General features: G+C 65.7%; 53 protein-coding genes (1 of these 53 cut by a window edge). 25 read left to right on the plus strand and 28 right to left on the minus strand.

Annotation, left to right across the window (positions count from 1 at the left end):
- Positions 1-1,505, plus strand: a 1,505-nt coding sequence (locus tag PA6_RS16060; protein ID WP_021701994.1) for an ATP-dependent nuclease, incomplete at its 5' end; no start/stop codon positions are given.
- The gene (locus PA6_RS16065; RefSeq protein WP_021701995.1) at positions 1,502-3,169 is read left to right on the plus strand and encodes a UvrD-helicase domain-containing protein; all 1,668 of its coding nucleotides are present in this window, start codon (positions 1,502-1,504) and stop codon (positions 3,167-3,169) included. The genes PA6_RS16060 and PA6_RS16065, both read left to right, overlap by 4 nt.
- Positions 3,170-3,402: 233 nt before the next feature.
- Here the strand turns inward: PA6_RS16065 and PA6_RS22845 are convergent, their stop codons facing one another.
- Positions 3,403-4,122 carry a response regulator transcription factor gene (locus tag PA6_RS22845; protein WP_081672164.1) on the minus strand — a complete coding sequence of 240 codons (720 nt, stop codon included), beginning with the start codon at positions 4,120-4,122 and terminating at the stop codon, positions 3,403-3,405.
- A gap of 357 nt (positions 4,123-4,479) precedes the next feature.
- Here PA6_RS22845 and PA6_RS16070 point away from each other — a divergent pair, with 357 nt between their 5' ends.
- Both PA6_RS16070 and PA6_RS16075 read left to right on the plus strand, forming a co-directional pair.
- Positions 4,480-4,878 (plus strand): hypothetical protein, encoded by a 399-nt coding sequence (locus PA6_RS16070; protein ID WP_021701996.1) that lies wholly within the window; start codon positions 4,480-4,482, stop codon positions 4,876-4,878.
- A gap of 69 nt (positions 4,879-4,947) precedes the next feature.
- Positions 4,948-5,676 (plus strand): hypothetical protein, encoded by a 729-nt coding sequence (locus tag PA6_RS16075; RefSeq protein ID WP_021701997.1) that lies wholly within the window; start codon positions 4,948-4,950, stop codon positions 5,674-5,676.
- A 46-nt stretch (positions 5,677-5,722) separates the two neighbouring features.
- On the opposite strand, the gene PA6_RS16080 is transcribed toward PA6_RS16075, so the two are convergent.
- The 6 genes from PA6_RS16080 to exbB all read right to left on the minus strand — a co-directional run bounded on the left by PA6_RS16080 (position 5,723) and on the right by exbB (position 12,524).
- Positions 5,723-7,132 (minus strand): aminoacyl-tRNA deacylase and HDOD domain-containing protein, encoded by a 1,410-nt coding sequence (locus PA6_RS16080; RefSeq protein WP_021701998.1) that lies wholly within the window; start codon positions 7,130-7,132, stop codon positions 5,723-5,725.
- Between the two features lie 102 nt (positions 7,133-7,234).
- Positions 7,235-9,310, minus strand: a complete 2,076-nt coding sequence (gene recG / locus PA6_RS16085) for an ATP-dependent DNA helicase RecG (protein WP_021701999.1) — start codon at positions 9,308-9,310, stop codon at positions 7,235-7,237.
- Positions 9,307-10,239 (minus strand): hydrogen peroxide-inducible genes activator, encoded by a 933-nt coding sequence (locus PA6_RS16090; protein ID WP_021702000.1) that lies wholly within the window; start codon positions 10,237-10,239, stop codon positions 9,307-9,309. The genes recG and PA6_RS16090 overlap by 4 nt, the downstream gene beginning before the upstream one ends.
- 81 nt (positions 10,240-10,320) lie before the next feature.
- The gene (locus PA6_RS16095) at positions 10,321-11,034 is read right to left on the minus strand and encodes an energy transducer TonB family protein (protein WP_021702001.1); all 714 of its coding nucleotides are present in this window, start codon (positions 11,032-11,034) and stop codon (positions 10,321-10,323) included.
- Positions 11,031-11,456, minus strand: a complete 426-nt coding sequence (gene exbD / locus PA6_RS16100; RefSeq protein ID WP_021702002.1) for a TonB system transport protein ExbD — start codon at positions 11,454-11,456, stop codon at positions 11,031-11,033. Before exbD ends, PA6_RS16095 begins: the two co-directional genes overlap by 4 nt.
- 3 nt (positions 11,457-11,459) lie before the next feature.
- Complete coding sequence (gene exbB, locus PA6_RS16105; RefSeq protein WP_021702003.1) at positions 11,460-12,524, minus strand: tonB-system energizer ExbB; 1,065 nt, start codon at positions 12,522-12,524, stop codon at positions 11,460-11,462.
- Between the two features lie 173 nt (positions 12,525-12,697).
- Here exbB and PA6_RS16110 point away from each other — a divergent pair, with 173 nt between their 5' ends.
- Positions 12,698-13,570 carry an SDR family oxidoreductase gene (locus PA6_RS16110; protein ID WP_021702004.1) on the plus strand — a complete coding sequence of 291 codons (873 nt, stop codon included), beginning with the start codon at positions 12,698-12,700 and terminating at the stop codon, positions 13,568-13,570.
- On the opposite strand, the gene PA6_RS16115 is transcribed toward PA6_RS16110, so the two are convergent.
- The 7 genes from PA6_RS16115 to PA6_RS16145 all read right to left on the minus strand — a co-directional run bounded on the left by PA6_RS16115 (position 13,546) and on the right by PA6_RS16145 (position 19,133).
- Positions 13,546-13,911: a hypothetical protein gene (locus tag PA6_RS16115; protein WP_021702005.1), complete on the minus strand. Its 366-nt coding sequence runs from the start codon at positions 13,909-13,911 to the stop codon at positions 13,546-13,548. The genes PA6_RS16110 and PA6_RS16115 overlap by 25 nt on opposite strands.
- Positions 13,911-14,639 carry a hypothetical protein gene (locus PA6_RS16120; RefSeq protein WP_021702006.1) on the minus strand — a complete coding sequence of 243 codons (729 nt, stop codon included), beginning with the start codon at positions 14,637-14,639 and terminating at the stop codon, positions 13,911-13,913. The genes PA6_RS16115 and PA6_RS16120 overlap by 1 nt, the downstream gene beginning before the upstream one ends.
- A gap of 5 nt (positions 14,640-14,644) precedes the next feature.
- Positions 14,645-15,025, minus strand: coding sequence for a RidA family protein (locus PA6_RS16125; protein ID WP_021702007.1), 381 nt, complete (start codon positions 15,023-15,025; stop codon positions 14,645-14,647).
- 40 nt (positions 15,026-15,065) lie between these two features.
- Positions 15,066-17,174 (minus strand): bifunctional GTP diphosphokinase/guanosine-3',5'-bis pyrophosphate 3'-pyrophosphohydrolase, encoded by a 2,109-nt coding sequence (gene spoT / locus PA6_RS16130; RefSeq protein ID WP_021702008.1) that lies wholly within the window; start codon positions 17,172-17,174, stop codon positions 15,066-15,068.
- Between the two features lie 63 nt (positions 17,175-17,237).
- A complete protein-coding gene (gene rpoZ, locus PA6_RS16135; protein WP_021702009.1) occupies positions 17,238-17,504 on the minus strand; it encodes a DNA-directed RNA polymerase subunit omega in 267 nt (88 codons plus the stop codon).
- 105 nt (positions 17,505-17,609) lie between these two features.
- A complete protein-coding gene (gmk, locus tag PA6_RS16140) occupies positions 17,610-18,230 on the minus strand; it encodes a guanylate kinase (RefSeq protein ID WP_021702010.1) in 621 nt (206 codons plus the stop codon).
- Positions 18,231-18,269: 39 nt separating this feature from the next.
- On the minus strand, positions 18,270-19,133 hold the full coding sequence (locus PA6_RS16145) for a YicC/YloC family endoribonuclease (RefSeq protein ID WP_021702011.1): 864 nt from the start codon (positions 19,131-19,133) through the stop codon (positions 18,270-18,272).
- A gap of 156 nt (positions 19,134-19,289) precedes the next feature.
- Here PA6_RS16145 and rph point away from each other — a divergent pair, with 156 nt between their 5' ends.
- From rph to PA6_RS16160, 3 genes are read left to right on the plus strand one after another with little or no spacing between them, the layout of a single operon-like run.
- Positions 19,290-20,009: a ribonuclease PH gene (gene rph, locus PA6_RS16150; protein ID WP_021702012.1), complete on the plus strand. Its 720-nt coding sequence runs from the start codon at positions 19,290-19,292 to the stop codon at positions 20,007-20,009.
- A gap of 24 nt (positions 20,010-20,033) precedes the next feature.
- A complete protein-coding gene (locus PA6_RS16155; RefSeq protein WP_021702013.1) occupies positions 20,034-20,399 on the plus strand; it encodes a DUF4870 domain-containing protein in 366 nt (121 codons plus the stop codon).
- Between the two features lie 58 nt (positions 20,400-20,457).
- The gene (locus PA6_RS16160; RefSeq protein WP_021702014.1) at positions 20,458-21,393 is read left to right on the plus strand and encodes a DUF808 domain-containing protein; all 936 of its coding nucleotides are present in this window, start codon (positions 20,458-20,460) and stop codon (positions 21,391-21,393) included.
- Between the two features lie 22 nt (positions 21,394-21,415).
- On the opposite strand, the gene PA6_RS16165 is transcribed toward PA6_RS16160, so the two are convergent.
- On the minus strand, positions 21,416-22,195 hold the full coding sequence (locus PA6_RS16165; RefSeq protein WP_021702015.1) for an exodeoxyribonuclease III: 780 nt from the start codon (positions 22,193-22,195) through the stop codon (positions 21,416-21,418).
- 356 nt (positions 22,196-22,551) lie between these two features.
- Between PA6_RS16165 and pyrE the strand changes: the two genes are divergently transcribed.
- A complete protein-coding gene (gene pyrE / locus PA6_RS16170) occupies positions 22,552-23,193 on the plus strand; it encodes an orotate phosphoribosyltransferase (protein ID WP_021702016.1) in 642 nt (213 codons plus the stop codon).
- 22 nt (positions 23,194-23,215) lie between these two features.
- Positions 23,216-23,827 (plus strand): hypothetical protein, encoded by a 612-nt coding sequence (locus tag PA6_RS16175; protein ID WP_021702017.1) that lies wholly within the window; start codon positions 23,216-23,218, stop codon positions 23,825-23,827.
- An 18-nt stretch (positions 23,828-23,845) separates the two neighbouring features.
- Here the strand turns inward: PA6_RS16175 and argB are convergent, their stop codons facing one another.
- The 4 genes from argB to coaBC form a co-directional block, all read right to left on the minus strand.
- On the minus strand, positions 23,846-24,754 hold the full coding sequence (gene argB / locus PA6_RS16180; RefSeq protein ID WP_021702018.1) for an acetylglutamate kinase: 909 nt from the start codon (positions 24,752-24,754) through the stop codon (positions 23,846-23,848).
- Between the two features lie 24 nt (positions 24,755-24,778).
- The gene (gene algC, locus PA6_RS24020; protein WP_217997224.1) at positions 24,779-26,185 is read right to left on the minus strand and encodes a phosphomannomutase/phosphoglucomutase; all 1,407 of its coding nucleotides are present in this window, start codon (positions 26,183-26,185) and stop codon (positions 24,779-24,781) included.
- A gap of 1,217 nt (positions 26,186-27,402) precedes the next feature.
- The gene (dut, locus tag PA6_RS16190; RefSeq protein ID WP_021702020.1) at positions 27,403-27,858 is read right to left on the minus strand and encodes a dUTP diphosphatase; all 456 of its coding nucleotides are present in this window, start codon (positions 27,856-27,858) and stop codon (positions 27,403-27,405) included.
- 24 nt (positions 27,859-27,882) lie between these two features.
- The gene (gene coaBC, locus PA6_RS16195) at positions 27,883-29,091 is read right to left on the minus strand and encodes a bifunctional phosphopantothenoylcysteine decarboxylase/phosphopantothenate--cysteine ligase CoaBC (protein ID WP_021702021.1); all 1,209 of its coding nucleotides are present in this window, start codon (positions 29,089-29,091) and stop codon (positions 27,883-27,885) included.
- Positions 29,092-29,229: 138 nt separating this feature from the next.
- Between coaBC and radC the strand changes: the two genes are divergently transcribed.
- On the plus strand, positions 29,230-29,904 hold the full coding sequence (gene radC / locus PA6_RS16200) for a RadC family protein (RefSeq protein WP_021702022.1): 675 nt from the start codon (positions 29,230-29,232) through the stop codon (positions 29,902-29,904).
- A gap of 25 nt (positions 29,905-29,929) precedes the next feature.
- Here radC and PA6_RS16205 read toward each other — a convergent pair whose 3' ends face one another.
- Entirely contained in the window at positions 29,930-31,507 is a 1,578-nt protein-coding gene (locus tag PA6_RS16205) for an ABC transporter substrate-binding protein (RefSeq protein ID WP_021702023.1), read from the minus strand.
- 320 nt (positions 31,508-31,827) lie between these two features.
- Between PA6_RS16205 and rpmB the strand changes: the two genes are divergently transcribed.
- Together rpmB and rpmG are read left to right on the plus strand one after the other, a co-directional pair.
- Complete coding sequence (gene rpmB, locus PA6_RS16210) at positions 31,828-32,064, plus strand: 50S ribosomal protein L28 (protein WP_021702024.1); 237 nt, start codon at positions 31,828-31,830, stop codon at positions 32,062-32,064.
- Between the two features lie 10 nt (positions 32,065-32,074).
- Positions 32,075-32,230, plus strand: a complete 156-nt coding sequence (rpmG, locus tag PA6_RS16215) for a 50S ribosomal protein L33 (protein WP_021702025.1) — start codon at positions 32,075-32,077, stop codon at positions 32,228-32,230.
- A 129-nt stretch (positions 32,231-32,359) separates the two neighbouring features.
- Here the strand turns inward: rpmG and PA6_RS16220 are convergent, their stop codons facing one another.
- Positions 32,360-32,722, minus strand: a complete 363-nt coding sequence (locus PA6_RS16220) for a cupin domain-containing protein (RefSeq protein WP_021702026.1) — start codon at positions 32,720-32,722, stop codon at positions 32,360-32,362.
- Positions 32,723-32,940: 218 nt separating this feature from the next.
- Between PA6_RS16220 and PA6_RS16225 the strand changes: the two genes are divergently transcribed.
- Together PA6_RS16225 and PA6_RS16230 are read left to right on the plus strand one after the other, a co-directional pair.
- Positions 32,941-34,434, plus strand: a complete 1,494-nt coding sequence (locus PA6_RS16225; protein WP_021702027.1) for an aldehyde dehydrogenase — start codon at positions 32,941-32,943, stop codon at positions 34,432-34,434.
- A 316-nt stretch (positions 34,435-34,750) separates the two neighbouring features.
- Positions 34,751-35,893 (plus strand): MFS transporter, encoded by a 1,143-nt coding sequence (locus PA6_RS16230; protein WP_021702028.1) that lies wholly within the window; start codon positions 34,751-34,753, stop codon positions 35,891-35,893.
- Here PA6_RS16230 and PA6_RS16235 read toward each other — a convergent pair.
- On the minus strand, positions 35,890-37,323 hold the full coding sequence (locus PA6_RS16235; protein WP_021702029.1) for an aminotransferase-like domain-containing protein: 1,434 nt from the start codon (positions 37,321-37,323) through the stop codon (positions 35,890-35,892). The two genes, PA6_RS16230 and PA6_RS16235, sit on opposite strands and share 4 nt — an antisense overlap.
- Before the next feature lie 158 nt (positions 37,324-37,481).
- Between PA6_RS16235 and PA6_RS16240 the strand changes: the two genes are divergently transcribed.
- Positions 37,482-37,712 carry a DUF1127 domain-containing protein gene (locus PA6_RS16240; protein ID WP_021702030.1) on the plus strand — a complete coding sequence of 77 codons (231 nt, stop codon included), beginning with the start codon at positions 37,482-37,484 and terminating at the stop codon, positions 37,710-37,712.
- A 6-nt stretch (positions 37,713-37,718) separates the two neighbouring features.
- Here PA6_RS16240 and PA6_RS16245 read toward each other — a convergent pair whose 3' ends face one another.
- The gene (locus PA6_RS16245; RefSeq protein WP_021702031.1) at positions 37,719-39,053 is read right to left on the minus strand and encodes an NAD(P)/FAD-dependent oxidoreductase; all 1,335 of its coding nucleotides are present in this window, start codon (positions 39,051-39,053) and stop codon (positions 37,719-37,721) included.
- Between the two features lie 148 nt (positions 39,054-39,201).
- On the opposite strand from PA6_RS16245, the gene PA6_RS16250 reads away from it, so the two are divergent.
- Positions 39,202-39,555 (plus strand): YkgJ family cysteine cluster protein, encoded by a 354-nt coding sequence (locus PA6_RS16250; RefSeq protein WP_021702032.1) that lies wholly within the window; start codon positions 39,202-39,204, stop codon positions 39,553-39,555.
- A gap of 10 nt (positions 39,556-39,565) precedes the next feature.
- Here the strand turns inward: PA6_RS16250 and dadR are convergent, their stop codons facing one another.
- Positions 39,566-40,054, minus strand: a complete 489-nt coding sequence (dadR, locus tag PA6_RS16255; RefSeq protein ID WP_021702033.1) for a transcriptional regulator DadR — start codon at positions 40,052-40,054, stop codon at positions 39,566-39,568.
- A 227-nt stretch (positions 40,055-40,281) separates the two neighbouring features.
- On the opposite strand from dadR, the gene dadA reads away from it, so the two are divergent.
- The 5 genes from dadA to PA6_RS16280 all read left to right on the plus strand — a co-directional run bounded on the left by dadA (position 40,282) and on the right by PA6_RS16280 (position 44,245).
- Positions 40,282-41,580, plus strand: a complete 1,299-nt coding sequence (dadA, locus tag PA6_RS16260; protein WP_021702034.1) for a D-amino acid dehydrogenase — start codon at positions 40,282-40,284, stop codon at positions 41,578-41,580.
- On the plus strand, positions 41,555-41,905 hold the full coding sequence (locus PA6_RS16265) for a RidA family protein (RefSeq protein WP_021702035.1): 351 nt from the start codon (positions 41,555-41,557) through the stop codon (positions 41,903-41,905). The genes dadA and PA6_RS16265 overlap by 26 nt, the downstream gene beginning before the upstream one ends.
- 58 nt (positions 41,906-41,963) lie before the next feature.
- Positions 41,964-43,037: an alanine racemase gene (gene alr / locus PA6_RS16270; RefSeq protein ID WP_021702036.1), complete on the plus strand. Its 1,074-nt coding sequence runs from the start codon at positions 41,964-41,966 to the stop codon at positions 43,035-43,037.
- 103 nt (positions 43,038-43,140) lie between these two features.
- Positions 43,141-43,689, plus strand: coding sequence for a cupin domain-containing protein (locus PA6_RS16275; protein ID WP_021702037.1), 549 nt, complete (start codon positions 43,141-43,143; stop codon positions 43,687-43,689).
- 133 nt (positions 43,690-43,822) lie between these two features.
- Positions 43,823-44,245: a c-type cytochrome gene (locus tag PA6_RS16280; RefSeq protein WP_021702038.1), complete on the plus strand. Its 423-nt coding sequence runs from the start codon at positions 43,823-43,825 to the stop codon at positions 44,243-44,245.
- Between the two features lie 74 nt (positions 44,246-44,319).
- On the opposite strand, the gene PA6_RS16285 is transcribed toward PA6_RS16280, so the two are convergent.
- Positions 44,320-46,869 (minus strand): SEL1-like repeat protein, encoded by a 2,550-nt coding sequence (locus PA6_RS16285; protein WP_021702039.1) that lies wholly within the window; start codon positions 46,867-46,869, stop codon positions 44,320-44,322.
- A 71-nt stretch (positions 46,870-46,940) separates the two neighbouring features.
- Positions 46,941-48,950 (minus strand): DNA helicase Rep, encoded by a 2,010-nt coding sequence (rep, locus tag PA6_RS16290; protein WP_021702040.1) that lies wholly within the window; start codon positions 48,948-48,950, stop codon positions 46,941-46,943.
- 295 nt (positions 48,951-49,245) lie between these two features.
- Here rep and PA6_RS16295 point away from each other — a divergent pair, with 295 nt between their 5' ends.
- Positions 49,246-50,919, plus strand: a complete 1,674-nt coding sequence (locus tag PA6_RS16295; RefSeq protein ID WP_021702041.1) for a putative bifunctional diguanylate cyclase/phosphodiesterase — start codon at positions 49,246-49,248, stop codon at positions 50,917-50,919.
- Between the two features lie 121 nt (positions 50,920-51,040).
- Here the strand turns inward: PA6_RS16295 and PA6_RS16300 are convergent, their stop codons facing one another.
- Positions 51,041-52,426: a NorM family multidrug efflux MATE transporter gene (locus PA6_RS16300; protein ID WP_021702042.1), complete on the minus strand. Its 1,386-nt coding sequence runs from the start codon at positions 52,424-52,426 to the stop codon at positions 51,041-51,043.
- A 137-nt stretch (positions 52,427-52,563) separates the two neighbouring features.
- Between PA6_RS16300 and PA6_RS16305 the strand changes: the two genes are divergently transcribed.
- Both PA6_RS16305 and PA6_RS16310 read left to right on the plus strand, forming a co-directional pair.
- A complete protein-coding gene (locus PA6_RS16305; protein ID WP_021702043.1) occupies positions 52,564-53,493 on the plus strand; it encodes a LysR substrate-binding domain-containing protein in 930 nt (309 codons plus the stop codon).
- Between the two features lie 323 nt (positions 53,494-53,816).
- Complete coding sequence (locus PA6_RS16310) at positions 53,817-54,617, plus strand: gamma-glutamyl-gamma-aminobutyrate hydrolase family protein (protein ID WP_021702044.1); 801 nt, start codon at positions 53,817-53,819, stop codon at positions 54,615-54,617.
- A 47-nt stretch (positions 54,618-54,664) separates the two neighbouring features.
- On the opposite strand, the gene PA6_RS16315 is transcribed toward PA6_RS16310, so the two are convergent.
- Positions 54,665-55,192, minus strand: the 3' portion of a protein-coding gene (locus PA6_RS16315) for a BCCT family transporter (RefSeq protein WP_021702045.1). 1,440 nt of this gene lie beyond the right edge of the window; only the last 528 of its 1,968 coding nucleotides appear in the window; its start codon lies beyond the right edge, outside the window; it ends in the stop codon at positions 54,665-54,667.

Raw genomic sequence — 55,192 nt, forward strand, 5'->3', positions numbered from 1 at the left:
CCGCAAATGACGAGCCTGTATCGAAACAGGCGGTTCCAAAACGGCATCGTGACACAATCCATCTCCACTACCTCCCAGCCAAGCGCGATCCTTCCGATCACGTCGCCTACGGCGCAACAGCCCTTCTGGGGCGGCTCCTACGAGCTGCCAACTGGACTGAAGACCGAGAGACGGTAAAGGATCTCACAGAGCAAATTACTGACTGCCTTGTTGAGAACGAGTCAGTTAAAACACTGAGCGATAGCCTCACCACTGCTTGGCAGCGTCTGCACAAGGGGGACTTCTTTGCATCGCCCCGCCTGACGTTTGAGAACTCTGAGATCGAAGCATTACTTCGGCACCTCACTGTCTCCTTCAGCCCTGGCCATGGAGAAAATCAGGTTGACTTTGCACGCCTGAGTGATGGGCAGAAGTCCATGCTGTACCTCTCGCTGGTCCTGTCAGCACTCACGATAGGGCGTGATGTGAGGTCGGGAGAGAACAAGGCTTTCGATCCCCATAAATTGAAACCGCCGGCATTCACCATCCTCGCGGTGGAAGAGCCGGAAAACAGCCTTTCGCCACATTACCTCGGCCGCATCGTCAACTCGCTGAAGTCCTCAGTCGACGTGGATGCCCAAGCACTGATAGCCACTCAAGCGCCCTCTATGCTGCGGCGGGTTGAGCCTGAAAACATCCGGTACCTGCGACTGAATGGAGATCGGCGCACCCAAGTCACAACTATTCAGCTACCTCAGAAGCATACCGACGCTTACAAGTTTGTTAGGGAGGCGGTGCAGGCGTTTCCTGAGATCTATTTCGCTCGACTGGTGGTGCTGGGGGAAGGTGATAGCGAAGAGATCGTACTGCCCAGAATCCTTCAGGCGAAGGGGGCACCTGTCGATGAATTTGCTGTTGCAATTGCCCCGCTCGGTGGTCGCCATGTGAACCACTTTTGGCGGTTGCTCTCAGCGATCGGAACTCCCTACATCACGCTCCTTGACCTTGATGTCGGCCGCCATCAGGGCGGGTGGGGACGCGTGAAGTACGTCAGGGACCAGCTTGCTCAGTATGCTCCTGAAAATAACCTACCCGCTGGCTGGCCTTACCATGAATGGAACGATCCCAACACGCCTGTACGAACCCATAACTGGTTCGAGAGTGGAACAGTAAGCCTCTTCAACGAGCTCGAAAAAAGGAGCGTTTTCTTCTCCGACCCCTTGGATCTGGACTTTGCAATGCTGTGTGCCTTCCCACAGGCATATGAGGCTGAAGCCATCGCAGCAACCCCAAAGAGCCACACCAAGGTCTTAGGAGATAGCCATTTCAATCCCGACCAATACGACGAAGATGAACAGAGCTTGTTCGAGGCTTACCACAAGCTTTTCAAGTTGAGCAGCAAGCCTGCAGCCCACTTGGGCGCGCTAGGAAGGCTCACTGATCAGGAGCTTCTTGATGGCCTGCCTGAGTCGCTGGATCGGCTCGCAGATAAAGTTATCGAACGGCTCGATGAGTCACCGGAATGATCAAGCCTGAACGCTGGGTTCCCTCCCCAGGAATTCGACTGGAGAGAAATGCGTGGGAGGCTATCCGGGAGCGAGAAGAGTCAGTAGTGCTTACTGCTGGTCCTGGTGCAGGCAAAACAGAAGTACTTGCGCAGCGAGCGGACTTTCTTCTACGTACGAACTCCTGCCGCTACCCGAAACGCATACTTGCCGTCTCGTTCAAGACCGATGCCAGTCGGAATCTCAAACAGCGGGTTCAGCTTCGCTGTGGCTGGGATTACTCGTCACGCTTCGACAGCGTTACCTTTCATGGCTTTGCGAAGAGGATCATTGATCGGTTCCACCCAATTTTGGTGGATGAGGCGTTGAGCCAAGACTACGAAATTGGTCCACAGTACATCCGAGGCAAACAGATCACCTTCAATCATCTGCTCCCGCTTGCCCTTCGGATCGTGAAAGAGAGCGTGATCGCCCGCAATGCAATACGTCAGTCCTATTCACATGTGTTCCTTGACGAATTCCAAGACTGCACTGCAGACCAATACGAACTGATAAAACTGCTGTTCCACGGTACACCAGCGATCCTGACCGCTGTAGGAGATACCAAGCAGACCATCATGGGTTGGGCAGGCGCACTTGAAGGAATCTTCAAAACTTACGCTGACGACTTTGGTGCCCGCCCTCTGCGCCTGTTCTTGAACTTCCGGTCCCAGCCAGCCCTTCTGCGGATGCAGAATGACGTCATTCGGGAGATTGAGGCTGATGCGGTGATGCCGGAAGATCTTGCCAAGGGTGATGGGGGGGAGATTTTGGCGGGGCGTTTCCCAAATGCCGCGGAGGAAGCGCAGGCTGTAGCGAACCTTATTCAGCGCTGGATTTCTCAGGAAGGCATACCACCTAGTCAGATCGCCGTTTTGATGCCTCGTCAGATTGAAGAGTACGGCGAATTCCTAATGTTTCGACTCACTGAGTTGGGAATCGCTCATCGCAACGATCACAACCTTCAGGATCTCCTGAAAGAGCCGGCAGTCAGCCTTGTAGTCGACTACCTCACTTGCCTGTACGGCCAGGAGCAAGCAGAAGCATGGTCTCGATTAATGGACCACTTCACCCCGTTCGAGGACGACGACAGCCGAAGCAGTGCCCAACGGATCTTCGAAGAGACCTATCGTGAGCACCTGAAGAAAGTTAAGCAAGAGCGCAAAACAGCGAATCCATATGCCTCATGGTGGGATATGGCCAATGAATTCCTCAAAAAACTAGGCTTCTCGTCCGTCAGTGCACTCTCCGCCGACTACCGCTCCAAGGCTCGTCTGTTAGAGATTGTTCGCGAAGTTCGTGAGCGCATCAGAGGGCTACTGGCTACAGAGCCAGATTTACTCAGAGCATTGGCACGGCTTTCTGACGATTCGGCAGTTCGGTTCCTAACCATGCATAAAAGCAAAGGTTTGGAGTTTCATTCGGTAGTTGTGCTTGGCGTCGAGCAACAAACGTTCTGGGGGCAACTCGACCAAGAGCGATGCGTGTTCTTTGTTGGAATCTCTAGGGCCAAAAACCGGCTTGTGCTTACAACTGCGGATTACAGGCCATGGCCAAAGAACGCAAGAAGATGGGATGAGCATCGAGCTCCGCATGCCGAGTTTGTGAGCCATGTTGTGCGCCATCTCACCAAGCAGCACTTCTAATTATTAAATTCCCGCTCACGCTGTGGAGGAGGCTTGGAAATAAAAAACCAAAGCCAGCTCGGATTATGCGGTCAGACCCAAACCAGAATTCCTTATTGGTAGTGGGAGGCCTTAAAATTCGCCGAGAGTAAGCGTAGATGTAACGACTCTTACCCGCTCTATGCCATTGGGGATATGTTCCTCATCCGTATTTGAATATTTGCCGCGAATTTTAGCTGAGGCCGAGTGGGCTTTCAGTCCGATGGCTCGCATTCTGGGATTTGGACTCTGTATCCACATCCCCGAACGTTTTTGATGCGTACATCACTGCCAGCATCTCGCAAGCTCTTGCGCAATCGATAAATCGTAGACTTGATAGTCGTATCATCGCTTGATTTGCATTCTTTCTGAGCATCAAGTGCAGCAATAATTAGATCTTGATGGACTACTCGAGGCGCATGTTTGGCTAGTGTAAAGAGTATTTGATGTTGCCTTTTCGGAAGCCTCGACGTTGATCCGCCAATAGTGAGCGTCCCTTTTTTGTCGCAAAGTGTCATGCTGCCTATAGACGTAATAGATCCTAGATTCTTCGGTTTTATTATGGCGGCGATGCGCTTTGCAATAACCTCAATTTTGAATGGCTTAAGCAAGTAATCATCAATCTTCGGGTTGAAGGTTTTATTATTAATGATCAGTGAATTAGCTTGCGCCAAAATAATGCATGGGGTGTCTTTGTTTATAGTTGAGCACCTGATTATTAAAGGGGCTTCGGATAAAAAGTCTGGCGCGTCACCATTAAAAACCATCGCCGAGAACTTTGATGTATTCATGACGATTGTGGCTTGCTTGCAGCTTTCTGTCTCTGTTACCTCGTAGCCAAACTTCTCAAGGCAGGTTCGAATATGTGAGCGCAGTGCCGGGTGATCGTGAGCGACAAGGATTTTGATCGAAATGAGTTTTGCAATAGCTGTCATTTTTGGGCGGCGAAAGGATACATGGAGACGATTTTGACATGCCGGGTAGAAGCACCTGAGGGTGTTTTCGCCCGAAGGGGCAAGCTTTTTTCTATAAAATGAAACGAATGTTCTGCTTGATCAAAAGAATTCTCAACGGTGAGCTGATCTGGTGGGGGGTGGCGGTGTTTCAAAAAATGAAACGGTATTTCTCAATGGTTATTGAAAGACGCGGTCAACTGAGCACGTCCCGGCCCGGAGCCGCGCGGCTCCGGGCCACTCCCCTCCGCGCGTAAACCGCCCGTTTGACGGGATGTAGTGCGCCGCGCCATCCGCTACAATGCGCCGCCGATTTCATTACCCTCGAGGCTGCGTGCCATGAAATTCCGCTTTCTCCTCTGGATGCTGGGCCGTCTGATGGCCAAGGCCAGCCGTACCAATGCCGAATTCCAGCAGCAGCTGGAGGGCAAGGAACTGGTGTTCCAGCTGCATACCCTCGACGGCAAGGTTGCCCGTCACTACCGGATCAAGGACAAGCGCGTCACCAGTCATGCCGGCGTGGCCCGCGAGCCGGCCTTCGCCATCGGCTTCAAGGACGCTCTCTACGGTTTCGCCACCATGAACGCCAAGAACAAGCAGCTGGCCTTCATGCAGGGCATCCAGAACAAGGACATCCAGATCCAGGGCAACCCGGCGCTGGTGATCTGGTTCCAGGGCCTGCTCAAGCACGTGGTGCCGAAGAAGAAAAAGAAGACCGAGGTCAAGAAAGCGGCCTGAGCCGCTTTCCCGCGCTGGTCTGCCGCCCGCCGCCTGGTTAGGCTGGGTCTTTGCCACGGAACCTTCGTCATGCGCCTGTCTCACCTTCTGTTCGCTGCCCTGCTCGCCCTGGCCGGCCCCGCGCGTGCGGCCGATAACACGCTGGAGCGTGTGCTGGAGCTGTCCGGTGTCAAACTGCTGTGCGAACAGACTGCGCCGCTGCTGCAGCGCGGCATGCAGGCCGAGCAGCAGAAGGCGCTGGAGCAGGCCTTCGCGGCTGCGCCGCTGTGTCGCGATCTGGCGGCCAGGGTGGCCAAGCAGGTCAAGCGCGAGCAGCTTGATGCCGCGCTGAAACTGCTCGACAGCCCGCTGGCGCGGCATTTCACCGCCGCCGAGCGGGCCGTGGGCGAGGATGGTGGTCTGCCCGCCTACCGCCAGCAGCTGCAGGAGCGCCCGCCGCTGGGCAAGCGCCTGGAGCTGGTGCAGCGCCTGGACGAGGCCGCGCATACCACCGAGCTGGCTACCCTGCTGCGCTACGAGGTGGGCAAGACCCAGGCCCTGCTGGCGCTGCGCGCCCGTGGTGGCGACCTCGACGAGAAGTCCCTGGCCGAGCAGACGGCGGCCCAGCTGCCGCCGCTGCGCGAGTCCAGCGCCAAGGGTATCGAGGCCTTCATGCTGTACGCCTACCGGCAGACGCCCAGTGAACAGCTGGCCGAGTACGCCGCGCTGTACGAGCAGGCGCCGCTGCGGGCCGTGCTGGAGGCCAGTGCGCAGGCACTGCCCGAGGTCTTCGCGGCGCGGCGAGCCAAGCTCAAGTAAGCAAAAAGGGACCCTCGGGTCCCTTTTTTCATGCCTGGCGCGGCACTCAGTGCGGGTGGTTGAACTGCGAGGCCAGCTCGCGCAGCGCGGCTTCGGCCTGCAGCACCTTGTCCAGTGCGTCTTCGGCCTTGTCGCGGGTCAGCCCGAGGCGCTCGAACAGTTCATCGGGCAGCTCGTGTTGCGGACCGCTGCCGATGCCGCGGCTGCGCAGCAGGTTGACCGCCAGGCACACCAGGTTCGGGTAGGCGGCGTGGGCGCCGTCGTAGCTCGGGTCATGCTGGAAGCGCAGGGCGGTGGCCAGCTCTTCCGGCATGTCCCAGAAACGCATCAGCCAGGCGCCGATCTGCTCGCGGGTGATGCCCAGCAGGTGCTGCTCGATATAGCCGGTGCCCAGGTGCGGGTTGACTTCCAGGTGCCGGCAGATCAGCGAGAAGTGCGGCGGGAACACGTGCGCCAGGACCAGGTAGCCGAAGTTGTGCAGCAGGCCGGCGAGGTAGGTCAGGCCGGCTTCCGGGCGCTGCGCGCGCGGCATGGCGCGGGTCAGGCCCTCGATGATGGCGGCGGTGTAGATTGCCTGCTGCCAGTAGGGGGTGGCCTGCTGCGGCTGGTCCTTGGGCAGGCTGAGGGTCTTGCCCAGGGCCAGGCCGAGAGCCAGGTTGATCACCAGGTCGAAGCCCAGCACGCGCACGATGGCGTCTTCCACCGAGCGGATCTTGCCCGGCGCCGCGTAGTAGGGCGAGGCGGCCCAGCTGACCACCTGAGCGGCCAGCGCCGGGTCGGTCTCGACCACGCCGGTGATGTCATCCACGGTGGCGTCCGGGTCGACGCGCAGCTTGATGATCTTCTGCGCGGTTTCCGGCAGCGGCGGGATCTCGATGGTTTCTTCCAGGCGCTGCTGGATGCGCCGGGCGGTGAAGGCCTGCACGGCCTGGGTGATTTCGGCGCGGTCGTCATCCGGACGGTCCAGGTTCGGGCGGATGCTGGCCAGCGGCTCACCGAAGCGCGCGGCGCTGGCCTTGGCCAGCAGGATGCTCTTGTAGTGCTCGCTGCCGATCTCCAGCAGCACGCCCGGCTGGCCGGATTCCACCAGCAGGCTGGGCTCCTGCAGCAGGCGCTCGTCGTACAGGCAGGGCGAGCTGGTCAGCGGCGGCAGTCCCGGCAGCACGCCGAGGCTGTGTTTGGACAGCATGCGCTCCATGCGCTCGGGCTTGACCGCGGTGAGCTTGCGCCCGGTCAGCTCGGCCAGGCGATTGAGGTCGAGCAGCTGGTTCTGCGGGAACAGCACCAGCAGGGCGCCGACCGCGTCGTCCAGCAGCGCGGCCTGCACGCGGCGGCTGGCGGCCAGGGCTGGGTGATCAGGGCGGATGTGGCAGGGTACGCCGAGCTTCTCGAGGAGTTGCAGGATCACCGCCGGCGGACGCGGGGCGGTATCGGGGACGAGGGCGACTTCGGTCATGGGCGACATCCGGCAGGGACTACTTATCTGGGAGTATAACCAGCGCCTCGTGGGGTTCGCTCGGCCGCCGGACGGGCGACCAACGGCAGTGTGTGCGCTACGTCACACTTGGCCGTACTGCTGGCCATGGCGCAACCAGCGCTCCAGCAGCGGGCTGACGTGCTGCGGCCAGCGTGCCAGCAGCTCTTGCGCCGCTTCGCGTACGGCCGGCAGCAGGTCGGCATCGCGCATCAGGTCGGCCACCTTGAATTGCAGCAGGCCGGTCTGGCGGGTGCCGAGCATCTCGCCGGGGCCACGCAGTTCCAGGTCCTTTTCGGCGATGACGAAACCGTCGCAGGTCTCGCGCATGATGCTCAGGCGTTCGCGGCCGAGCTGCGACAGCGGCGCATGGTAGAGCAGCACACAGTGGCTGGCGGCGCTGCCGCGGCCGACCCGGCCGCGCAACTGGTGCAGCTGGGCCAGGCCGAGGCGCTCGGGGTTCTCGATGATCATCAGGCTGGCGTTGGGCACGTCGACGCCCACCTCGATCACCGTGGTGGCGACCAGCAGCTGCAGCTCGCCGCGCTTGAACTGGTCCATCATCGCGGCCTTCTCGGCGGGTTTCATGCGCCCGTGGATCAGCCCGACGCGCAGCTCGCCCAGCGCGCTGGAGAGCTCCTCGAAGCTGGTCTCCGCCGCCTGGCAGGTGAGTTCCTCGGATTCCTCGATCAGCGTGCACACCCAGTAGGCCTGGCGCCCCTCGCGGCAGGCCAGACGCACGCGCTCGACCACCTCGAGGCGGCGGCTGTCGGCGATCACCAGGGTATTCACCGGGGTGCGCCCGGGCGGCAGTTCGTCGAGGATCGAGGTATCCAGATCGGCGTAGGCGCTCATCGCCAGGGTGCGCGGGATGGGCGTGGCTGTCATGATCAGCTGGTGCGGGCACAGGCGCCCGTCGATACCTTTCTGCCGCAGTGCCAGGCGCTGCTGCACGCCGAAGCGGTGCTGTTCGTCGATGATCACCAGGGCCAGTTTCTGGAAGCGCACTTCGTCCTGGAACAGCGCGTGGGTACCGACCACCATCGGGCAGCCGCCGGCGATCTGTTCCAGCGCCGCCGCGCGGGCCTTGCCCTTGAGCTTGCCGGCCAGCCAGGCGACCTCCAGGCCCAGTGGCTGCAGCCACCTGCTGAAATTGAGGAAGTGCTGCTCGGCGAGGATCTCGGTCGGCGCCATCAGCGCCACCTGGTAGCCGGCCTCCAGTGCCTGCAGCGCGGCGAGTGCCGCCACCACGGTCTTGCCTGCGCCGACATCGCCCTGCACCAGGCGCAGCATCGGCTCGCTCTGGCTGAGGTCGTAGGCGATCTCGGCGCCGACGCGCAGCTGAGCGCCGGTGGGGGCGAAGCCGAGGTTGGCGAGGAAGCGCTGCGGCAGCGTCTGCGCCCTCGGCAGGACCGGCGCCTGCTGCGCGCGCACCTGCTCGCGCAAGCGCTGCAGCGACAGCTGGTGGGTCAGCAACTCCTCGAAGGCCAGGCGGTGCTGGGCCCAGTGACGGCCCTCGGCCAGCTCGTCGAGATCGGCATCCGGCGGCGGGCGGTGCAGGTAGCGCAACGCTTCGTCGAGCGCACCGAGTTGGTAGTCGCGGGCCAGCTCGGCCGGTAGCCAGTCCGGCAGGCTGTGCGGGCCAAGGCGGGCCAGGGCCTGCTGGCTGAGCTGGCGCAGGCGCTGCTGGGTCAGGCCTTCGGTGGTCGGGTAGATCGGCGTCAGGGTCTGTTCTACCGGGGCCGGCTCGTCGCCGCTCTGCGCGCGGTATTCCGGGTGGTAGATCTCCAGGCCGGTGGCGCCGGGGCGGATCTCGCCGTAGCAGCGCAGCGCGGTGCCGCGCTTGAGGCCGTCCTTCTGTGCCTGGCTGAAATGGAAGAAGCGCAGCGACAGGGTGCCGGTGCCATCCTGCAGGCGCACCAGCAGGCTGCGGCGGCGGCCCATGGCCACGTCAGCGCCGGCCACCACGCCCTCGACCACTGCGTCCTGCCCCGGGCGCAGGGCGCCGATGGGGGTGATGCGGGTGCGGTCCTGGTAACGCAGCGGCAGGTGGAACAAAACGTCCTGCAGGGTTTCCAGGCCGACCTTGGCGAGTTTCTCGGCCAGCGCGTCACCCACGCCCTTCAGCGCGGTGACCGGGACCTGGGCCAGCTCGGTCATGCCGGCAGGGCTTCACCCTGCGGGCGCGCCACCGAGCACAGGCGGATCGAGTCGGCCAGCACTTCGATGGCCTTGGGCCGCGGGAAGCTGGCGCGCCAGGCGATGGCGACGGTGCGGAACGGCGCCGGCGGCGTCAGCGGGCGCACCTCGATCACGCCGGGGGCGTAGTGGTGGCTGTCCACTGCGGAGAACGGCAGGATCGAGATGCCCAGGCCCGAGGCGACCATATGGCGGATGGTCTCCAGCGAGCTGGATTCCACCGTGGTGTGTTTGGCCGCGTCCTCGCCGCCCTTGCGCAGGCTCGGGCAGGCTTCCAGCACCTGGTCGCGGAAGCAGTGGCCCTCGCCGAGCAGCAGCAGGCTTTTGTCGTTGAGCAGTTCGGTGTCGATGCTTTCACGCGCGGCCCAGGGGTGGCCGGCCGGCAGCAGGGCGAAGAACGGCTCGTCGTACAGCGGCTTGGTCAGTACGTCGGCTTCCTGGAACGGCAGGGCGATGATGATCGCGTCCAGCTCGCCGGTGCGCAGCTTGTCGCGCAGGATATGGGTGAAGTTTTCCTCGATGTACAGCGGCATCTGCGGCGCCACCCGGTGCAGCTGGGGAATCAGGTGCGGGAACAGGTAGGGGCCGACCGTGTAGATGGCGCCGATCTTCAGCGGTGCGGTCAGCTGGTTCTTGCCGGCCTGGGCCAGTTCGCGGATGCCCTGGGCCTGCTCCAGCACCTTCTGCGCCTGGGTGACGATGCCTTCGCCGACCGGGGTCAGGCGCACCGCGCTCTTGCTGCGCTCGAAGATCAGCACGCCGAGCTCGTCTTCCAGTTTCTTCACCCCCACCGACAGGGTCGGCTGGCTGACGTGGCAGCGCTCGGCGGCGCGGCCGAAGTGCTGTTCCTGGGCGAGGGTGACGATGTAGCGCAGCTCGGTGAGGGTCATAGGTAAATTCCATTGAGATGCCGGCAAGCATAGCGACTGTATTCAATGGAACCAAGGCGCATGCAACGATGCGCCCGGCGTTCAGCGGGTGAGGGTGAAGTTCAGCGGGTAATCGATGGTCATGCGGTTGCCGCTCAGCACCTTGGCCGGTGGCGGCGGTACCGGGCTGGCCTTGCGCAGCTGGCGTTGCACGTCGCGGTCGAAGGAGCTGCGCGCGGTCGACTGCTTCACTTCGCTGGCGAGAATGCGGCCCTGGGCATCGATGGTGAAGTTGACCAGCAGCGCATGCTTGCTGCCCGGACGGTTGAAGCGCCGCTCACGGTCCGGGTAGTGCAGGCGTTTGCTCAGGTAAGCCTGCAGTTTGGCCATCCACAGGGCACGTTCGCGGTCGATCTCGCCCTGGCTGGTCTGCTGCTGTACCGGCGCGCGCACCGGCGCCGCGCTGGTCTCCTGGCTGGCCACCTTGGGCGCCTCCGGCTGCGGCTTGACCTCCGGCTTGGGCGGCTGCGGCTTGGGTTTGACCTGCGGCTTGGGCTTGACGATGGCCAGCTTGGGCTCTGGCGCTTCGACTACCTCGGGAATGGGCTCCGGCTCCGGCTCGGCCACCGGCTGCGGCGGTGTCGGCTGCGGCGGGGCGACCAGCGGCTCCAGCTCGATCAGCATCGCCGCCGGTTCCAGCAGCACTGGCGTGAGCGCCGGCTTCCACAGCAGGGCCAGGTAATAGAGGCCGGCATGCAGGCCGAGCACGGCGAGCAGGCTGACAGCCCACAGCGGCAGGCGACGCGCTGGGCTCATTGCTTGCCGACCGTTTCCAGGCCGACCAGGCCGATCTTCAGGTAACCGGCGCCGCGCAGGTTGTCCATCACGCTCATCAGGTCGGCATAGTCCACGCCCTTGTCGCCACGGACGAAGATGGTCTTCTGCTTGTCGCCGGCGGTCAGGCGGTCCAGCGCCGCGCCGAGCTGCGCCGGGTCGATCTGCTGGTTGTCCAGGTACAGGCTGGTGTCTTCCTTGATGCTCAGGTACACCGGCTGGTCCGGGCGCGGTACCGGTTTGGCGGTGGAGGCCGGCAGGTCGACCTTGACGTCTACCGTGGCCAGGGGCGCGGCGACCATGAAGATGATCAGCAGTACCAGCATCACGTCGATGAAGGGCGTGACGTTGATCTCGTGGTTTTCCTGGAGGTCGTCACCGCCCTCGTGCAGATGCAGCCCCATGGGTCATACCGCCTTGGCGATCGGCGCCTGGGCGCGCTCGGGGGCGGGCTGGTCGAGGTCGCGGCTGACCAGCAGCAGGACCTGCGCCGAGGCATCGGCGACCTGGGCCTTGTAGCCGGCGATGGAGCGGGCGAAGACGTTGTAGATGACCACGGCCGGAATGGCCGCGACCAGGCCCAGGGCGGTGGCCAGCAGGGCCTCGGCGATGCCCGGGGCAACCACGGCGAGGTTGGTGGTCTGCGACTCGGCGATGCCGATGAAGCTGTTCATGATGCCCCACACGGTGCCGAACAGGCCGACGAAGGGCGCGGTGGAGCCGATGGTGGCGAGCACGCCGGTGCCCTGGCTCATGCTGCGGCCGCTGGCGGCGACCAGGCGTTCGAGGCGGAAGCTGACGCGCTCCTTGATGCCTTCCTTCTCCTTGCAGCCGGCGGACAGACGCAGTTCTTCGCGAGCGTCCTCGATCAGCAGGGCACTGAAACTGTGCTTGGCGCGGGCCTGCTCGGCGGCCTGGTTGAGCGTGCGCGCGCCCTTCAGGTCGGGCAGCTCGCGCTGCAGGCGACGGCGGGCGACGAGCAGTTCCAGGCCCTTGGCGATCCACACGGTCCAGGTCAGGATCGACGCCAGTACCAGGCCGATCATCACGCCTTTCACCACGCGGTCGGCGTTCTGGTACATGCCCCAGGGCGACAGGTCGTGTAGCACCTCGTCCTCGGCGGGGACTTCGGCCTGCAGCGCCTGCACGGCAGCCAGCAGCTGCTCGGCGTCCGCACCGGCGATGCCGTTCTGCTGCAGGAACGCCTGGCGGGCGGCCTCGATCTGCTCAGCGCTGGCCTGTTCACCCAGGGCGTCCAGGCTGGCCTTGAGGGCCTCGGCCTGCGGATGCAGCGCCGGCGTGGCAGGCAGCGCCTGCGTGGTGTCGGCCTGCGCGCTGGCCGCGGTGGCGGCAACTGGCGCCTGGGCGGTTGGCGCGGCCTCCTCGGCAAGCGCGCCGAACGGCAGCAGCAGGCCGAACAGCAGGGCAGTCAGGGAAAGACGGGAGGGGGCGCGGAGGGCGGTAGAATTCATGCTGGCCGGACCTGAAATAAGGGAGCATCGGACGAGGGAAGCGGAGCCCTGCGTGCAAATCGGCGTGTATTATTGCAAGTAATTCTTGTTTGTGAAAGAAACAATGTAACTTTTTGGCCCGCCCGTGCTCAGGTGCGGAAGCGCTCCCCCACTTTCCAAGGTAGAACCTTTTCATGCCCAAGACCCTGATGATTGCTGGCTGTGGCGATGTCGGCAGCCGCCTGGCGCGTAGCCTCGAGCCGAGCGGCTGGACCCTGTACGGCCTGCGGCGTGATGTCGCGCAGTTGCCGGCAGGCGTGCTGCCGGTGGCGGGCGACCTGCAGCAACCGGCCTGCCCGCCGGCGTGGCCGCAGGGGCAGCTCGACTATCTGGTGTATTGCGTGGCGGCCAGCCAGCACGACGAGGCCGGCTACCGCAGTGCCTATGTCGAGGGGCTGCGCCATGTGCTGGCCTGGCTGGTCGAGCGCGGCCAGCGCCCGCAGCGCCTGCTGTTCGTCTCCAGCAGTGGCGTGTATGCCCAGGCGGACGGCGAATGGGTCGACGAGCAGTCGCCGGCCGAGGCCAGCAGCTACTCGGGGCGGGTGATGCGCGAGGCCGAGCAGCTGGCACTGGACAGCGGCCTGCCGGCAACCCTGGTGCGCCTGACCGGCATCTACGGCCCCGGTCGCCAGTGGCTGCTCAACCAGGTGCGCCAGGGTTACCGGGTCGCCAGCGAGCCGCCGCTGTATGGCAATCGTATTCATGCCGACGATGCGGCGGGCCTGCTGGCCTTCCTGCTGCAGGCCGATGCCGCCGGCACGCCGCTGGCCGACTGCTACCTGGGCGTGGACGACGCGCCGGCGCCGCTGCACGAGGTGGTGGGGTGGCTGCGTGAGCAGCTGGGCGTGAGCCACTGGGCCGAGCAGAGCAGCGTGCGCCGCGCCGGCAGCAAGCGCTGCAGCAACGCCCGCGCCCGCGCGCTGGGCTGGGTGCCGCAATACCCCAGTTATCGCGAGGGTTATGCGGCGGTGCTGGCGGGCGCTCAGTCGTCGCTGCGCCCGTCGTAGCGGCCGCTGGCGTCGTAGTGGCGGCCGTCCGGATCGGTACGGCCCTGGTAGCGTCCGGAATCGTCGTAGTGGCGGCCATCCTGATCCTGGCGCCCGACATAGCGGCCGCTGTCGTCATAGCGGCGGCCGTCGTCATCGGTGCGGCCGGTATAGCGTCCGGAAGCGTCGTACTGGCGGCCGTCGGCGTCGGTGCGCCCGGTGTAGCGCCCGGAGCTGTCATAGGCGCGGCCGTCGTCGTCGGTGCGTCCCAGGTAGCGTCCGCTGTCGTCGTAATGGCGCTGCTCGGCCTGTACGGGCAGGCCCGCCAGCAGCAGGCAGAGCAGGAACAGGGCGCGCGGCATCAGTCGCGCTCGAGCAGCCAGGCCAGGCGCCCGGGGTGCAGGTCCGGTACTTCGTCCACGGTGGCGCGGTTGATCGCCCGGAAGATGCGCAGCTCGTCGCCGTCGCGCTGGAACAGCCAGGGCGCGCCCTGCTGGCCCAGCTGCAGCCACAGGCTGTCGTGCTCGCCGGTCATCGCCGCGCAGTCGCCGGCCAGGCACAGCGCATAGCGCTCGGCGCCGGGCAGGCCCTCCAGGCGGCCGTCCGGGTGGAACAGCACCAGGCCGCCTTCGCCGACGCCCTTGCGGATCTTCCATTCGCCGCCCAGGTAGGCGTCGTACAGCGCCCACTCGAAGCTGCTGCCGATCGGCGCCCCGGCCTCGGCCGCGTGGGCCGGGCGGGCAAAGTGCTGCTCCGGGCCCTGGGTGCTGGCCTGCTGCACCAGCTGCTGGCCCTGCAGGGTCAGCACTTCGTGGTGCTCGCCCGGGTAGTCGACGCGCCACTGGCGCTCCGCGCCGGCCCCGAGGCGACCCTGCGGCGCCTCGAAGCCGTTGCTGTAGGTGGCCAGCCCCTGGCGGCTATCCAGCTGCCATTCGAGGTTGGGGCCGTAGGCCAGCAATGCCTCGCGCAGCGGGCCACCCTGGCGGGCGGCCTCGATGATCGACTGGTTGATCCAGGTACCGTCCGGGTTGGCGGAACCCGCACAGCCGCTCAGCAGGGCGGCAGCCAGGAGAGGGAGCAGGTGGCGCATGGCGCTTATTCGATGACCAGGATGCCGTCCATTTCCACCTGCGCGCCGCGCGGCAGGGCGGCCACGCCGATGGCGGCGCGGGCCGGGTAGGGCTGCTCGAAGTAGCGGCCCATGACCTCGTTGACCTTGGCGAAGTGCGACAGGTCGGTGAGGAAGATGTTCAGTTTGACCACGTCCTTGAACGAGCCGCCGGCGGCCTCGATCACTGCCTTGAGGTTCTCGAACACCTGCACGGTCTGCTCCTCGAAGCCCTGCACCAGTTCCATGGTCTTCGGGTCCAGCGGGATCTGGCCCGACAGGTACACGGTGTTGCCGGCCTTGATCGCCTGGGAATAGGTGCCGATGGCGGCGGGGGCGTTGGGCGAAGTGATGACGGTCTTGCTCATGGACAACTCCAATAGGCTTTTCTTGTTGGGGCCGCGCGCCTCAGGCGCGCATGCGGGTGATGCGGATCACGCCCTTGAGGGCACGCAGCTTCTTGATGACGCGCGCCAGGTGCACGCGGTCATGCACGCTGATGACCAGTTGGACCACGCTGATGCGGCCATCGCGCTCGTCCATGCCGATCTTCTCGATATTGCCGTCGGCGGCATTGACGCTACTGGCGAGCAGGGCAATCAGGCCGCGCTGGTGTTCCAGCTCGACGCGCAGCTCGACGTTGAATTCGCCGGCGACATCCTTGGCCCAGTTGAGCTGGATGCACTTCTCAGGATTGTGGCGGATGTCGGCGATGTTCTTGCAGCTGTCCAGGTGCACCACCATGCCCTTGCCGGCGGACAGGTGGCCGACGATCGGGTCGCCGGGGATCGGCGTGCAGCACTTGGCGTAGCTCAGCACCAGGCCCTCGGTACCGCGGATGGCCAGCGGGCCGTCGGAGCTTGGCGCGCTCTCGCCGCTCTCGGCCAGCAGGCGGCGCGCCACCACGTAGGCCATGCGGTTGCCCAGGCCGATGTCTTCCAGCAGGTCCTCGAGCACATCCAGGCGGTATTCGCCCAGCACGGCCTGGATACGCTCCGGGGCGATCTTCTCCAGGTGGCTGTCGAAACCGGTGAGGGTCTTGTTCAGCAGGCGCTCGCCGAGGCTGATCGACTCCGAACGGCGCTGCAGCTTGAGCGCATGGCGGATGTGCGTGCGTGCCTTGCCGGTGACCACGAAGTTGAGCCAGGCCGGGTTCGGCCGCGCGCCGGGGGCGGTGACGATTTCCACCGTCGAGCCGCTCTCCAGGGCCTGCGACAGGGGCGCCAGGCGGCGGTTGATACGGCAGGCGATGCAGCTGTTGCCGACATCGGTGTGCACCGCGTAGGCGAAGTCGACCGCGGTGGAGCCTTTCGGCAGCTCCATGATGCGGCCCTTGGGCGTGAACACGTAGACCTCGTCCGGGAACAGGTCGATCTTCACGCTCTCGATGAATTCCAGCGAGTTGCCGGCGCGCTGCTGCAGTTCGAGGATGCCTTTGACCCACTGGCGGGCGCGGGCGTGGCTGCCCTTGGGCTGCTCGTCCTCGGCGGACTTGTACAGCCAGTGCGCGGCGATGCCGTTGTTGGCCAGCTCCTCCATCTCGCGGGTGCGGATCTGGATCTCGATGGGCACGCCGTGCATGCCGAACAAGGTGGTGTGCAGCGACTGGTAGCCGTTGGCCTTGGGAATCGCGATGTAGTCCTTGAAGCGGCCGGGCAGGGGTTTGTACAGGTTGTGCACGGCGCCGAGCACGCGGTAGCAGGTGTCGACCTTGTCGACCACGATGCGGAAGGCGTACACGTCCATGATCTCGTTGAACGCCCGGCGCTTGCCGCGCATCTTCTTGTAGATGCTGTAGAGGTGCTTCTCGCGGCCGATCACCTCGCCCTGCATGCCTTCGCGCTGCAGGCAGGCGGTGATCGATTCCTCGATCTTGTTGACGATTTCCTTGCGGTTGCCGCGCGCGCGCTTGACCGCCGTGCGGATGCGTTCGGAACGCATCGGGTACATGGCCTTGAAGCCTAGGTCCTCGAACTCCACGCGCATGCTGTGCATGCCCAGCCGGTTGGCGATGGGGGCGTAGATTTCCAGGGTTTCCTTGGCGATGCGCCGGCGCTTCTCGCCGGCCAGCACTTCCAGGGTGCGCATGTTGTGCAGGCGGTCGGCCAGCTTGACCAGGATCACGCGGATGTCGCGCGCCATGGCCATGGCCATCTTCTGGAAGTTCTCGGCCTGCGCCTCGGCCTTGGTCTGGAAGTCCATCTGGGTCAGTTTGCTGACCCCGTCGACCAGCTCTGCGACGGTTTCGCCGAACTGGGAATGCAGGGCTTCCTTGGCGATGCCGGTGTCCTCGATCACGTCATGCAGCATGGCGGCCATCAGGCTCTGATGGTCCATGTGCATGTCGGCGAGGATGCTGGCAACGGCGAGCGGATGGGTGACGTAGGCCTCGCCGCTGCGGCGGCGCTGCCCGTCGTGGGCCTGCTCGGCGTAGAAGTAGGCGCGGCGGACCAGGTTGACCTGATCCGCGGCCAGGTAGGTCGAGAGTCGCTCGGCGAGGGTGTCTATGCTCGGCATGGGTGTGCCCCCTGCCGTGCTGGTATTGAACCCGGTGCCGCGAGACTTCGACCAGGCATGGGCTTACAGAGGCTCGTTGGCCTCTTCCTCGAAGGCGGCGGCGAACAGCGGCTCTTCCTCGACCAGGTCTTCCTGGGCCACGAACTCGGCATCGACCAGGCCAGCGGCGATTTCACGCAGGGCGACCACGGTCGGCTTGTCGTTTTCCCAGGCGACCTTCGGCTCTTTGCCGCCGGTGGCCAGTTGACGGGAACGCTTGGTGGCCAGCATGACCAGCTCGAAGCGGTTGTCTACGTTCTCCAGGCAGTCTTCAACGGTAACGCGGGCCATGGTGTTCCTCGTGGCAAATAGCAAATAAGGCTGGGCCCGGATGGGCGAGCGGACTGAATAGTCTAAAAAATCACCAGCATTAAGGAAAGGATTTTCGGTGGCCGGTCAGGCCAGCAGTTCGCCCAGCAGGCCGGCGTGGCGTTTGGCCTGCTGCTCGGCGTGCAGCTGGTTGGCGCGGAAAATCGCCTTGAGATCGTCCAGTGCGTGGGCGAAATCGTCGTTGATCACCAGGTAATCGTACTCCACGTAGTGGCTCATCTCGCTGACCGCGTCGCGCATGCGCCGTTCGATGATCTCGCCGCTGTCCTGGCCGCGGTTGGTCAGGCGGTGGCGCAGGGCTTCCTGGGTCGGCGGCAGGATGAAGATCGACTTGGCCTGTGGCATCAGGTGGCGTACCTGCTGGGCGCCCTGCCAGTCGATCTCGAGGATTAGGTCGAAGCCTTCGGCCAGGGTCTGCTCGATCCACGTCTGCGAGGTGCCGTAGAAGTTGTCGAACACCTGCGCGTGCTCGAGGAACTCGCCGCGCTCGACCATGGCGCCGAAGATTTCGCGGCTGACGAAGTGGTAGTTGACCCCGTCGACCTCGCCCGGACGCATGGCGCGGGTGGTGTGCGAGACGGACACGCGAATGCGCGACTCGCTGTCGAGCAGGGCCTTGACCAGGCTGGTCTTGCCGGCGCCGGACGGCGCGGAAACGATGTAGAGGGTGCCGGTGGTGACGGTCATCTTGCTGTCCTGGTGAGGCGTTGGCTCAAGCCTAGCGGCTTATTCGATGTTCTGGACCTGTTCGCGCATCTGCTCGATCAGGACCTTGAGGTTGACGGCGGCCTGGGTGCTGCGCGGGTCGAAGGCCTTGGAGCCGAGGGTATTGGCCTCGCGATTGAGTTCCTGCATGAGGAAGTCCAGGCGTCGGCCGGCGGCGCCGCCGGCCTTGAGCACGCGGCGCACTTCGGTGACGTGGGTGCTCAGGCGGTCCAGCTCCTCGGCCACGTCGCTTTTCTGCGCCAGCAGCACCAGCTCCTGCTCCAGACGCTGAGGGTCCAGTTCGGCCTGCAGCTCGGCGAAGCGTGCCTCGATCTTCTGCCGCTGGTTGCCCAGCATCTCCGGGATCAGGACGCGCAGGGTGGCGACCTCCTCGAGGATGTTGTCCAGGCGCTCGTTGAGCAGTTTGGCCAGCTCGGCCCCTTCACGGGCGCGGCCGCTCTTCAGCTCGCCCAGGGCCTGCTCGAACAGCTGCAGGGCGGCGGCGTTGAGCGCCTGCGGGTCGGCAGCGTCGGCCACCAGTACGCCCGGCCAGGCCAGCACTTCCAGGGGATTGAGCGGTGCCGGCTGGCGGATCAGTGCGGCCACCTGCTCGGCTGCATCAATCAGCTGGCGCGCGCGTTCGCTGTCGATCTGCAGGCTCGTGCTGCGGCTCTCCTCGGCGAAGCGCAGGGTGCACTCGACCTTGCCGCGCGACAGGCCCTGGCGCAGGGCTTCGCGCACCGCACCTTCGAGGTCGCGGAAGGCCTCCGGCAGGCGCAGGTGCGGCTCCAGATAGCGGTGGTTGACCGAGCGCAGCTCCCAGCTCAGGGTGCCGTGTGCCGCGGCCGACTCGACGCGGGCGAAGGCGGTCATGCTGTGCACCATGGGGGAACCTCGTGGAATGACGAATGAGGCGCGGGATTGTAGCGCAGTGCGACCACCGGCCCAATCTGGCGTGTCGCGCCGTCCATGGCGGCCCTATAATGCCGGCAGGTTTGGGCGCCCGCGCCCGAGATTTCCGTTTTCTACAGGTATCAGCAGATGAAACGTCCCAGCGGCCGTGCTTCCACCCAGTTGCGTTCCGTGCGCATCACTCGCAACTACACCAAGCACGCCGAGGGTTCGGTGCTGGTCGAGTTCGGCGATACCAAGGTCATCTGCACCGCCAGCGTCGAGGCCGGCGTGCCGCGCTTCCTCAAGGGGCAGGGCCAGGGCTGGCTGACCGCCGAGTACGGCATGCTGCCGCGTGCCACCGGTGAGCGTAATGCCCGCGAAGCCAGCCGCGGCAAGCAGGGCGGACGCACCCTGGAGATCCAGCGCCTGATCGGTCGCTCGCTGCGCGCCGCGCTGGACATGAGCAAGCTGGGCGAGAACACCATCTATATCGACTGCGACGTGATCCAGGCCGACGGCGGTACCCGCACCGCCTCCATCACTGGCGCCATGGTGGCGCTGGTCGACGCGCTGAAGGTGCTGAAGAGGCGCGGCGCGCTGAAGGGTGAGCCGCTCAAGCAGATGGTCGCCGCCGTGTCCGTGGGCATCTACCAGGGCGAGCCGGTACTGGATCTGGACTATCTGGAAGACTCGGCTGCCGAGACCGACCTCAACGTGGTGATGACCGACGCCGGTGGTTTCATCGAGGTGCAGGGCACGGCCGAAGGCGCCCCCTTCCAGCCGGAAGAGCTGAATGCCATGCTGGCGTTGGCCCAGCAGGGCATGCGCGAGCTGTTCGAGCTGCAGCGCGCCGCCCTGGCCGACTGAATTATCCAACCCGCGGAGAGCCCCATGGAAGAGCAGAACCTCAGCCCCACCCCGAGCCCGGAAGCCCGCCAATGGGCGATGTTCTGCCACTTTGCGGCCTTTGCCGGCCTGCTGGTTCCCTTCGGCAACCTGCTTGGCCCGCTGGTGGTCTGGCAGCTCAAGCGCGACTTCGACCCCTTCGTCGATGATCAGGGCAAGGAGGCGCTGAACTTCCACATTACCGTCTCCATCGCCGCGCTGGTGTGCATGCTGCTGGCCCTGGTGGTCATCGGCTTCCTGCTGCTGCCACTGCTCGGCCTGGCGGCCCTGGTGCTGACCATCATCGCCGGGATCAAGGCCAACGAGGGCCAGACCTACCGCTACCCGCTGTGTTGGCGGCTGATCAAGTGATACGACGGCCCCGCTTGCGGGGCCTTTTTCTGCAACCACTCATATAAGGAAATCGGAAGTGGCTGGAGCCAGTCTGTTAACTCTGCTCGATGATATCGCCAGTGTGCTGGACGACGTCTCGGTAATGACCAAGGTCGCGGCGAAGAAGACCGCCGGCGTACTCGGCGACGACCTGGCGCTGAACGCCCAGCAGGTCACCGGGGTCAAGGCCGAGCGCGAGTTGCCGGTGGTCTGGGCGGTGGCCAAGGGCTCGCTGATCAACAAGCTGATCCTGGTGCCGGCGGCCCTGCTGATCAGTGCTTTCGCGCCCTGGCTGGTGACGCCGTTGCTGATGCTCGGTGGCGCTTTCCTGTGCTTCGAGGGCTTCGAGAAACTGGCGCACAAGTTCCTCCACAGCAAGCAGGAGGATGCCCAGCATCACGCTGAGCATGTGCAGGCGCTGAATGATCCGGCGGTGGACATGCAGGCGTTCGAGAAGGACAAGATCAAGGGCGCGGTGCGCACCGACTTCATCCTGTCTGCCGAGATCATTGCCATCACCCTGGGCGTGGTGGCCGAGCAGGCCTTCATGCAGCAGGTCATTGTGCTGTCCGGCATCGCGCTGCTGATGACAGTCGGCGTGTACGGCCTGGTGGCTGGCATCGTCAAGCTGGATGACGCCGGCCTGTACCTGAGTCAGCGAGCCAGCGCCGCGCTGCAGAGCCTGGGACGCGGTATTCTGTGGCTGGCGCCCTGGCTGATGAAGCTGCTCTCGGTGGTGGGTACCGCGGCCATGTTCATGGTCGGTGGCGGCATCCTGACCCACGGCATCCCGGGCGCCCACGCGCTGATCCATCACTGGGTCGAGGCTGTAGGCGCAATTGCGGCGGTCGGTAGCGTGCTGGCCGTGCTGACGCCGACGCTGATCGATGCCGTGTTCGGCGTGCTGGTGGGCGCGCTGGTGCTGGTGCTGGTGAGCGTGGCGGGCAAGGCCTGGGGCGCGTTGCGCGCCTGAGGCCTTGAGCCGAGCTGGCTGCTTAGACGCTGAGCAGCCAGTCGTAGTCGACGATCAGCGGCGCGTGCTGGGAGAAGCGCGGCTGACGCGGCAGCTTGGCGTTGCGCACGATGCGGCGCATGCCGGGCGTGAGCAGCTGATAGTCGAAGCGCCAGCCGAGGTTGAGCATCTCCGCCTGCTCGCTGTCCGGCCACCAGCTGTATTGCTCGCCTTCACGGCTGACTTCGCGCAGGGCATCGACATAGCCCATGGTGCCGATCACTTCGTCCAGCCAGGCACGTTCCGGCGCGAGGAAGCCCGGCAGTTGCTGGCTGTCGCGCCAGTTCTTCACATCCAGCTTCTGGTGCGCAACATACAGCGAACCGCAGTAGATGTACTCGCGGCGCTTGCGACGCTGCTTGTCCAGGTAGCCGGTAAAGTCGTCGATGAACTTGAACTTGTGGTTCAGGCTCTCGTCGCCGCCCTGACCGGACGGCAGCAACAGGGTGGCAATGCTCACCTTGTCGAAATCGGCCTGCAGATAACGTCCGTAACGGTCGGCCATCTCGAAGCCGAGGCCGTGGATCACCGCCTTGGGTTGCAGGCGCGAGTAAAGCGCCACGCCACCCTGGGCAGGCACTTCGGCATCGGCCGCATAGAGAAAGTAGCCATCCAGCTGATAGGCCGGATCGTCCAGTTCGAAGGAGGAGACTCTTGTATCCTGCAGGCAGATCACGTCGGCATTCTGGGCCTGCAGCCAGCTGAGCAAACCTCGCTCGACTGCGGCCTGAATACCATTCACGTTCACACTGATGATCCGCATAAATGGCCCCCAAAAACACCTGCGTGTATGATACCCGAGCTCATTCCCATTAGCTAAATTCATAGGGTCTGTTGGCGTTTTTTCGCGGCCGCGACGGAGCCGGTTTTTGCACGGAGCCAGGCGCGAGACACGAAGTGTGGTCGTCTAAATGAGTCGTCGAACAACGACGAGCCGTGCAAGAACCGGCCCGTCCCAGCGGGTTGCGCGTCAAATGGCGCCATGCGTTGTTGCGGGACTTGCCAATGGATCGCCATTGCCTGCGCCCCGCGCCTAGCCTGGCGCCATTTGACGCGGCAACGCGGCTCGTGAAAAAACGCCAGCAGACCCTAGTAAATCCGTGCCGTACGGAGCTTTGCATGCAGGCGTATCAACGCGAATTCATCCGTTTTGCCATCGAACGCGGCGTGCTGCGTTTCGGTGAGTTCACCCTCAAGTCCGGGCGTACCAGTCCCTACTTCTTCAATGCCGGCCTGTTCAACAGCGGCCTGGCGCTGGCCAAGCTCGGACGCTTCTATGCGTCCGCTCTGATGGAGGCTGGTGTCGACTTCGATGTGCTGTTCGGCCCGGCCTACAAGGGCATTCCGCTGGCTGCCGCCACTGCCGTGTCGCTGGCCGAGCAGCATGGTCGCGACCTGCCCTGGTGTTTCAACCGCAAGGAAGCCAAGGACCATGGCGAAGGCGGCACCCTGGTGGGCGCACCGCTGGCTGGGCGAGTAATGATCGTCGACGACGTGATCACCGCCGGCACCGCGATCCGCGAAGTGATGCAGATCATCCAGGGCCAGGGCGCTCAGGCCGCTGGCGTGCTGATCGCGTTGAACCGCCAGGAGCGCGGCCAGGGCGAGCTGTCGGCGATCCAGGAAGTGGAGCGTGACTACGGCATGCCGGTGATCAGTATTGTGTCGCTGGAGCAGGTACTGGATTATCTGGCGGGCGATGCCGAGCTGAAGAAACACCTGCCGGCGGTGGAGGCCTACCGCGCGCAGTACGGCATCTAGCCCAACAGAACAGGTGTTTCACATGCTCAGACAATCGGTCCTAGGTTTGCTGCTTATTGCGACAGCTGTAGCTCCCGCCGCTGCTCAGCCTTCGCAACAGAAGACTGCTGTCCCGACCGAACTCTATCGGTATACGGACAAGAACGGGCGCGTGGTCCTTGATCGCTTGGGGGTGCCCCCCGAGTATGTTTCTCAGGGCTATGAGGTACTCAACGATAAGGGGCGTGTGATCCGTGTTGTGCCGCCGGCGCCGAGTCTGGAAGAGCGCCAGCGCCAAGCCGAAGAGAAGGCCAAGGCCAGCTCCGATGCGCAGTTGCTGCGCATTTACTCCGAGCCTGCGGATGTTGATCGTGCGCTGGAGCGCAAACTGGCAGAGTTGGATGGCCTGATTTCCGTAGCGCAGAGCAATCTGCATTCACTGCGTACTCAACAGGCTAACCTGCAGGCCAAGGCAGCCGATTTCGAGCGCTCCGGTGGCCAGGTGCCAGAACACCTGCTGGTGCAGATCGACAACCTCAAGGTCGAGCAGGCCGGCGTCGAGAAGGACATCAAGCGCTACCAGGCCAGTCGCAAGGAGGCCGAGGCCTCCTTCGCCGCCGATCGTGCGCGCCTGGTGGAGCTGCGCGGCGAGTGACCCCGCCGCGCAACGCCATCAGTGATGGCGCTTGCGATTGGTGATCAGGGTACCGACGCCGCTGTCGGTGAAGATTTCCAGCAACACCGCATTTGGTACGCGACCGTCGATGATGTGCGCGCTGGTCACGCCGCCTTGCACGGCCTCCAGGGCACAGCGGATCTTCGGCAGCATGCCGCCGTAGATGGTGCCGTCGGCGATCAGCTCATCCACCTGCTCGGTGGTCAGGCCGGTCAGTACCTCGCCCTGCTTGTCCATCAGGCCGGCGATATTGGTCAGCAGCATCAGCTTCTCTGCCTTCAGCGCCTCGGCCACCTTGCCGGCCACCAGGTCGGCGTTGATGTTGTAGGACTCGCCATCGGCGCCCACGCCGATCGGTGCGATCACCGGGATGAAGTCGCCCTTGACCAGCATGTTCAATAGCTCGGTATTCACGCCGGTGACTTCGCCGACGTGGCCGATGTCGATGATTTCCGGCTGAGTCATCTCCGGCGTCTGGCGGGTCACGGTGAGTTTCTTCGCGCGGATCAGCTCGGCGTCCTTGCCGGTCAAGCCGATGGCGCTGCCGCCATGGCGGTTGATCAGGTTGACGATGTCCTTGTTGACCTGGCCGCCGAGGACCATCTCCACCACGTCCATGGTCTGCGCGTCGGTGACGCGCATGCCATCGATAAAGTGGCTTTCAATGCTGAGTCTCTTGAGCAGGTCGCCGATCTGCGGGCCGCCACCATGCACCACCACCGGATTGATGCCGACCGCCTTCATCAGCACGATGTCGCGGGCGAAACCTTCCTTCAGCTCGTCGCTTTCCATGGCGTTGCCTCCGTACTTGATCACCAGGGTCTTGCCGACGAAACGACGGATATAGGGCAGCGCTTCGGACAGGACCTTGGCGACTTGGATGGCGGCATCACGATTGAGGGTCATGGTGGAACGGACTCCGAAGGCGGATCAGAACGGCAGGTTGAGGTCGGGGGCGACGTTGTACAGCTGGGCGCGGAAGACTTCCTTGATGCGCGTGAGCTCTTCTTCGGTCTCCGCCTCGAAGCGCAGCACCAGTACCGGTGTGGTGTTGGAGGCGCGCACCAGGCCCCAGCCCTTGGGATAGTCGACACGCACGCCGTCCAGGGTGGTCAGGTTGGCTTCGCCCCATACGCCGTCGCGCTGCAGGCGGTCGATCAGGCGGAACTTGCTCTCGTCGGTGACGTTGACGTTGATTTCCGGCGTCGAGATGTCCAGCGGGAAGGCGGAGAACACGTGCTCGGCGTCGCGGCGGTCCTGGCTGAGGATTTCCAGCAGGCGCGCGGCGCTGTAGATGCCGTCGTCGAAACCGAACCAGCGCTCCTTGAAGAACACGTGGCCGCTCATCTCGCCGGCCAGCAGGGCACCGGTCTCCTTCATTTTCTTCTTGATCAGCGAGTGGCCGGTTTTCCACATCACCGGGCGACCACCATAGCCGCTGATCAGCGCGCCGAGGCGGCGGGTGCACTTGACGTCATAGATGATGTCGGCGCCGGGGTTACGCGATACCACATCTTTGGCGAACAGCATCATCAGGCGGTCCGGGTAGACGATGGTGCCGGTATTGGTCACCACGCCGACGCGGTCGCCGTCGCCGTCGAAGGCCAGGCCCAGGTCGGCGCCTTCGGCTTTTACGCGGGCGATCAGGTCTTCCAGGTTTTCCGGCTTGCCCGGGTCCGGATGGTGGTTGGGGAAGTTGCCGTCGACCTCGCAGAACAGCGGGATCACGCTGCAGCCCAGGGCCTCGATCAGCCGGGGCGCAATCACCCCGGCCACGCCGTTGCCGCAGTCGACCACGACCTTGATCGGTTTGGCCATGGCGATGTCGTCACGGATCTGCTTGAAGTAGCGGTCGAGAATATCGATCTGCTCGACGCTGCCCACACCGCTGGCCAGGTCGTTGTTGTCGATGCGGGTCTTCAGCGCCTGGATCTGTTCGTTGGCCTGGGTGTCGCCGGCGATGACGATCTTGAAGCCGTTGTAGTCCGGCGGGTTGTGACTGCCGGTGAGCATTACGCCAGATTTGCCCTCCAGCACGTTTGTAGCAAAGTACAGTACCGGGGTCGGCACCATGCCGATGTCGGTGACCTGGCAGCCGCAGTCCAGCAGGCCCTGAATCAGCTGTTGCACCAGCTGCGGGCCGGACAGGCGGCCATCGCGGCCGACGGCGACGTTCGGTTCGCCCTGCGCCAGGCTCTCCGAGCCGATGGCGCGACCGATCCAGTAGGCCGCCTCCGGGGTCAGGGTATCGCCGACCACGCCGCGGATGTCGTAGGCGCGGAAGATGCTGGCGGGAAGTTTCGGTGGGGTCTGTACGTTCTGCACGTTGCTATCCATGAGGGGTTGCTCCAATCCCAGGAGATCCTGGTCTTCGTCGAGAATGTCGATATCGAGGATATCGGTGGCCTGGAACAGCGGGTCCGCCAACTGCGTAGGCTTGGACATCGCTGCGGGGGCAGTGATCGGGGAACTGCCGGCCTCATGTCTTGAGGCTTCTTGTTTGCTGCGCGGAATCCGCGCGAGGCTCTGCGCCAGCCCGTCGAGGGCGGCGAACTGCAGGCTGAAGGGTTTGACCGACTTGCCGCTGGAAAGCTCCTGAACCATGCCGGCCAGTTGCTGGACGTCGCCACGCAGGCGGCCGAGCAGGTGGTTGCGGGTCAGTACCAGGCCGAGCAGGGCGCCGGCCAGGGCCAGCAGAGCGGCGATGGCCAGTATTACGGGGGAAACGGGCAGGCCGCTGCTGGTAGGGCCCGGGGTGAAATCGAGCTGCCAGTTGGGGTTGCCGATATCGAAGCGCAGCGCCTGTGTATCGCCGGCACTGCCGCGTTGCAGCAGAATCTGCGCGGCGCCGTTGCCGAACTTCTGGCTGAGCTGGATTTGCCCGGCCTCTTCCGGCATGGCCGGGAGGGCGCCGAGCAGGCGTTCGAGATCGACCACCAGCAGCAGGGTGCCCTGCAGCTGATCGCTGCCGGCGGCGCGCAATGCCGCGGCGCTGTAGACCAGCCAGCGTTCGCCGACCTTGTAGGCCTCGACGGCTGGCTGCTGGCCATTTTCCAGGCGGCGCAGCATGTCCAGCGCGGCGAAATTCATCGGGCCGCTGCGGCCGACATCCAGCGCGGCGCGTGCCGGCAGGTTGATGTGGGCATCGACCACGCCCTGCCAGTGCTGCAGGCCGCGTTCGGCGGTGCCGATCAGGCTGCGGTCGCCGCTCTGCAGCGCGGCGAGTAGCGCCGGGTCGTTGGCAGCGGCCTGGGTGTCGGCCAGCAGTTGCTGCTGCGCCTGTTGCAAGGCGCTTGCTTGGCTGCCGCCCCAGGCTTCGACCAGCTGTTGTTGCTGCTGTTTGCCGCTGCCGCTGAGGCCGAAGCCGAGCAGCGCGCAGGCCAGCACCAGGCCGCCCAGTGCGGCAATGGCGCCTGGCAGCAGCGCCTGCGAGTCATTGCCGGTGTTGGCTGCCGGCTTGGTCGGAGCGGCGGCGATGAGTGGTTCGTTATCCTTGGCTGCACGCTTGAGTTTCACGCAACGTCTCCCTGGCAATTCATCCCGAGCGGGCGGGGTCAGTGGCTACCGGAGTGGCCGAAGCCGCCGGCGCCGCGCTGGCTGGCGTCGAATTCCTCGACCAGCTCGAAATGCGCCTGTACCACCGGTACCAGCACCAGCTGGGCGATGCGCTCGCCGACGGCGATGGTGAAGGGCGTCTGGCCGCGGTTCCAGCAGGACACCATCAGCTCGCCCTGGTAATCCGAGTCGATCAGGCCGACCAGGTTGCCGAGCACGATGCCGTGCTTATGGCCCAGCCCCGAGCGCGGCAGGATCAGCGCGGCCAGGCCGGGATCGCCGATATATACGGACAGGCCGGTGGGGATCAGCAGGGTCTGACCCGGCTCGAGGACGCTGTCCTCCTTGAGCATGGCGCGCAGATCGAGGCCGGCGGAGCCGGGGGTCGCATAGTGCGGCAGGGGAAAATCGCTGCCCAGGCGCGGGTCGAGGATCTTGGCTTGCAGAGCGTGCATGGTGGATTCCGTAAACGATGGGTATCAGGCGCGGTTGAGGCGCTCGGCAATGAAGGCCACCAGTTGGCGGGCGATCTTGCTCTTGCTGGTCTGGGCGAAGGCGCTGGCCTGCAGCTCGCGATCGATCACGGTGATGGCGTTCTCTTCGCTGTTGAAGCCGATGGTCGGGTTGGCCACATCGTTGGCGACGATCAGGTCGAGGTTCTTGTCCTTCAGCTTGCGCGCAGCATAGTCGAGCAGGTTCTCGGTTTCTGCGGCAAAGCCCACGCTGAACGGACGATCTTCACGGCCGGCGATGGTGGCGAGGATGTCCGGGTTGCGCACCAGCTGCAGAAGCAGGCCTTCACCGCTGCTGGGGTCCTTCTTCATTTTCTGGGTGGCCACCACTTCCGGGCGGTAGTCGGCCACGGCAGCGGAGGCGATCAGCAGGTCGCAGGGCATCGCGGCCTCGCAGGCGGCGAGCATGTCGCGGGCGCTGACCACGTTGATGCGGTTGACCCGGTCCGGTGTCGGCAGGTGCACCGGGCCGGTCACCAGGGTGACCTTGGCGCCTGCCTCCACGGCGGCCTCGGCCAGGGCGAAGCCCATCTTGCCGGAGCTGTGGTTGGTGATGTAGCGCACCGGGTCGATGTTTTCCTGGGTCGGTCCGGCGGTGATCAGTACGTGCTTGCCGGTTAGCGCCTGCCACTGGAAGCAGTCGGCGGCGCGCTGGGCTAGCTCCTCGGCTTCCAGCATGCGGCCGGGGCCGACGTCGCCGCAGGCCTGGCTGCCGGCAGCCGGGCCGAACAGGTGCAGGCCGCGCTGGGCGAGAATCTCGGCATTGGCCTGGGTGGCGGGGTCGCGCCACATGGCCTGGTTCATCGCCGGGGCCAGGGCGACCTGGGCGTCGGTGGCCAGCACCAGGGTGGTCAGCAGATCGTCGGCCACGCCCTGAGCCAGGCGCGCCATGAGGTCGGCGGTGGCCGGGGCGATCAGCACCAGGTCGGCCCACTTGGCCAGTTCGATATGGCCCATGGCGGCTTCGGCCGCCGGATCGAGCAGGTCGAGGTGCACCGGGTGGCCGGACAGCGCCTGCAGGGTCAGCGGGGTGATGAACTCGCGGCCGCCACGGGTCATGACCACCCGTACTTCGGCGCCCTGGTCGCGCAGGCGACGGACCAGCTCTGCGCTCTTGTAGGCAGCGATGCCGCCGCCGACGCCCAGGACGATGCGTTTCCGATACAGCCGCTGCATAGGCCTGCCTTTAATAATGTGGTGTGGATAGCAGCGCGGCGGCGACACCTCCCCAGGCCGGTCACCGCGCCAAAAAAGCCGGGCTAAGATAGCACAGGGCCTGCGCCGGAACAGCGGGCCGACGGACAGGGAGATGTCATGAGCATACGCGACTGGCCCGCGGCAGAACGCCCGCGGGAGAAACTGCTGGAACTGGGTGCCGCAGCGCTGAGCGATGCCGAGCTGCTGGCGATTTTCCTGCGCACCGGGGTGGCCGGGCAGAGCGCGGTGGACCTGGCCCGCCACCTGCTGGCCGATTTCGGCAGCCTGCGCGCCTTGCTGGAGGCCGACCTGGATTCTTTCAGCCAGCGCCTGGGCCTCGGCCCGGCCAAGTTCGCCCAGCTGCAGGCGGTGCTGGAGATGGGTCGCCGTCATCTGGCCGAGCGGCTGCGCCGGGATTCCGCGCTGGAAAGTCCGCAGACGGTGCGCGACTACCTCAAGGCGCGCCTGCGCCACGAGCCGCACGAGGTGTTCGGCTGCCTGTTCCTCGATGCCAAGCACCGGGTGATCTGCTTCGAGGCGCTGTTCTTCGGCTCCATCGACGGCGCCAGCGTTTATCCCCGGCAGGTGGTCAAGCGCGCGCTGTTCCACAATGCGGCTGCCACCATCCTGGTGCACAACCACCCATCCGGCGTCGCCGAGCCCAGCCAGGCTGATCGCCAGCTGACCGAGCGACTCAAGGAGGCGCTCGGCCTGATCGAGGTACGTGTGCTCGACCACTTCATCGTCGGTGACGGCGAGCCGCTGTCGATGGCCGAGTTCGGCTGGGTCTAGGGCGGGCGCTGCCCGCCATGCGGCCTCAGGGTGCCAGGCGGACCTTGGCGAAATCCTGGCGACCGAAGGGGCTGACCTGGTAGCCGCTGACCCTGTCGCTGTGCAGGGCGAAGGCGGTGGGATGCGCCAGCGGCAGCCACAGGGCCTGCTGCTGGATCAGCGTCTGCGCCTGGCGATACAGCTCGCTGCGCTGTGCCTGAGCGCTGGCGGCCTTGCCCTGGCTGATCAGCTGGTCCAGCTGCGGGTCGCAGTAGCGCGCGAAGTTCAGCCCGGACTGCACCGAGGCGCAGGCGAACTGCGGGGTGAGGAAGTTGTCCGGGTCGCCGTTGTCGCCGGCCCAACCCATGAACAGCAAGTCATGCTCGCCGGCTTTGGCGCGGCGGATCAGCTCGCCCCACTCGATCACGCGGATTTCCGCCTGGATGCCGACCTTGGCCAGGTCGGCTTGCAGCAGTTGGGCGCCGAGAGACGGGTTGGGGTTGAGCAGGCTGCCCGACGGGCGGGTCCAGATGGTGGTCTTGAAACCGTCCGCCAGACCGGCTTCGGCCAGCAGCGCGCGGGCCCTGGCAGGGTCGTGGGCATAGCCCGGCAGATCCTTGGCGTAACTCCAGGTGTTCGGCGGGTAGGGGCCGCTGGCCGGCGTGGCGCTGCCCTCGAATACGGCCTTGAGGTAGCTGGCCTTGTCGAAGGCCAGGTTGATCGCCTGGCGCACCTGCGGCTTGTCCAGCGGTGGGTGCTGGCTGTTGAGGGCGACGAAGGCGGTCATGAACGCCGGGGTCTCATTGACTGCCAGGCGACTCTCAGCACGCGCTGCCTGCACATCCTGAGGCTTCGGCGACAGGGCAATCTGGCATTCGCCGCGTCTGAGCCTCTGCAGGCGCACGCTGGCGTCGGGGGTGATGGCGAACACCAGGCCGTCGACGGCCGGCTTGCCGGCGAAGTAGTCGGGGTTGGCCGCGTAGCGGATCACCGCGTCCTTCTGGAAGCGCTTGAGCACGAAGGGGCCGGTGCCGACCGGCTGGGCGTTCAGCTTCTCCGGCGTGCCGTCGGCCAGCAGTTTGGCGGCGTACTCGGCGGAATAGATGGAGGCGAAGCCCATGCTCAGGGTGGCGAGGAAGGTGGCGTCCGGGCGCTTGAGGACGAAGCGCACGCTCAGCGGCGTCGGCGCCTCGATGCGCTCGATCAGCGCCGGCCACTGCATGGACTGGGCGTGCGGATAACCGCTGGCGGCGACCTTGTGCCAGGGGTGGGCCGGGTCGAGCATGCGCTGGAAGCTGAATAGTACGTCGTCGGCGTTCAGTTCACGGCTCGGCGTGAACCAGGCGGTGCGCTGGAATTTCACTCCCGGGCGCAGCTGGAAGGTCCAGCTCAGGCCGTCGGCGGACACCTCCCAGCGCTCGGCCAGGCTGGGTACCAGTTGGCCGGCCGTGGCGTCATAGTCCACCAGGCGGTTCATCAGCATGTCGGCCGAGGCGTTGGTGGTGGTCAGCGAGTTGTACTGCACCACGTCGAAACCGTCCGGGCTGGCTTCGGTGCAGACGCTGAGAGTGGCGGCCTGGCTTAGCAGCGGGGCGAGCAGCAGGGGCAGGGCGGCGATGCGCATCGCGGTTCCTCCGAAAGGCGAGAGGCAACCCTAGACCAAAGGCGGCGGGCAGACAATCGACCCAGGCGACGAGCGGTCGGGGTGCCTGCGGCGCGAAGGGCCGCCGTTTCTGCGGCTATGCTGGTTGGCGGGGCGCGGGAATTCTTGCGACTGCCGGGGTGTTCTGGTATAAAGCAGCGCTCTTTTCTAGGGGCCCGGTCCAGCGGCAACGCCAAACGCCGGTAAGACCCCCGAGAAACGCGGCGCTGAGCGCCAAATGACTATTGAGTTCAAGCGGCCAACCCATGCCGGGTTGGGCATGTGGTTTAGAGGGCTGAGGCATGTCGAGAGTCTGTCAAGTTACCGGTAAGGGTCCGGTAACCGGGAACAACGTTTCCCACGCTAACAACAAAACCCGTCGTCGTTTCCTGCCGAACCTGCAGCACCATCGCTTCTGGGTCGAGTCCGAGAAGCGCTTCGTGCGTCTGCGCGTTTCCGCCAAGGGCATGCGCATCATCGACAAGCGCGGTATCGACGTAGTGCTGTCCGAGCTGCGCGCTCGCGGCGAAAAGGTTTAAGGAGCTAATCATGCGTGAACTGATCCGTTTGGTGTCCAGCGCCGGTACCGGCCACTTCTACACCACCGACAAGAACAAGCGCACCACTCCGGACAAGATCGAGATCAAGAAATACGATCCGGTCGTCCGTAAGCACGTGACCTACAAGGAAGCCAAGATCAAGTAATTGATCCGGCCCTTGTACGAAGAAACCCGCCTCGGCGGGTTTTTTCTTGCCTGCGAAAAACTGCGGGCGAAAAAAAGCCCGCGGGCGCGGGCTAATCAGGGTGATTCTGAATCGAGTGCTCGGCCGGGCTCACGCCTTGGCTTCGAAGATCACATAGACCTTGCGGCAGGGCTCCAGCACTTCCCAGGTGCCCTTGAGGCCGGCCGGGATGACGAAGCGGTCGCCGGCGCGCACGGTCTTGGCATTGCCATCCTGGTCGCGGATTACCGACACGCCCTGGAGAATCTCGCAGTACTCGTGCTCGGTGTAGTTGATCGTCCACTGGCCGACGGCGCCTTCCCAGATGCCCACGTTGAACTGGCCGCAGGGGCTGCCGTAGTGGTTGCGCACGCTCTGCTCGGGGTCGCCCTTGAGGATCTTCTCGGCGGCCGGGCGATAGTGTTCCGGCGCGGTGGTGACGCTGGCGAAGTCAATGATCTGGGCGACATTCATGGAGTGGGATTCCTGTTGTTGTAGGGCTGTCGATGGTGGCAGTCTATGTTTGATAAAACGAACATTCAAGGCGCCTGATCGGGCCTTTGTCAAAAATATTGAAAAGGCGACGCGCTCTGGTTTAGTGTTGTGCGCACGATGGCCGGCAATCGGCCTGGCAGAATAATTGACAGTGCGTGTTGCCTATTTGCCACACGCTTTCACTGAGGATCTCCCGCATGACCACCCTGACTCGTGCCGACTGGGAACAGCGCGCCAAGAATCTGCAGATCGAGGGCCGCGCCCTGATCCATGGCGAGCACCGCGATGCCGTTTCCGGCCAGACCTTCGAGTGCGTGAGCCCGGTCGATGGTCGTATCCTCGGCCTGATCGCCAGCTGCGACGCCGCCGATGCCGACGTTGCCGTACGCGATGCCCGCGCCACCTTCGAGTCCGGCGTGTGGTCGCGCATGAAGCCGGTCGAGCGCAAGAAGATCATGATCCGCTTCGCCGACCTGCTCGACGCCCACGCCGAGGAGCTGGCCCTGCTGGAAACCCTGGACATGGGCAAGCCGATCGCTTTCTCCCTGAGCGTCGACGTGGCCGGTGCCTCGCGCGCCATCCGCTGGAGCGGTGAGGCGATCGACAAGATCTATGACGAAGTGGCCGCCACCCCGCACGACGAGCTGGGCCTGGTGACTCGCGAGCCGGTCGGCGTGGTCGCCGCCATCGTGCCGTGGAACTTCCCGATGATCATGACCGCCTGGAAGCTGGGCCCGGCCCTGGCCACCGGCAACTCGGTGATCGTCAAGCCGTCGGAAAAATCCCCGCTGACCGCCATCCGCATGGCCGAGCTGGCGCTGGAAGCAGGCATCCCGGCCGGCGTGCTCAACGTGCTGCCGGGCTTCGGTCACACCGTGGGCAAGGCCCTGGCCCTGCACATGGACGTCGATACCCTGGTGTTCACCGGTTCGACCAAGATCGCCAAGCAGCTGATGATCTACGCCGGCGAATCGAACATGAAGCGCGTCTGGCTGGAAGCCGGCGGCAAGAGCGCCAACATCGTCTTCGAAGACGCGCCCTGCCTGAAGGAAGCCGCCGAGGCCGCCGCCATGGCCATCTGCTTCAACCAGGGCGAGATGTGCACCGCCGGTTCGCGCCTGCTGGTGCAGCGCTCGATCAAGGATCAGTTCATGCCCATGGTGGTCGAGGCCCTCAAGGGCTGGAAGGTCGGCCATGCGCTGGACCCGGAGACCCAGGTCGGCGCGCTGGTCGACCAGGGCCACCTGAACACCGTGCTGTCCTACATCGAGGCCGGTCATGCCGATCAGGCCAAGATGCTCTGCGGCGGCAAGCGCACCCTGGAAGAGACCGGCGGTGTGTATGTCGAGCCGACCATCTTCGACGACGCGCACAACAAGATGCGCATCGCCCAGGAAGAGATCTTCGGCCCGGTGCTGACGGTGATCCCGTTCGACACCACCGAGGAAGCCATTGCCATCGCCAACGACAGCATCTTCGGCCTTGCCGCCGCCATCTGGACCAGCAACCTGTCCAAGGCGCACCTGGCCGCCAAGGCCCTGCGCGTGGGCAGCATGTGGGTCAACCAGTACGACGGCGGCGACATGACCGCGCCGTTCGGTGGCTACAAGCAGTCGGGCAACGGTCGCGACAAGTCGCTGCATGCCTTCGACAAGTACACCGAGATCAAGGCCACCTGGATCAAGCTCTAAGTACGCAGGACGATCTCCTGGTCGTCGGCCATACGGCGTTGCGTCCTCGCTTTTAATGCTCACGTACTGCAGTACGCTGCGCTTAAAAGCTGCGGGGCGCCTGACTCGCTGACGCTCGCCCTTCGGGCCAGCCTAACGGCTGTTACTCCCGTTGGTCGTTGGTCCTGGCCTTAGCCCAGAAGACCTTCATCGGTGTTGGGTTAGTTTGACCGTACTTTAAGGTCCGCCCTTCGGGGCCGGCTCCCGAGTGAGCCACACCTGCGGCCGGGTTTCCTTGGGAACCCGGCCGTTTGCTTTGGCCGGAAAGGAATGGGCTATGCGTTGGGGAACCTACTTCGCCGTTACCGCGGCGGTGGTCATCGTCGGGCTGGCGCTGGGGGTGACCCTGCCGCTGGTGTCGCTGCGCCTGGAGAGTTGGGGCTACGGGCCCTTCGCCATCGGCGTGATGGCGGCGATGCCGGCCGTCGGCGTGCTGCTCGGGGCGCGTCTGACCGGGCGCCTGGCAGGCGCGCTGGGCACGCCGCGCACCCTGCGCCTGTGTCTGCTGGCCAGCGCCTTCTCGGTCGGCCTGCTGGCGCTGCTGCCCTATTATCCGCTGTGGCTGCTGCTGCGCCTGCTGATCGGCATTTCCCTGACCGTGGTCTTCGTCCTCGGCGAAAGCTGGATCAACCAGCTGGTCGAGGAGCGCCTGCGCGGCCGTCTGGTGGCGCTGTACGGCACCTGCTTCGCCCTCAGCCAGCTGGCCGGGCCGCTGGCGCTGACGGTCATCGGCAGTGCCAGCGACTTGGGCTTCTGGCTGTCGGTGGCGCTGCTGGTCGGGGGCAGCGCCGTGCTGCTGGGCCATAGCGGCGCACCGCAGGTCGATGCGCACAGCGCTTCCGGGCGCGGTCTGGGGCTGTTCTGTCGGCGCCTGCCGGCAATTGCCTGGGCCGTGGTGCTATTCGCTGCCTTCGAGTCGATGGTGCTGACCCTGCTGCCGGTCTATTTGCTGCGCGAAGGCTTCGCTCAGGAGACGGCGCTGCTGATGGCCAGCGTGGTGGTGGTGGGTGACGCCCTGCTGCAGCTGCCCATCGGCCTGCTCGCCGACCGGGTGTCGCGCGCCACGCTGTTCCGCGTCTGCGGCGTGCTGCTGCTGTTGTCCAGCCTGGCGATTCCCTCGCTGCTGCACACGCCGCTGATCTGGCCGCTGCTGGTGGTGTTCGGGGCCGCCGCCGGCGGGCTCTATACCCTGTCGCTGATCCTGGTCGGGCAGTTCTACCGGGACGACGCGCTGGTGCGTGCCAACGCCCATATCGCCCTGCTGTGGGGCGCCGGCTGCCTGCTCGGGCCGCTGTCCACCGGCGCCGCCAGCCAGTGGCTGAGTGGCCATGCGCTGCCCCTGCTGATGGCGGCCGGTGCGGCACTGTTCGTCTGGCTGGCCTGGCGCCGTGGGGCGTTCCAGGCGCCGGCGGCTGACTAGGGCGCCTCGCTGCTTGGCGTTGTGCTGAGCAGCTCACCCACCGTCTGGCCGACCTGCCGGACCGCCCACTCCAGGTCGGCGGTCATCGCGGTGGCGAAGTTCATGCGCAGGCAGTTGCGGTACTTGCCGGCGGCGGAAAAGATGCTGCCGGGCGCGATCTGCACCTTGTGCGGCGCCAGCAGGCGATTCAGGCGCTGGCTGTCGAAGCCCTGCGGCATCTCCACCCAGAGCATGAAGCCGCCCTGCGGCTGGCTGACCCGTGCGGTGGCGGGGAAGTGCTGGCTGACCCAGGCCGTCATCCGCTCGCGGCCGCGCGCGTACTGGCTGCGCATGCGCCGCAGGTGTGGCTGGTACTGGCCCTCGCCGATGAATTCGGCCAGCGCCAGCTGCGGTAACTGGGCGCTCATGCCGGTGCTCATGTACTTCATGTGCAGCACCCGCTGCAGGTAACGCCCCGGCGCGATCCAGCCGATGCGCAGGCCCGGCACCAGGGTCTTGGAGAAGGAGCTGCAGAGCAGCACGCGGCCGTCCTCGTCGAACGACTTGATGGTGCGCGGGCGCGGGTAGCGGTAGGCCAGGTCGCCGTAGATGTCGTCCTCGATGATCGCCAAGTCGTAACGCTGCGCCAGCTCCAGCAGGGCGCGGCGATTGGTCTCGGGCATGACGTAGCCGAGCGGGTTGTTGCAGGTCGGGGTGAGCTGGATGGCCTTGATCGGCCACTGCTCCAGGGCCATCTCCAGCGCTTCCAGATTGATGCCGGTGAGCGGGTCGGTGGGCAGCTCCAGGGCCTTCAGGCCGAACCCCTTGAGCGCCTGCATCACCCCGTGGAAGCTCGGCGAGTCCACCGCGACGATATCGCCGGGCTGGCAGATGGCGCGCAACGCGGCGGACAGCGCTTCGTGGCAGCCGGTGGTGATGATCAGGTCGTCAGGGGCGATCTGGCAGCCGGAATCCAGCGCCAGGCGCGCTACCTGTTCGCGCAGCAGGACTTCGCCCGCCAGGCTGCCGTAGCTCAGCTCACGCAGGCCTTGGCGCCGGCTCAGGCGCGACAGGCTGCGCAGCAGCGGCTTGAGCGTGGGCGCATCGATGTCGGGGATGCCACGGCCCAGCTGCACCAGGTCGGCCTGGGCCGGCGTGTTGACCAGCTCCAGCACCTGGTCCCACTGCGACACGTCGACCGGGCGCTGGGCGGTGCGCCCGACCATGGGCAGCGCCGGGCGCTGGCGGCTGTGTGGCACGAAGTAGCCGGATTTGGGCCGGGGTTCCACCAGGCCTTCGTCCTCCAGCTCGCGGTAGGCCTGCTGCACGGTACTCAGGCTGACGCCGTGCTCCTGGCTGAGCACGCGCACCGAGGGCAGGCGGTCGCCGGGGCGGTATAGGCCCTGTTCGATGCGTTCGCCGAGGATCTCGGCCAGGTTGCGGTAAAGCATGGCGGCCTCCGTCAGACCATACAGATGACGGCGAAAAACAGCATTCAGTGGGGGCATACAGAATCTGTATGGATCAAAAGTCCATTCTTTGAATCTGTATCCTGTTTCGTGCGACCCGCATCATGGTCCTCCATACAGATCGGTGCAAGGAGGTCGACATGCCGCAGCCATGGGAACGCCAGGAAACAGTCCGTCCGGAGAAAGGGCAGCCCGCGCGTGGAGGGCTCGGCGTCGCGCTGGTGCTGTTCGGGCGCTGGCGGGCCTGGCGCCTTCGCCTGCAGACGCGCCAGGCGTTGCGCCATCTCAGCGACGAGCAGTTGCGTGATATCGGCCTCAGCCGGGCGCAGGCCCGAACCGAGGTCGAGCGCCCGTTCTGGACGCTGTGGTGAGGGGGATCAGGCCAGGCCGACCGCTTCCTTGAGGCGGTACCAGGCCATGCCCAGGGCCAGCAGCGGCGAGCGCAGGTGCTTGCCGCCGGGGAAGGTGATGTGCGGCACGCGGTTGAACAGCTCGAAGCCGCCGCCCTGTTCGCCGGCAATCGCCTCGGCCAGCAGCTTGCCGGCCAGGTGCGTGGCGTTGACCCCGTGCCCGGCGTAGGCCTGGGCGTGGTAGACGTTGGGCTGATCCTTGAGGCGGCCGATCTGCGGCAGGCGGTTGGCGCCGATGCCGATCATCCCGCCCCACTGGAAGTCGATCCGCACGTCTTTCAGGTCGGGGAAGACTTGCAGCATTTTCGGCCGCATATAGGCGGCGATGTCTACCGGATCGCGACCGGAGTAGTGGCAGGCGCCGCCGAACAGCAGGCGGTTGTCGGCCGACAGGCGATAGTAGTCCAGCGCTACGCGCTGGTCGCACAGCGCCATGTTCTGCGGGATCAGCGCGCGCGCGCGCGCTTCGCCCAGCGGCTCGGTGGCGATCACGTAGCTGCCGGCGGGCAGTACCTTGCCGCCCAGCTCCGGGTCCAGGCCGTTGAGGTAGGCGTTGCAGGCCAGCACCAGGGTCTTGGCGCGCACGCTGCCGCGGGCGGTGTGTACCTTCACCTCGGGGCCGTAGTCGATGCGGCTCACCGGCGAGTGTTCGAACAGGCGCACGCCCAGCGCGGCCGCCGCGGCTGCCTCGCCCAGGGCCAGGTTGAGCGGGTGCAGGTGGCCCGAGCCCATGTCGATCATGCCGCCGCAGTAGCGATCGGAGCCGACGACCTGGTGCATCTGCTGCGGTTGCAGCAGGCGCAGTTCGTGGCGGTAGCCGAGGCTTTCCAGCTCGGCCTTGTCCTCGGCAAAGCCATCCAGATGGGCCGGCTTGTTGGCCAGGTCGCAGTAGCCCCAGGTCAGGTCGCAGTCGATCTGGAACTCTTCCACGCGGCGACGCACCAGCTCCACCGCCTCCAGGCCCATCAGCTTGAGCTGGCGCACGCCGTCGGCGCCGATCACCGGCTCGAACTGTTCGACGCCATGGCCGACCCCGCGGATCAGCTGGCCGCCGTTGCGCCCGCTGGCACCCCAGCCGACCAGATGGGCTTCCAGCAGCACCACCGAGAAGCCTTTGCGGGCCAGTTCGATGGCGGTGTTGAGGCCGGAGAAGCCACCGCCGACGATGCACACGTCGGCCAGTTCCTCGCCTGCCAGTGTCGGGTAGCTCAGCTGGCGGTTGGCCGTGGCGGCGTAGTAGGAGGCGGCGTGCTGGTCGCTGTGCACGGCGGGGCGTTGCGGCTGGTGAACGCGGGCGTTCATGTGCGAAATCCTGAGTTGTGTGTTGTTAAAATTTTACGCAGCTTAAGCATGGCCCATGCCAGGCGCCAAGAGCGCCCCAGGAAAAAGTCTTTTCACTCGCAGTCATCGACGCTGGATACACTAGCGGGATTCAGCACAAGGCCCGTCAATGAGTTGCACCGACCGCAAGATCGACCAGCTGCGCCGGCAGATTCCGCGCTTCGCCTGCGTGCCCGGCTGCCATGACTGCTGCGGCCCGGTCACCGCCTCGTCCGAGGAGCTGGCACGGCTGCCGGTCAAGAGCGAGGCCGAGCACGAGGCGGCGTTGGCCGAGTACAACTGCGTGCACCTCGGCCCTCAGGGTTGCACGGTGTATGACCAGCGCCCGCTGATCTGCCGCCTGTTCGGCACCACGCCGAACCTGCCCTGCCCGCGCGGCCAGGGGCCGGAAACGCCGATCGAGCCCGCGGTCGAGCGCCAGGTACACCGGCTGATCGCCAGCACCCGCCAACGCTTGGTCTAGCCCGCTGCCTTTACTCCGGCACCGGCAGGGTCAGTGACTCCTTGACCTCTTCCATGACGATGTAGGACTTCGACTCGCGCACATGCGGCAGCTTGAGCAGGATGTCGCCGAGCAGCTTGCGGTAGCTGGCCATCTCGTTGATCCGCGCCTTCACCAGGTAGTCGAAGTCGCCACTGACCAGGTGGCACTCCAGCACATGCGGCAGTTTGAGCACGGCGCGGCGGAAGTCCTCGAAGGTGTCGCCGGATTTGTAGTCCAGGCTGATCTCGACGAACACCAGCAGGCTGGCCTTGAGCTGCTGCGGATTGAGCCGGGCGTGGTAGCCCATGATGATGCCCTCGCGCTCCAGGCGGCGGACGCGCTCGGTGCAGGGCGTGGTGGACAGGCCGACCCGCTCGCCCAGTTCGGTGAAGCTGATGCGCCCGTCCTCCTGAAGGATGCGCAGGATGTTGCGGTCGATCTTGTCCAGCTCGCGGCGGCTCTGGTGCTGGGTGCGCATGATGCTCTCCGTAGGGAATAACTGAACGCGATAATTCACTGGCGTTGAGGCGAATATATAGCCATATCGCCTGGATGCAATCCTGCGAAAACCCTCTGCGTCGAGAACTAACGCCAAATGCTCAGCGATAAACAGTGAATATCGCTACTTGCGCCTTCCTATACTGCGCCCATCTACGGTCAAAATAACAAACGCTCGCGGGCCCGCCCCGCAGCGAGGAGGCGAAGATGCGTGTTCTGGTGCTCGGCAGCGGTGTGATCGGTACCGCCAGTGCCTACTATCTGGCCCGTGCCGGCTTCGAGGTGGTGGTGGTCGACCGCCAGAATGGCCCGGCCCTGGAAACCAGCTTCGCCAACGCCGGCCAGGTTTCGCCCGGCTACGCCTCGCCCTGGGCCGCCCCGGGCGTGCCGCTGAAGGCCATCAAGTGGCTGCTGCAGAAGCACGCGCCGCTGGCGATCAAGGCCACCGCCGATATCGATCAGTACCTGTGGATGGCGCAGATGCTGCGCAACTGCACTGCCGCCCGCTACGCGGTGAACAAGGAGCGCATGGTGCGCCTGTCCGAGTACAGCCGTGACTGCCTCGACGAGCTGCGCGCCGAAACCGGCATCGCCTACGAAGGCCGCCAGCTGGGCACTACCCAGCTGTTCCGCACCCAGGCCCAGGTCGACAACGCGGCCAAGGACATCGCCGTGCTGGAAGCCTCCGGCGTCCCCTACGAGCTGCTCGACCGCGACGCCATCGCCCGCGTCGAACCGGCCCTGGCTGGGGTCAAGGACAAGCTGGCCGGCGCCCTGCGTCTGCCCAACGACCAGACCGGCGACTGCCAGATGTTCACCAGCAAGCTGGCGCAGATGGCCAAGGACCTTGGCGTCGAATTCCGCTTCGGCTGCAACATCGAGCGCCTGGATCACGCTGGCGACCGCATCAATGGCGTGTGGATCGACGGCAAGCTGGAAACCGCCGACCGCTACGTGCTCGCCCTCGGCAGCTACAGCCCGCAGCTGCTCAAGCCGCTGGGCATCAAGGCGCCGGTCTATCCGCTCAAGGGTTACTCGCTGACCGTGCCGATCACTAATGCGGCGATGGCGCCGACTTCGACCATCCTCGATGAGACCTACAAGGTCGCCATCACCCGCTTCGACAACCGCATCCGCGTCGGCGGCATGGCCGAGATCGCCGGTTTCGACCTGTCGCTCAACCCGGCTCGCCGTGCCACCCTGGAGATGATCACCAACGATCTCTACCCGCAGGGCGGCGATGTCAGCCGTGCCGAATTCTGGACCGGCCTGCGCCCGGCCACCCCGGATGGCACGCCCATCGTCGGCGCCACCGCCTATCGCAACCTGTTCCTCAACACCGGACACGGTACCCTTGGCTGGACCATGGCCTGCGGCTCCGGTCGCTTCCTCGCCGACCTGATGGCGAACAAGCGTCCGCAGATCAGCGCCGAAGGCCTGGATATTTCCCGTTACGGCCGCACCAAGGAGAGCCACAAGCATGTCCATCCAGCGCCTGCGCATTGAAAAACGCTACAGCGAAATCGTCATCCACAACGGCACCGTCCACCTGGCGGGGCAGTTGGCCGATGACTACGACGGCGATATCCGTGAGCAGACCCGCCAGACCCTGGCCAACATCGACCGCTACCTGGCCGAGGCCGGCAGCGACAAGACCAAGATCCTCTCGGTGACCATCTACCTCAAGGACATGGCCGACTATGCCGGCCTCAACGAGGTGTACGACGCCTGGGTGGCCGAGGGCGCTGCACCGGCCCGTGCCTGCGTCGAGGCCAAGCTGTACGACCCGCGCGTGCTGGTGGAGATGATGGTCGTCGCCGCGCAAGCCTGAACATCCCTTTGGCCCGGCACCCCCGCCGGGCTTTTTTTAACCGAATGAAGTAGCCGCCATGCGTCCCGCCCGTGCCCTGATCGACCTCGAAGCCCTGCGCCACAACTACCGCCTCGCCCGCGAGATCAGCGGTGCCAGGGCGCTTGCGGTGGTCAAGGCCGACGCCTACGGGCATGGTGCCACGCGCTGCGCCGCCGCCCTGGAAGACGAGGCCGACGGGTTCGCCGTTGCCTGCATCGAGGAGGCGCTGGAGCTGCGCTATGCCGGCATCCGCAAGCCGATTCTGCTGCTCGAGGGCTTCTTCGAGGAGAGCGAGCTGAGCCTGATCGACCAGCACCAGCTGTGGTGCGTGGTGCATGCCGCTTGGCAGGTCGAGGCGATCGAGCGCGCGCGCCTGGCGCGACCGCTGCAGGTGTGGCTGAAGCTCGACTCCGGCATGCACCGGGTCGGTCTGCACCCGGCCGAGTACCGTGATGCCCATGCCCGCCTGCTGGCCAGCGGCAAGGTCGACAAGATCGTGCTGATGAGCCACTTCGCCCGTGCCGACGAGCTGGACTGCCCGCGCAGCGAGGAGCAGGTCGCGCTGTTCGAACAGGCGCGGGCCGGCCTGCAGGCCGAGGTCAGCCTGCGCAATTCGCCGGCCATCCTCGGTTGGCCGGGCATCGCCAGCGACTGGGTACGCCCCGGCATCATGCTCTACGGCGCCACGCCCTTCGAGCAGGACCAGGCCCAGGCCGCGCGCCTGCGCCCGGTGATGACCCTGGAGTCGAAAATCATCAGCGTGCGCGAGCTGCCGGCCGGCGAGCCGGTCGGTTATGGTGCACGCTTCGTCGCCGAGCGGCCGACCCGCGTCGGCGTTGTCGCCATGGGCTATGCCGATGGCTATCCGCGGCATGCCGCCACCGGCACACCGATCATGGTCGATGGGCAGATGACCCGCCTGATCGGCCGGGTGTCGATGGACATGCTCACCGTCGACCTCACCGACCTGCCCGGCGCAGGCCTCGGTAGCCGGGTCGAGCTGTGGGGACGCAATGTCTCCGCCAGCGCCGTGGCCTATGGCTGCGGCAGCATTCCGTACCAGCTGTTCTGCAACCTCAAGCGGGTGCCGAGGCTCTATTCCGGGGGCTAGCCGTCAGGGTGCGGAGCAATTGCATTTGCAGTGTTGTAAATACTGAACACTGGCCGCATCATACGGCCACCCAGATGCCTTGCTCCCAAGGAGGACCCCCGCATTGGACGTCGGTGTTCGACTGCAATCTATTCGCAAACTCAAAGGCCTTTCCCAGCGTGAACTCGCCAAGCGGGCGGGCGTCACCAACAGCACCATCTCGATGATCGAGAAGAACAGCGTGAGCCCCTCGATCAGCTCGCTGAAGAAGGTGCTCGGCGGCATTCCCATGTCGCTGGTGGAGTTCTTCTCCCTCGATCTGGAGCAGGACAACCACACTCAGGTGGTGTACCGGGCCGACGAACTGACCGACCTTTCCAGCGGTGCCGTGACGATGAAGCTGATCGGCAAGGCGCACCCCAATCGGACCATTACTTTCCTCGACGAGACCTACCCGCCGGGTACCGACACCGGTGAGGAAATGCTCAACCATGACGGCGAGGAAGCCGGCATGCTGGTCGACGGACGCCTGGAGCTGACCGTGGGCGCCGAGGTGTTTGTCCTCGAGCCGGGCGACAGCTATTACTTCGACAGCACCAAGCCGCACCGCTTCCGTAACCCCTACGACAAGCCGGCGCGACTGATCAGCGCCACCACGCCGGCGAACTTCTGAGTCGGCTACGGGCGTTGCCTGGCGCAATGCCCCTGCGACAAGTTGGGTTGTTCCGGCCGGCCGGCCTAACCGTTATACTGCGCCCGCTCGCGAAACCGTGGCCGCGGGCGTTTCTAGCCAATGAGGGTGTACCGTGAACCTGATCAAGAAGATGCTGGCGGCTCAAGCTGCCGTATTGGCCCTGTGGGCTGTGAGCGCTCAGGCTGCGACCAACGATGAGATCGCCGAGCGCATCAAGCCGGTTGGCGAGGTCTGCGTCCAGGGTGAAGAATGCAAAGGCGTCGGTGCCGTTGCCGTGGCTGCCGGTGGCGGCGCCAAGTCTCCGGACGACGTGATCAACGCTCACTGTGGCGCCTGCCACAGCGCTGGCGTGCTGGGTGCGCCGAAGATCGGCGATACCGCCGAGTGGAAGAAGCGTGCTGATGAGCAGGGCGGCATCGACGTGCTGCTCTCCAAAGCCATCGCCGGCTTCAACGCCATGCCGCCGAAAGGCACCTGCGCCACCTGCTCGGACGACGAGCTGATGGGCGCGATCAAGAAGATGTCCGGCCTGTAACAGCCGCCAGCTTCTGAAAAAAACCGCCTTCGGGCGGTTTTTTTGTGCCTGCCATTGGCGGTGCAGGCTGCGGTTTATTGTCGCAGTCGGTCGAGCAGGCGCGCCAGCGGACCGGGCTGGCGGCGCTGCGCCAGCAGTTCCTCGGCGCGCTCGCGGGCGCCGGCGACACCGGCGTCGAGTGCCTTGCGCAGCCACTCCAGCGCCTGTTCCTGGTCGGCCTCGTTGTCGAGCAGCAGCTCGGCCAGGTCCAGATAGGCATCCTCGTACTGCTCGGCGCAGGCCTGCTGCAGGTGCGCGCGGGCCTTGCCCGGATCGGCCTTGCCGCCCAGGCCATGGAGGTACTGGCGACCCAGGCGCCAGTGCGCGTAGCCGTCACCACTGCGCAAGCTGTTCTGGTAGTAGCGCCGGGCCTGGGCATAGTCCTCGCGCTGTTCGTGCAGCCAGCCCAGGTAGTTGGCGCTGGCATCCTTGTCGCCGTAGCGCCAGGCGGCCTCGAAGTGCTGCAGAGCCTGGTCGTAGTCGGCTTCCTCCTCGAACAGCAGCTGGGCCAGCTCCAGGTGGGCCGGGCGGTGGCCGCGCTCGGTGGCCAGCTGCAGGTAGTGGCGCGCCAGCGCCCGGTCCTGGGCGCAGCCGCGACCCTGGCGGTAGCAGTCGCCCAGGTTGCGTGCGGCCAGCGCCGAGCCGGCGTCGCTGGCGCGCTGGAAATAGGCGAGGGCGCCAGCATGGTCCTGGTCGGCATTGTCCAGCAGGCAGCCGAGGTCGTTGAGGGCATCACTGTTGCCCAGCGCCACCGCGCGCAGCAGCAGCGGCCGGGCCTTCTCGTAGTCCTGCGCCTCGAGGGCGGCCAGGCCGCGGCGGTGTGCGTCCAGGGCCAGCCAGAGATCGCCGGCGCTGCGCTGCAGGCAGGCCTGCTGCACCTCGCTGAGGCCGAACTGGGCGTAGCGGTCGACGATCTGCAGGGCGCGCTCGGCGGCCAGCGGCCGGCTGCTGCCGTCTTCCTCCAGGCGCCAGGCCAGGTCGTCGTGGAACACCAGTGCGCGCTCCTCGCTCTGCACGAAGCGGCGTTCGGCGGGGGCCTGGTCGAGGGGTTCGCGCAGCCACTGGCCGTCGCTGTCGAGGATGCCCCAGCGGCCTTCCAGGCAGGCGCTGAAATACTGGTCATAGAGGCTTTCCAGGCGCTCGAAGCGCGGCTCCGCGCTCCAGCCGGGCTGCGCGCCGCCGCGATACAGACCCCAGCGCTTGCCCTCCTGGACCCGGCAGTAGTGGCTGCCGTCGGCGCTCCGGCAGCCGAGCTGCAGTTCGATCCGGGCGTAGGCGCAGGGCAGCAGCCAGCGCTGCTGCTGATGGCGATAGAGGCCGTACAGGCGGTTGTCGCGCACCTGCCAGGCCTGCATGTCGTGCAGGTAGTCGAGTGCCTGGTACTCGCCGGGCAGCAGCGCCTGGCCCTGATCGTCGAGAGCGCGCCAGCGCCACTGCTGGCCGTCGCGGCGACGAATCAGGTAGATCTCGCGGCCGTCCAGGTCGAAGCTCTGCAGGTTGTCGATGCCGATGGCGCCGAGGTCGTGGAAGCGCGTGGTGAACAGGTGCTGCGGACCTTTCGCCGGTCGGGCGGCGTAGTAGCCCTCGTACGCCTGGATCTGCTGGTACTGCGCGGGTAGCAGCCAGTTGCCCTGCGGGTCGATCGCCCCCCACAGCTCGCCCTGCTGCACGCTCCAGCAGCTGCCGCGGTGGTCCAGCGGCTCGCCCGCAGCGAACTGGCAAGGCACCGTCAGCCGGCCCTGCAGGTCGATCAGGCCGAGCTTGCCGCCCTCGGCGACCAGCGCGTGCTCACCGGCGAAGTCGTAGGCTTCCTCGAACTGGCAGGCGATCACTTCGCGGCCCTGGCGGTCGACATAGCCGAAGCGCCCGTCCAGCTGCACGCAGGCGCGCTCACTGCTCTCGTCGAATTCGTAGAAGGCCTGGTAGCGGGGCTCGATCAGTACCCGGCCATCCGCCGCGCGCAGACCGTACAGCCCGTTCTCGCAGAAGATCTGTGGCGCATCTTCATCCTGCACCGGCAGCATCGAACCGAGCGGTTCCCAGCCGTAATCGTAGGCAGCCTGGTTGAGCAGGGCGCGGAAGCTGCCGGCCCAGGGCGCATCGACGCCGGGGCAGTTGTCCAGCAACAGCGGATTGTCGTTGTCGATGGCCTCGCGGATGCAGGTGTTGCTGCGCGCGATCTCCTCCAGCAGGGCGTCGGCCTGGGCGCGGCGGTCGTCGTCGCTCATGTTGAACAGGTCCCAGGCGTCCAGGTGGAACCAGGCGTGGCTGGCACGGCCGTCGAGCAGCTGGAAGATCCTGTCGCGCGCCGTGCGGAAGGCCTCGACATCGTCCAGCAGGCTGCCGGCATGGCGCTCGATGAAGGCATAGAAGGCGCGCAGCGCCTCGATGCCGGCGGGTGCCTCGGCGTACAGGCCTTCTTCGCTATGCGGGTCGTTGTAGCAGTTGTGCCCGACGCAGCCGCCCTGGGCGAACAGCGGGTGCAGCAACAGGGGCAGCTCGTAGCCCCACTCCATCAGCGGCAGGCAGTCATCCTCGCTGCTGCCGATTTCGGCCTTGTTGTACAGGTACAGGCGATGGGACATGGCGCGCTTCCTTGCGAGACGACGGACGCGCGCAGTCTAGCTGGGAAGCCGCTGTGCGGCTGTGCGCTCGGTCAGCGCTTGAGCATGGCGCGCATGCTGGCCAGGGCATCGTTGCCGCGCGCCGTTTTGACCTCCACCGGGGTGTCTTCCTGGCCTTCCCAGACCAGGTCCTCCTGCGGCAGCTCGTCGAGGAAGCGGCTCGGCGAGCAGTCGATGATCTCGCCGTACTGCTTGCGCTTGGCGGCGAAGGTCAGTGCCAGGTTGCGCTTGGCGCGGGTGATGCCGACATAGGCCAGACGCCGCTCTTCCTCGATGGTGTCGGCCTCGATGCTGGAGCGGTGCGGGAGGATCTCCTCCTCGAAGCCGATGATGTACACCGAGGGGAACTCCAGGCCCTTGGAGGCATGCATGGTCATCATCTGCACGCCCTCGGCGCCTTCTTCCTCTTCCTGCTGGCGCTCCAGCATGTCGCGCAGCACCAGCTTGCCGATGGCGTCCTCGATGGTCATGTCGCCGTCCTCGTCCTTGTCGAGGGTGTTCTTCAGCGCTTCGACGAGGAACCAGACGTTGCCCATGCGCGCCTCGGCGACCTTGTCGCTGGAGGCGTTCTGGCGCAGCCAGTTCTCGTAGTCGATATCCATGATCATGCTGCGAATGGCACCGATCGGATCGTTACCGGCACAGAGTTCGCGGATCTTGTCCATGTAGCGCTTGAACCGCGACAGGCGCTCGGTATAGCGGTTGTCCAGGTGCTCGGCCAGGCCCAGCTCGTCGCTGGCGGCGTACATCGAGATGCCGCGCTCGCTGGCGTAGTTGCCGAGCTTCTCCAGAGTGGTGGAGCCGATCTCGCGGCGCGGCACGTTGATCACCCGCAGGTAGGCGTTGTCGTCGTCCGGGTTGACCAGCAGGCGGAAGTAGCTCATCAGGTCCTTCACCTCCTGGCGGGCGAAGAAGCTGGTGCCGCCGGACAGGCGATAGGGAATCTGATGGTGCTGCAGCTTCAGCTCCATCAGCTTGGCCTGGTAGTTGCCGCGGTAGAGGATGGCGAAGTCGCTGTACGGGCGCTCGGTGCGCAGGTGCTCGGTGAGGATTTCCAGCGCCACGCGCTCGCACTCGGCGTCCTCGTTGCGCGTGCGGATCACGCGGATCGGGTCGCCGTGGCCCATCTCCGACCACAGCTGCTTCTCGAACACGTGCGGGTTGTTGGCGATGAGGATGTTGGCGCACTTGAGGATGCGGCTGGTGGAGCGGTAGTTCTGCTCCAGCATCACCACCTTCAGCGACGGGTAGTCTTCCTTGAGCAGGTTGAGGTTCTCCGGTCGCGCGCCGCGCCAGGCGTAGATCGACTGGTCGTCGTCGCCGACCACGGTGAACTGGTTGCGCATGCCGACCAGCTGCTTCACCAGCAGGTACTGGCTGGCGTTGGTGTCCTGGTATTCGTCCACCAGCAGGTAGCGGATACGGTTCTGCCACTTCTCCAGGATGTCGCGGTTCTCCTGGAACAGCTTCACCGGCAGCAGGATCAGGTCGTTGAAGTCCACCGCGTTGTACGCCTTGAGCGTGCGCTGGTAGTGCAGGTAGACGATGGCCGCGGTCTGCTCCTTGGGGCCGCGGGCATTGGCCAGCGCCTCGTCGGGCAGGATCAGGTCGTTCTTCCAGCTGTCGATGTAGTTCTTGATCTCGTCGGCGCCATCGTCGCCGGCGTACTCCTTCTGCATGATGTCGGTCAGCAGGGCCTTGATGTCGCCATCGTCGAAGATCGAGAAGCCCGGCTTGTAGCCCAGCGCCGCGTATTCCTTGCGGATGATGTTCATGCCCAGGTTGTGGAAGGTGGACACGGTCAGGCCGCGCGCCTCGGCGCCCTTGAGCAGGGTGCCGACACGTTCCTTCATCTCGCGCGCGGCCTTGTTGGTGAAGGTCATGGCGACGATGTGGCGGGCCTGGATACCGCAGTTCTGCACCAGGTGGGCGATCTTGCGGGTGATCACGCTGGTCTTGCCGGAGCCGGCGCCGGCCAGCACCAGCAGCGGGCCGCCGACGTAGTTCACGGCCTCTTGCTGCCGGGGATTGAGTCGCGACATGGGGGAATTCGGTCAGAAAAAACGAGGCGGCATTCTAGCAGCCGCAGGGCGCCGCCGGGGCGCATGCAGACCGCCGCCCGGCAGGCCGGGTTCCCAATAAAAAGCTTAAAGATTGTGGTCTAAGTCACTATTTTTAAAGATCATGTACGCTTGTGCCAGTCAGCCCCCGTTGCCGCTGCTAAGCCTTTCCCGCAGGATGCGCAGAAATCTGCACAGGGACAGGCAGAAAGAGAACGCCGGAACACGGCGCACACAGACGGGGTAAGTCTGTCTTTCCTGACCTTGGGGAGGTCATTTGTCCGCGCACGTCGAACCCTTGCGCCTGGTCCTGCTGGCTGAAGAGCCAGAGTGGGCTGCCTTGTTGCGCGCGCGACTCGAGACCCTCGGCGGCGCCTTTCCGCTGATCACCGCGCCGAACTGGGAGGCGGCCAGCAGCCTGTTCGACGATGGCGGGCACGGCCTGCTGCTGACCACGCCCGCCTGCCAGCCGGCGCCCGGGCGCTGCTCGTTGCCGACCATCCTGCTGCTCGACGAAGAGCCCTCTGTAGAGCCGGCCGATGTCTGTGACTGGCTGGTGCGCGACAACCTCGGCGTCGACCTGCTGCGCCGCTGCCTGCGCTATGCCGGCGAGCGCGGGCGGCTGCAGGCGACCCTGCAGCGCCTGGCCGAACAGGACCCGCTGACCGGTATCGCCAACCGCCAGGGCTTCCAGACCCTGCTGGCCGGACGTCTGGCCGAGCACCAGGGGCGCGGCCTGGCCCTCGGCCACCTCGATCTGGACAACTTCAAGCACGTCAACGACTCCCTCGGCTACCAGACCGGCGACCGCCTGATCCTGCAGGTGGTCAACCGCCTCAAGGCCCAGCTGGAGCCCGGTGACGCGCTGGCGCGCCTGGGCAGTGACGAGTTCGCCCTGCTCATCGACAACCGCCGCGATCCGCAGCGTGCCGAGCGCGTGGCCGAGCGCATCACCGAGGTGCTGTCCGAGCCCTACTGGCTGGACGGCGAGAGCCTGCTGCTTGGCTGCAGCCTGGGCCTGGCCCATGCCCGCGCCGGCGAGAGCGCCGATCCGCTGCTGTGGCATGCGCATATCGCCATGCAGCAGGCCAAGGCCGCCCAGGGCTGTACCCATCACCTGTACGACGAGCGCATCCATCGCGGCGCGCGCAGCATGGCCGATCTGGAAGGCGAGCTGCGCCGTGCCCTGCGCCGCGACGAGCTGGAGCTGCACTACCAGCCACGCCTGTGCCTGCAGAGCGGGCGCATCCTCGGCCTGGAGGCGCTGGTGCGCTGGCGCCACGCCGAGCGCGGCCTGCTCGGCCCGGACGAATTCGTGCCGCTGGCCGAGGAGAGCGGGCTGATCGTGCCGCTGGGCTACTGGGTGATTGCCCGCGCCCTGCGCGACATGCAGTGGCTGCGCGGGCGTGGCCTGCCGACCCTGCACATGGCGGTCAACCTGTCGTTCCGTCAGTTCCAGGACAGCCAGCTGCTGAGCACCCTCGGCCGGCTGATCGAGGAGCGCGGGGTGGATGCCCAGTGGCTGGAGTTCGAGCTGACCGAGACGGCGGTGATGCGCCGCAGCGAACAGGTGCGGCAGACCATGCAGGCCCTCGGCCGCCTCGGCGTGCGCTTCTCGCTGGACGACTTCGGCACCGGTTTCTCCTCCTTCGTGCACCTCAACAACCTGCCGATCACCCTGCTGAAGATCGACAAGAGCTTCGTCGCCGGCATGGGCGAGCGCGCGGAGAATCGCCAGCTGGTGCGGGCGATGATCAACCTGGCGCACAACCTCCATCTGGAGGTGGTCGCCGAGGGCGTGGAGAACGCCGAGCAACTGGCCCTGCTGCGCCAGTTCGGCTGCGACCAGGTACAGGGTTACCTGATCAGCAAACCGCTGCCGCTGGCCGAGCTGGCGCGCTTCCTGGTGTTCGGCCTGCGCCAGCCGCTGCTCGGCGGACTGTCGTCGTAGGCTGCAGCGTCGCGCGTTGCACCATTCCCTCTCCCTCTGGGAGAGGGCTAGGGTGAGGGACTGAGCCGGCAGCTCTCACCCCGACGGGCGCCGTCCATCCCCTCTCTCGGATTGCACCGGGCTACGACAGACAGGCCTGAGCCGTTACCGACTGCGGCCTTAGCATCCGCGCCATGCGCCACTCGAAGCCCAGGGTCAGGCCGATGGCCGCGCAGCCCAGGCCGCCGGCCAGGCCCCACCACACGCCTTCGGCGCCCCAGCCGAGCGGGAAGGCCAGCGCCCAGGCCAGCGGAATGCCGATCACCCAGTAGCAGAGAATGCCGACCAGCAGGGTGGTCTTGCCGTCCTTGAGGCCGCGGATGGCGCCCATGGCGATGGTCTGGATGCCGTCGAACAGCTCGAACCAGGCCGCCACCGCCAGCAGGCTCACGGCCAGCGCCACCACAGAGGCGAACTGCGGATCCTGGTGGTCGAGGAACAGCCCCACCACCCACTCCGGCGCCAGCCAGAACAGCAGGGCGAACACCAGCATGCAGCAGGCACCGCCGCCGATGCCCAGGCGCCCGGCGCGGCGGGCGTCGGCCAGGCGTCCGGCACCATAGTGCTGGCCGATGCGGAAGGTGGTGGCGTAGGAGATGCCCACCGGCACCATGAAGGCCACGTACACCGACATGATGGCGATCTGGTGCGCGGCCAGCGCGTCGCTGCCGATGGCGCCCATGCACAGGGCGGCGAAGGCGAACATGCCGGACTCCACCGCATAGGTGCCGCCGATCGGCAGGCCCAGGCGCAGCAGCTCGCGCAGCTCGGCCAGGCGCGGGCGCAGCAGGCCGCGGGCCAGCGGGTAGGCGGCGTAGGCCGGGTGGCGCAGCAGGTGGAGGAACAGCAGCAGGGTCATGACGTTGGCCACCAGTGCGGTGACCAGGCCGATGCCGGCCAGGCCCAGCGGCGGCAGGCCGAACCAGCCGTGGATCAGTGCCCAGTTGAGGGCGAAGTTGGCCGCCGCGCCGCCGATGCTGATGGCCATCACCGGGCCCGGCCGGCCGATGGCCGCCGGGAAGCCGCGCAGGGCCATGAAGCCGAGGTAGCCGGGCAGGGCGAACACCAGGGTGGAGAGAAACTGCATCGCCCCCTCGATGTTGTGCGGCTCCTGACCAAAGCGCGCCAGCAGCGGGCCGAGGTTCCACAGCAGCAGGCCGCTGGCCAGGGCCAGGCCGCCGGCCAGCCACAGGCCGTTCTGCGCCAGGCAGGTGACCCCGGTGCTGTCGCCGGCGCCGTGGCGGATGGCGATCAGGTTGCCCACCGCGGCCAGCACGCCGACGCAGAAGATCGACACGAAGGAATAGCTGGCCGCGCCCAGGCCGCCGGCGGCCAGCTCGGCGGGGCCCAGCTTGCCCATCATCAGGGTGTCGGTGAACACCATCAGCACATGGGCCAGCTGCGCGGCGATCAGCGGGCCGGCGAGGCGGAAGAGGGCGACCAGTTCGGTGCGGACGGACTGCGGCATGATGAGTCAGGCTCAAGAGAAGACTTGCCGGGAAAAATCCGGCGGGCGGAGAATGGCGCCATTCTCGGGAGTCAGCGCGACGTGCACAAAAGGAAAAAAGCGATGCCTGGCATGACTAATACTCATGGGTTCGGCGCATGAGCCGGCGCCTGCCGCCGCTCTATGCCCTGCGTGCCTTCGAGGCGGCGGCGCGGCATGCCTCCTTTACCCGCGCCGCCGCCGAGCTGGCCATCACCCAGAGTGCGGTGAGCCGGCATATCCGCACCCTGGAGGAGCACTTCGGCTGCCGCCTGTTCGAGCGCAGTGGTCGCCACCTGCAGCTGACCGAGACGGCGCGCGGCCTGCTGCCCGGCGTACGCGAGGGCTTCGATGCGCTGGAGAAGGCCTGCGCCACCCTGCGCAGCGAGGACGCCTGCCTGCGCCTGAAGGCGCCCTCGACCCTGACCATGCGCTGGCTGCTGGCGCGCCTGTCGCTGTTCCGCCTGGGCAACCCGGACAGCGAGGTGCAGCTGACCAGTGCCTGGATGGACGTGGACAAGGTCGACTTCCACCACGAGCCCTTCGACTGCGCCGTGCTGCTGGGCAATGGCGACTTTCCCGAGGAGTGGGACAGCGTGCTGCTGTTCGAGGAGTGGCTGATCCCGGTGTGCGCTGCCGAGGCGGTGCAGGACGGCCCCTGGGATCTGGCCCGGCTGCAGGCCGCCGAGCAGCTGCACCCGACTCCGGATCGCCGCGACTGGCGCCAGTGGCTGCAGGCCACCGGCCTGAGCGACCGGGTGCCGCTCAAGGGCGGCCAGCTGTTCGACATGCTGGAGCTGGGCATCGTCGCCGCCGCCCGCGGCTACGGGGTGTCCATCGGCGATCTGCTGCTGGTCGCCGAGGACGTCAATGCCGGGCGCCTGGGTTTACCCCGGCCGACCGCCGTGTACAGCGGCTGCAGCTATTACCTGGTGTGGCCCAAGACGCATCGCGCGCAGGCGCGCCTGCGTCGGCTGCGTGACTTCCTGCTGGCCGAGGTGGCGCAGATGCGTCTGCCCTCCGTCGAGCGCATCATGCCGGGTGCGTAAAAAATAATGGACCATGAAGCCGCGCCCCAGCAGGGGTGTACAGGGTAAGTGGCCGTTTTTTGGCGCCTGCAGCCCTGCTGGCGCTATGCTCTTTTTACGCCATCCGCCTGAAATGTTTGACATATTTTACGTCTCTGGAGAGACTGTGCGGGCGGTTCGACTGTTATGCGGCCGTCGCGGGTGGTCCGTTACCTCCCATTCCCATGCCTCCAGGTGAGGCCCAGCTACGCCGCCGACAGACGGAACCGTGCCAAACAGGTAGCGCGTCGATCTCCCGACCCACCTGCACAGCAACGGCAGATCGATCTGCCCCAAGGTGACGTATGTCCAACAAGAACAGTGCAAAAACTTCCACTGCCAAGCGTAAACCCGTCGTGTTGATGTCCATGGGCGCCCAGGAGCGCAAGGGCCACGACTACCAGGTAATGACCCACAAATACATCACGCCGCTGGTGGAGATCGCCGGCTGCGTACCCGTGCTGGTGCCCACCTGCTGTGGCACCGACGATCTCGAGCAATACCTGGACATGGCCGACGGCGTGTACCTGACCGGTGCCGGTTCAAACATCGACCCGGCCCTCTACGGCCAGGAGAACCTCACCCCGGAGAAGGGCCAGGATCGCGACCGCGACCTGTTCGACCTGCCGCTGATCAAGGCCGCCATTGCCCGTGGCCTGCCGGTCTTCGGCATCTGCCGCGGCATGCAGGAAATCAACGTGGCCCTGGGCGGCGACATCCACCAGAAGGTGTATGCCGAGCCGGGCTTCAACGACCATCGCGAAAACCCCGAGGACCCGGTAGCGGTGCAGTACGCCGAGGCGCACAAGGTGCGCATCGAGCCGAACAGCTGGCTGGCGCGGGTGCTGGGGCGCGATGAGATCGGCGTCAACTCGCTGCATGGCCAGGGCATCAAGACCCTGGGCAAGGGCCTGGAGCCGCTGGCCCGTGCCGAGGACGGTCTGATCGAGGCCTTCCACGCGCCGAGCCTGTCGCCCTTCCTGTTCGCCGTGCAGTGGCACCCGGAGTGGCAGGCCGCGCAGAACCCGGATTCGGTGAGGATGTTCGAGGCGTTCGGCGAGGCCTGCCGTCAGCACCGCAAAGGTGGCCAGCGCAGCGCCGCCTGAGCCTGCAGGTCCTGGAGAAAGCCCGGCATATGCCGGGCTTTTTCGTTTCAGCGCACCAGGTGCAGGTAGTGCATGTGCTTCTCGTACTGGTCGAGGATGTCGTCGATCACCGCCTCGCGTACCCAGCCCATCACGTCGTAGTCCTGGCCGCCCTCGCGCAGGTGGACTTCGGCGCGGAAGTACTTGCGCTCCTCGTTGCCGTCGTCGCCGGTGTCCCGCAGGGCGAAGCTGGGCTGGGCGAAGGCGCGCGGGCGCACCTCGTAGCTGAAGTCGGTCTCGCTGCCATGTGCCACGGCCAGGCGCACGCGGCCGTCGGTACCGCTCTCGACCGTCGCCGGCAGGCCCTGCTTGCGCAGTTCCTCGGCCACCGCCTGGCAGGCCGGCTGCACCACCTCGTCGATGAAACGGGTGACGTGGGCGCGGCGCGGGAACATCGCCAGGTTGCGCAGGCGCCGCTGCCAGCCGCCGTGCTGGCGGGCCAGCGGGCGTGAACCGTTGAGCGCCTGGAAGCGCACGCCGCGCTTGGTGGCGTCCAGTTTCAGTGCGCGCAGCAGGCCCCAGATGGCCGTCAGCAG

The organism is Aquipseudomonas alcaligenes NBRC 14159 (assembly GCF_000467105.1).
In the GTDB taxonomy this organism is placed as follows: Bacteria; Pseudomonadota; Gammaproteobacteria; order Pseudomonadales; family Pseudomonadaceae; genus Aquipseudomonas; species Aquipseudomonas alcaligenes.

Excerpts from the sequence above, each read along its gene's own strand:
- PA6_RS16065 (WP_021701995.1), top strand. The coding sequence starts at position 1,502 with ATGATCAAGCCTGAACGCTGGGTTCCCTCCCCAGGAATTCGACTGGAG.
- PA6_RS22845 (WP_081672164.1), bottom strand. The coding sequence starts at position 4,122 with ATGACAGCTATTGCAAAACTCATTTCGATCAAAATCCTTGTCGCTCAC.
- PA6_RS16070 (WP_021701996.1), top strand. The coding sequence starts at position 4,480 with ATGAAATTCCGCTTTCTCCTCTGGATGCTGGGCCGTCTGATGGCCAAG.
- PA6_RS16075 (WP_021701997.1), top strand. The coding sequence starts at position 4,948 with ATGCGCCTGTCTCACCTTCTGTTCGCTGCCCTGCTCGCCCTGGCCGGC.
- PA6_RS16080 (WP_021701998.1), bottom strand. The coding sequence starts at position 7,132 with ATGACCGAAGTCGCCCTCGTCCCCGATACCGCCCCGCGTCCGCCGGCG.
- recG (WP_021701999.1), bottom strand. The coding sequence starts at position 9,310 with ATGACCGAGCTGGCCCAGGTCCCGGTCACCGCGCTGAAGGGCGTGGGT.
- PA6_RS16090 (WP_021702000.1), bottom strand. The coding sequence starts at position 10,239 with ATGACCCTCACCGAGCTGCGCTACATCGTCACCCTCGCCCAGGAACAG.
- PA6_RS16095 (WP_021702001.1), bottom strand. The coding sequence starts at position 11,034 with ATGAGCCCAGCGCGTCGCCTGCCGCTGTGGGCTGTCAGCCTGCTCGCC.
- exbD (WP_021702002.1), bottom strand. The coding sequence starts at position 11,456 with ATGGGGCTGCATCTGCACGAGGGCGGTGACGACCTCCAGGAAAACCAC.
- exbB (WP_021702003.1), bottom strand. The coding sequence starts at position 12,524 with ATGAATTCTACCGCCCTCCGCGCCCCCTCCCGTCTTTCCCTGACTGCC.
- PA6_RS16110 (WP_021702004.1), top strand. The coding sequence starts at position 12,698 with ATGCCCAAGACCCTGATGATTGCTGGCTGTGGCGATGTCGGCAGCCGC.
- PA6_RS16115 (WP_021702005.1), bottom strand. The coding sequence starts at position 13,911 with ATGCCGCGCGCCCTGTTCCTGCTCTGCCTGCTGCTGGCGGGCCTGCCC.
- PA6_RS16120 (WP_021702006.1), bottom strand. The coding sequence starts at position 14,639 with ATGCGCCACCTGCTCCCTCTCCTGGCTGCCGCCCTGCTGAGCGGCTGT.
- PA6_RS16125 (WP_021702007.1), bottom strand. The coding sequence starts at position 15,025 with ATGAGCAAGACCGTCATCACTTCGCCCAACGCCCCCGCCGCCATCGGC.
- spoT (WP_021702008.1), bottom strand. The coding sequence starts at position 17,174 with ATGCCGAGCATAGACACCCTCGCCGAGCGACTCTCGACCTACCTGGCC.
- rpoZ (WP_021702009.1), bottom strand. The coding sequence starts at position 17,504 with ATGGCCCGCGTTACCGTTGAAGACTGCCTGGAGAACGTAGACAACCGC.
- gmk (WP_021702010.1), bottom strand. The coding sequence starts at position 18,230 with ATGACCGTCACCACCGGCACCCTCTACATCGTTTCCGCGCCGTCCGGC.
- PA6_RS16145 (WP_021702011.1), bottom strand. The coding sequence starts at position 19,133 with ATGGTGCACAGCATGACCGCCTTCGCCCGCGTCGAGTCGGCCGCGGCA.
- rph (WP_021702012.1), top strand. The coding sequence starts at position 19,290 with ATGAAACGTCCCAGCGGCCGTGCTTCCACCCAGTTGCGTTCCGTGCGC.
- PA6_RS16155 (WP_021702013.1), top strand. The coding sequence starts at position 20,034 with ATGGAAGAGCAGAACCTCAGCCCCACCCCGAGCCCGGAAGCCCGCCAA.
- PA6_RS16165 (WP_021702015.1), bottom strand. The coding sequence starts at position 22,195 with ATGCGGATCATCAGTGTGAACGTGAATGGTATTCAGGCCGCAGTCGAG.
- pyrE (WP_021702016.1), top strand. The coding sequence starts at position 22,552 with ATGCAGGCGTATCAACGCGAATTCATCCGTTTTGCCATCGAACGCGGC.
- PA6_RS16175 (WP_021702017.1), top strand. The coding sequence starts at position 23,216 with ATGCTCAGACAATCGGTCCTAGGTTTGCTGCTTATTGCGACAGCTGTA.
- argB (WP_021702018.1), bottom strand. The coding sequence starts at position 24,754 with ATGACCCTCAATCGTGATGCCGCCATCCAAGTCGCCAAGGTCCTGTCC.
- algC (WP_217997224.1), bottom strand. The coding sequence starts at position 26,185 with ATGGATAGCAACGTGCAGAACGTACAGACCCCACCGAAACTTCCCGCC.
- dut (WP_021702020.1), bottom strand. The coding sequence starts at position 27,858 with ATGCACGCTCTGCAAGCCAAGATCCTCGACCCGCGCCTGGGCAGCGAT.
- coaBC (WP_021702021.1), bottom strand. The coding sequence starts at position 29,091 with ATGCAGCGGCTGTATCGGAAACGCATCGTCCTGGGCGTCGGCGGCGGC.
- radC (WP_021702022.1), top strand. The coding sequence starts at position 29,230 with ATGAGCATACGCGACTGGCCCGCGGCAGAACGCCCGCGGGAGAAACTG.
- PA6_RS16205 (WP_021702023.1), bottom strand. The coding sequence starts at position 31,507 with ATGCGCATCGCCGCCCTGCCCCTGCTGCTCGCCCCGCTGCTAAGCCAG.
- rpmB (WP_021702024.1), top strand. The coding sequence starts at position 31,828 with ATGTCGAGAGTCTGTCAAGTTACCGGTAAGGGTCCGGTAACCGGGAAC.
- rpmG (WP_021702025.1), top strand. The coding sequence starts at position 32,075 with ATGCGTGAACTGATCCGTTTGGTGTCCAGCGCCGGTACCGGCCACTTC.
- PA6_RS16220 (WP_021702026.1), bottom strand. The coding sequence starts at position 32,722 with ATGAATGTCGCCCAGATCATTGACTTCGCCAGCGTCACCACCGCGCCG.
- PA6_RS16225 (WP_021702027.1), top strand. The coding sequence starts at position 32,941 with ATGACCACCCTGACTCGTGCCGACTGGGAACAGCGCGCCAAGAATCTG.
- PA6_RS16230 (WP_021702028.1), top strand. The coding sequence starts at position 34,751 with ATGCGTTGGGGAACCTACTTCGCCGTTACCGCGGCGGTGGTCATCGTC.
- PA6_RS16235 (WP_021702029.1), bottom strand. The coding sequence starts at position 37,323 with ATGCTTTACCGCAACCTGGCCGAGATCCTCGGCGAACGCATCGAACAG.
- PA6_RS16240 (WP_021702030.1), top strand. The coding sequence starts at position 37,482 with ATGCCGCAGCCATGGGAACGCCAGGAAACAGTCCGTCCGGAGAAAGGG.
- PA6_RS16245 (WP_021702031.1), bottom strand. The coding sequence starts at position 39,053 with ATGAACGCCCGCGTTCACCAGCCGCAACGCCCCGCCGTGCACAGCGAC.
- PA6_RS16250 (WP_021702032.1), top strand. The coding sequence starts at position 39,202 with ATGAGTTGCACCGACCGCAAGATCGACCAGCTGCGCCGGCAGATTCCG.
- dadR (WP_021702033.1), bottom strand. The coding sequence starts at position 40,054 with ATGCGCACCCAGCACCAGAGCCGCCGCGAGCTGGACAAGATCGACCGC.
- dadA (WP_021702034.1), top strand. The coding sequence starts at position 40,282 with ATGCGTGTTCTGGTGCTCGGCAGCGGTGTGATCGGTACCGCCAGTGCC.
- PA6_RS16265 (WP_021702035.1), top strand. The coding sequence starts at position 41,555 with ATGTCCATCCAGCGCCTGCGCATTGAAAAACGCTACAGCGAAATCGTC.
- alr (WP_021702036.1), top strand. The coding sequence starts at position 41,964 with ATGCGTCCCGCCCGTGCCCTGATCGACCTCGAAGCCCTGCGCCACAAC.
- PA6_RS16285 (WP_021702039.1), bottom strand. The coding sequence starts at position 46,869 with ATGTCCCATCGCCTGTACCTGTACAACAAGGCCGAAATCGGCAGCAGC.
- rep (WP_021702040.1), bottom strand. The coding sequence starts at position 48,950 with ATGTCGCGACTCAATCCCCGGCAGCAAGAGGCCGTGAACTACGTCGGC.
- PA6_RS16300 (WP_021702042.1), bottom strand. The coding sequence starts at position 52,426 with ATGCCGCAGTCCGTCCGCACCGAACTGGTCGCCCTCTTCCGCCTCGCC.
- PA6_RS16305 (WP_021702043.1), top strand. The coding sequence starts at position 52,564 with ATGAGCCGGCGCCTGCCGCCGCTCTATGCCCTGCGTGCCTTCGAGGCG.
- PA6_RS16310 (WP_021702044.1), top strand. The coding sequence starts at position 53,817 with ATGTCCAACAAGAACAGTGCAAAAACTTCCACTGCCAAGCGTAAACCC.